The following is a 48,380-nucleotide window of genomic DNA, read 5'->3' as shown; positions in this document are numbered from 1 at the left end:
GCCCAGGGGTGGCGGGCCCAGCGGCGGGTCCGGGGGCGGGCTTCGCACCGGTCTCCGGCGTACGGGGATCCGGGCGTTCGGGCCGCTCCGGCGACTCGGATCGTTCCGGTCGCTCCGGACTTTCCGCGCGGCGGGCGCCCGTACTGCCCGGCAGCGACCTCGCGTCGCTGGGTGTGTACGGCGGCGCCGCCGCCGACTCGTCCGGCACCTGCTCCCACCAGGCCCGGGGCCGCTGCGCTTCGACCCCGTCGCCCCTGCGACCCCCGTCGCGTCCCTCACGGCCGGGACCGTACGGATCCGACGCGCTGGACGCACCGTACCGATCCGACGCGCTCGACGTACCGTACGTATCCGAGGCACCCGGCGCTTCCGTCGGCGTATCGGCCGTACCCCGCCCATCCGTTCCCGCAGTCCCTGCCGTACCCACCGTGCCCGCTGCCGAGTCGAAGCGGTCGTCGAGCGTGTCCCCCGAAGGGGCGCCGGGACCGGTGTCGGGTGCGGAATCGTCGTACAACCGGTTCCACCAGTCGTCGCCTGCCGGCGTCTGCCCCTGCTGACTCATGCCCCTATCTTCGACCGCGCCAGCGGTGCGAAAACGGGGCATCCAGAAATATTCAAGTCCGCCGGACGGCCCCACCCCCCACGGGAAGGACGTCCGGCGGACATCACAGGTCCAGCGCGGGCCGGTGCGCGGACACAAGGTCCGCACACATCACTGTCCCGAGCAAATCCGGGCCAACCGCACCCAAAGGGCATATGACCGGGGTCTGTTGCTGCTGTGATGGCGCCACCTTGGCAGAGTGCCGTACCGAACAGCGATGATGTGGCACGGCGGGTTTACGCCGTGGCCGGTATCCGCCACGGCAGCCATGGCATGCGGTGGACCAGGGGTTGTGTCCGGGGCGAGGTTGTTTCCGGAGCGAGGTTGTTTCCGGGTCGGGGTGTTCCGGGTCGGGGTTGTGTCCGGGGAGGGGAGCAGGGGTGCTGGCAGCGATAGGTCTCGATGAGAGGCAGGAATCCGCGTATCGCGCGCTGGTGGCGATCGGCGCGGCGGAGGTCGCCGATCTTGCGCACCGGCTCGCGCTCCCCGAGCGGGACACCGAACAGGCCCTGCGCGGGCTGGAGCGGCAGGGCCTGGCGGCGCAGTCCTCGTCCCGTACCGGCAGGTGGGTCGCGGCGCCGCCCGCTGTCGCGCTCGGCGCGCTGCTCACCCAGCACCGCCATGAGCTGGAACAGGCAGAACTGGCCGCCGTACTGCTCGCCGAGGAGTACCGCGCCGAGGCCACCGAGCCCGCCGTGCACGATCTGGTCGAGGTGGTGACGGGAGCGAGCGCGGTGGCCCACCGCTTTCTGCAACTCCAGCTCGGCGCGACCGAGGAGGTCTGCGCACTGGTCACGGGAAAGCCCGTGGCCGTGACGGGCGTCGACAACAAGGCAGAAGAGCGTGCGGCGGCGCGCGGGGTCGCGTACCGGGTGGTGATCGAACGCGAGGTGCTCTCGCTCCCGGCCGGTATCACCGAACTCTCCGCGGCGCTCGGGCGCGACGAGCAGGTACGGGTCACCGAGCGGGTGCCGACGAAGCTGGTGGTCGCGGACCGCAACCTGGCGATGGTGCCGCTGACCGGCCGTGGTGCGCGCGAGACGGATCCCGCGGTCCTGGTGGTGCACGCGAGCGGGCTGCTGGAGTCGCTGATGGGGCTGTTCGAGGCGGTGTGGCGCGACGCTCTGCCGCTACGGCTCGGCGCGGACGGCGCGGTGGCGGAGGGCGGTTCTCCCGCTCCTGACGCCACGGATCTGGAGATCCTGTCCCTGCTGCTGGCCGGGATGACCGATGCGAGCGTGGCGAAACAACTCGACCTGGGCCTGCGGACCGTACAGCGCCGAGTGAAGGGCCTGATGGAGCTGAGCGGGGTGACGACCAGGCTGCAGTTGGGCTGGCACGCGTACGAGAGGGGGTGGGTGGCGCGGGGGACGCGGACGTGAGGTGTGTCCACCGCACATGGGCACGGGCCACATAGGCACTCGCCACACACATGCCCAGCGCACACGTCCGCAGACCACATGTGCTCGGCCTCCGTGTGTACGCGTCCATATGCCCAGCACCCATGTGTTCACCCGGACGCGTGCTCACCCCACGTGTGCTCACCTCATACGCAGATGCCGCATCGCGTACGACCGCCATGGCCGCCACGCCTCCTCGTCCTGTTCCTCCTCCGGTGCCACATCGGGGTCCCCGAGCGCCCGCATCCGGATCAGCGCGGCCGTCCGTGGGGTGACTCCGGGTACGGCGAGGAGCAACCGCTCGGCTTCGTCGCGGTCGGCGCCGGGATCGAGCCGTACGGTGCCGTCGGCGAGCGCGGTCGCGAGCGGGCCCGCCACCGGATCTCCGGCCAGCGCCGCCGGTTCCGGGAAGAGCCGGGTGAGCCCGCCGCGCGGCTGCGGCACGTCTTCTCCGTACAGTTCGACGAGCCGTCCCGCCGCCGCGTACCCGACGAGTGCGCGCAGCGCGTACTCCTCCGGTTCCGCCGCCCCCGGCGAACGCAGCCCGGGCCGGGCCGAAACGAGGGGCGCGAGCCGTGGGTCGGAGCCGAGGCGTTCGTCGACGGCATACGGGTCCGCGTCGAGGTCGAAGAGGCGGCGCAACCGCTGTACCGCCGTGGTGAGATCACGCAGATCGGTGAGGTGGATCCGTGCCTCCAGCCAGCCACTGCGGGCCCGGGCCTGCGCCGCGCCCGCCGGAAGCGCCTCGTCGACGCCGACGATGCCGGGCCCGTGGGGCAGCCGTAGCGTACGGCCGTAGGTGCGGTTCCCGGGCTCGCCGGTCACCTCCTCGATGTACGGAACGGCCTCCCGGGCGAGCAGGTCGAAGACCTCGCGCGCGGCGTACGGCCCCCGGTAGGCGAGCCGCAGCGGAATCCTGGTGAGGGCAGGCACGTCCGGGGACGGGGACAGAGACAGGGACAGGGACGGTGCATCGTCATGGTGCCCAACAGCCACGCTATTCCCGGCAGTTGGGGCGTCGCCAGTTGGGAAGCCGGCGGACCGGCCGTCGTCGGACCCACCGCGTGTGACGCGGCCATCGACGCCGGGTCCCCCGTCGTCGACGCGTGCCCGGCCCGACCCCGCGCTCCGTGCCGATACCGCCACCCGCGCCGCCGCCGCCGTTCTCCTGACGCCGGTTCCGGACTCGCGTCGCAGTTCGCTCGGCGTACGGGCGTAGATCTGCCGGATCGTGTCGTTGAACTGGCGCACACTCGCGAAGCCCGCCGCGAACGCGATCTCCGTGACCGGAAGCCCGGTCGTCTGGAGCAGCACCCGCGCCGTGTGCGCCCGCTGGGCACGGGCGAGGGCGACGGGGCCCGCGCCCAGTTCGGCGTTGAGCTGGCGCTGGACCTGCCGGGCGCTGTAGCCGAGTCGTCCGGCCAGCCCCGGCACCCCTTCCCGGTCCACGATCCCGTCGCCGATCATCCGCATCGCGCGGCCGACGACATCGGCGCGTACGTTCCACTCCGCCGACCCGGGAACGGCGTCCGGCCTGCAGCGGCGGCAGGCGCGGAAACCGTTGCCCTGGGCGGCGGCAGCGGTGGGGAAGAACCGTACGTTCTCCCGCTTCGGGGTCACCGCGGGACAGCTCGGCCGGCAGTAGATGCCGGTGGTCTCGACGGCGAAGAAGAACGCGCCGTCGAACCGCGCGTCACGGCTGCTGACCGCCTCGTATCTGGTCTCCTCGTCCATCACAGGATCCAGTGTGCGCCGGTACCGCCCCGGTCACTCGCGGTTTTCGGACAGCACGTTCCTGGCCTTCACCCACTGGCCCGCGCCGAGTCGACCCGGGCCAAGTCGACCCGGACCGATTCCACCCGGACCGATTCGGCCCCGCTCGGCGTACGGGCCGCGCCGGCCTGGCCCGTACGCCGAAAGGCCCCACTTGCCGAGCCGCCCCCACGCCGATCGCCCCTGGCAGGCCGGGGCCGGGCGCTCACCGCTTACCGGACTGCGGGCCTGCGCGGGCGCCTACCGCATCCGCCCGCGCTTGGCCTCCATCGCCGCGCGCCCCTCCGCGCCCTTGCGCTTCCACTCGCGCCGGATCTCACCCCGTAGCCGGGCGTCGGTCTTGGCGACGATGCGCTGGTTCTCACGCAGGAGCTTGCGGTAGCTCTCCAGCCGGCGTACGGACAGCGAACCGTCCTCCACCGCCTCCAGCACGGCGCACCCCGGTTCGGCCAGATGGGCGCAGTCATGGAACCGGCACTGCCCGGCCAGTTCCTCGATCTCCGAGAAGACCTGGCCGACCCCGGTCTCCGCGTCCCACAGCCCCACACCCCGCAGTCCGGGCGTGTCGATCAGCACCCCGCCGCCGGGCATGGCGAGGAGATTGCGGGTCGTGGTGGTGTGCCGCCCCTTGCCGTCGACGTCGCGGGTGGCCTGCACATCCATCACCTCGTCGCCGAGCAGCGCGTTGGCGAGCGTCGACTTTCCCGCGCCGGACACCCCGAGCAGCACACTCGTACCGCCCGACAGCACGGCGGAGAGCACTTCGATCCCCTCCCCCGTCGCCGCGCTGACCGCGAGCACCTGCACGCCGGGCGCGGTGGTCATGACGTCGTCGACGAGATGGCCGAGTACGGAGGCGTCCCCGACGAGATCGGCCTTGGTCAGCACGATGAGCGGCAGCGCACCGCTCTCCCAGGAGAGTGCCGACGTACGCAGCAGCGCATCACCACTAGAGCTGGACATCGCGAGTGCGAGGAACCGCTCGATCCGCCCAAGGTCCAACTCGACCGCGAGCGACACACAGATGACGACGTGATCGATATTAGTGGCCAGCACCTGGCCCTCGGAACGCTTCGAAGACGTCGACCGTACAAAGGCCGTACGCCGAGGCAGCAGCGTCCGCACATACCGCGGGTCACCGGACGGATCAACCGCGACCCAGTCCCCGGTGCACACCACCTTCATCGGATCACGCGGCACCACGAACTCCGTGTCAGCACGCGCCAGACCATCCGCGGTCACCACATCGCACTGCCCGCGATCAACCCGCACAACCCGGCCAGGCAACAGCCCCTGCCGGGCGTATGGCACGAACTCCGCCTCCCAGCCCTCGTCCCAGCCGTACGGGGCGAGCGGATGCGAAGCCGAGCAAGCCTCAGAAGAGGCAAAAGAGAAAGACAAGGGGAAACCCTTCACAGAGGTGGCCCCGGCACACGCGCCGACCAGGCACGAAGGAAGGAGAGATCGTCAGCCGGAAACCACAGGAATGGGAACGATGAGCCTCTGAACCTGGGCAGCACCCAGCGCAATGACAGTCATCAATGTCCTCACCTCCTGCTTCCTCAACGGTCCGACAACGCCCCGGCACAGCCCCGTTACGGCACCGCCCCGGCCATGGCCCACCGTAGCCGGACCCCACCGACCGCCGCGAGCCATTTTCCTGCCTCCGTCACGCAGCCAGCGTCATCTCACCCAACACGCCAGTTGCCCGCCCCTCAATCTCAACCACCGGCCGCCGATAGCTCACCCGAGCACCGGACAACGTCGAAAACTCCACCAACTGAAGCGAGAGGGCACACAGCGCCGGCCCCTCCACTTCATCGAGCGCACCAGCCAGACTGCCAAGCGACTCGGCCAGCTCCCACGAGGACGAGACCAAGAAGAAAGGGCCCGCCTCGGGCAGATCGGCCAGCAAGAAATCCATCCGGACCTCCGGCCTGGGTCCACGGCCGGACCAGGCAGCAGCCTTGCGTTCCGGGAATGTCGGAGCGCAACCACAGAACGCGCCGCGCTTATCTGCCGGCGTAAGAAACCTGTTCCCGTCACAGACATGAAAGAGCTCTTCTCCTGCCCTCAGAACCATGTGGAACGAAACAGACCGCCCACCCCGCAAAACAACCGGTATACGGTCACAGCACGTCAGCACTTCTACGCCGAAATCACTTCCGGTCTTCGATTCCTGGGCAGAACCGCCGTATAGGTCAACCAGAGCATCCGCCACCGCTCGATCACCGGTGGTGATGCACCAGGACGACAGAGCTAGTGGGTTACCACCCTGCTGTCGCGCCGCGTGGAATTGACCTACGCACGCGTTTCCCACGCCCCTCTCCCGGGCAGATGAACGCGGAGGCGTGATGCTCTCATACAGCGAAGTAGCCACAACAATCCTTCGGTAGAGCGGCAGATGCTGTCCGAGGATCCCGTGGACCGAGGCGCTTGGCGAAGCCGCAATTGAGGTGTAGGAGCAATCCGGACCTACACATTACGAGACCATGGGGATTCGTGATGCCTAGTTCCGGCTTGTGTTGCCGGATGCCGTTCTGCCTGATCAGAACACATGGGGACGGTTCCGGCGTGACGCCCTGTGTTACCTCATCCAAAGGCGTCCGGCCGCACTCTGGCCGCACATAGCCACACCTTCGGGTGAGCGAGACCGCCAGACACTGACGGCCAGGAGGAGCCCGGTGCCTGACGACACATTCAGCGACGCCCTCCCGCAGGCCCTGCGCCCCTCCAGAAAACGCCAGCTGCGCGACAGCGACCAGCGCAACCGGCAGCAGCGGATCACGGACTGCCTCGACGACCCCCTCTTCTACGAGATGGCCGAACTCCTGCCCGCCCGGGCCAACCGCGGTCGGCCGCGCGAGTATCCGGCCGTCGTGTACGTACTCATCTCCGCCCTGATGACCATGACCGGTTCCAAGCGTTCCGCCATTGGCTCTCTCGACCCCCAACAGTGGCGCTCCCTGCGCGCCTCGGTCCGCCGGCACTCCGGACGCACCGCCGCCGCCCGGCTGCCCGACTCACCGCCCAACCGCGGCCAGTACCTGGACGCGGAGGAGCGCATCCTGGCCCCCAACATCGACCTGATGCAGGACCTCTTCGAGCAGCAAGCCGTCCAACAGGCCCTGCGGCAGGGCCTGTTCCCGCCGGACGCCGTACGCAACTGGTCCAAGCCCGAGCGCCGCCAGCTCCTCGTCGGCGACGCAACCGTCCCCAAACCTCCGTCCAAGGCGGAACAGCGCGTCACGATCGACCCCGTCACCGGCGAGATACGCGAACACCGCGTCGATCCCCGCCCGGCTCTACTTCGAGAACGGCGAGAAGGAGAAAACCGCCACACGGGGAACGAAGTGGTTCTTCGCCTCTGCCAGGGACGACGGCTACTGGCGACGCGTCATCCTGAGCGTCCGGCACGTCGCCGGCGGCGACTACGAGGACGAAGCCGCCGTCGCCGTACGCGCCTTCACCCAGCTCGGCCGCATCCTGCCCGGCTGCATGGGCGTCGCCTACGACGGAGCCTTCCACGGCGTGCACCGCGACGCCCTGGCCCGCCTCGGCCTCCTGGTCATCAACCTACAGCACGGCTCCGCCGTCCCCCGCGCCTACGAACTCCTGCGCCCGGGCCGCTGCCGCCACGACCTGTGGTGCGCCGACGGCCGCATCGCCGAGCGCGTCCTCCTCGACGACGGCACGAGCACCCTCCTGCCCGTTCCCATCACCCGCCTCGAACACCGCAAAGGCGTCACCAAGTCACGCTGGTACCACCTGCTCCACATCCCCTGCCGCCACGGCGCCCACTCCCACCGCGTCCCGGTCGCCATCACCACCACCCCCGACGACCGCACCGGCACCAACCCCGACACCGGCCGCAGAATCAAGAGCGACACCGAACGCGGCTTCCACCGTGCCGAACACCTCCAGCAGATCCCCGAAGGCACCCTCACCCACCAGCAGCTCTACCCCTACCGCAGCGACGCCGAATCCGTGCACAGCCAGTTCGACAAGAGCCTCTGGAACGAACGCATGATCGCCTACGGCCTCGAACGCCAGAAGGTCTTCGCACTCGCCTTCGCCGCCGCCCAGAACGCCACCAGCCGCCGACTCTTCCTCGAACGACCGCCCGCCGTGCAGCCGGCCGTCATACACCGGACAGCGGCGTAGCCCACGACCACGTGCTACGCCCATGTAGCGGCCAGCACTCCCGTACGAAGCCCCTCGCCCACCCCTGGGCAAGGGGCTTCGACGCTGTGGAGCGTGCTATCGCACCGCCACGTAATCCTGGGACGCCTTGCTCACGATCCCGGCCACCTCAGCCGTCTTGTCCACGAACGCATCGTCCTTGAGATACCCGACCAAGTCATTCAGGATGCCCCGCGCAGCGCGCTGACGATCAACCCGGCCGATGCCTCGACAGCGATCAGGACGGAGGGCAACAGCAGGCTGCAGAACGTGAAATATCGGTTTGGTGATATGGAACATCAGAGCCGAAACCCCGCTGTACCCTCCGTGAACGAGAGTTCTGCAGCGCAAGGGGCGCCTGGTGCTGTCTAGGAGCTCGATGCGTTTGTGACCGGGGGCGGGGGTAGCGCACGTGGCCGCATTCGGCGGGCGTATGAGGGTCGTGGCCTATCTCAACCACGAGAAGACACTTTTCTACCGCTTGGTCCTGGATGTGCTGCTGGACGAGGAGGCCCGACTCGGCGTCCACCTCAGCACGGCGCAGATCAGGCAACGGGTCCAGGACGAGCTTGCGAGTGAACCGGATCTGATGGAGGCCCTTCCGGCGGTCGAGGGCCTGCTCGAAGACCTGTACGGCTGGCGGAACGTGGACCGGATTCACAACACCCGGTACACCACGACGCCCGAGGAGTACCTGCAACGGGACTACCTGTACCAGCTGACCTCGGCCGGTGCCCGGGTCCACCGCGAGATGACCCGGATCGACGAGGACATGTCCGATGCCGGCTCGCTGCAGGCCTCGATGCTTCCGGAGGTTCTCTCGTCCCTTGCCTCGCTGTTGCGGGCCCTTCGCGAGGACGACGGCGACCTCAGCACCGCTCTCGGCGCCTTCCGGCGCACGACGGAGGGATTCGCGCGGTTGTCGGAGGACGCGAAGCTCTTCGTCCAGGGCCTCAACGGCTCGTTGGCTTCGGAGGAGATCCGGGAGCCCGAGGCGTTCATCGCCTACAAGAACGTCGTGGTGGGCTATCTGCAGTCCTTCACAGTCGTCCTGCACCAGAGCGCCGCTCCGATCGCGAAGCTGATCATCCAGTTGGAGCAGGCGGGGCTCCTGCCCCGGCTCACCGAGATGGCGGCACTCGAGGCCGCTCCCGTCCTGGGCGTCAGCCAAGACGAGGTCGTGGTCCGTGAGGCGCAGCGGATGCGAGAGCTGTGGGAGGGGCTGCGCCGCTGGTTCGTGGCCGCCGGAGACCGTCCTCCGATCGCCGAGCTGCTGCTCGACCGGGCCTCCGATGCGATCGCCTTCATCGTCATGACCGTCGGGCACATCAACGATCAGCGGTTCCGGCGGGCGAGCCGGACGGCCGACCTCGTGGCCCTGGCCGGCTGGTTCGACGGCTTCGACAGTGCCGGCGGCACGCGCGAGACCACCGCCTTGTGGCGTACGGCTTTCGGCTCCTACTCGTCCCGGCACCTGGGCCATCCCGGTGCGTTCGAGGACGACTGCGATGCGCGACCCGAGGTCGGCTGGTGGCAGACCGAGCCGGCTCCGGTGTCGGCAGAGCTGCGCTCGCGCGGGCCTCGGGCGCACACGGGACCCCCGCCGCGGGTCCGCGACCCACGACGCGCCAAGAGCCTGCTGGCTGCCCGGCAGCAGCAGGAACACGCGGCGACGGAAGCCGCCGAGCGGGCGCTGGCGGACAGAGGCCCGGTGCGGCTGTCGGAGCTCGGCCGACTGGATTCCGCCGAGGCGGAGGTCTTCCTGAACTGTCTGGGGCTCGTCCTGTCGGCGCGGGAGCGAAGCGGGGGCATCCGGCGCACGCGTACCCCCGACGGCCGCCTGCTGATAACGCTGGGGCCTGCGGCGGAAGGGTCGGCCGCCGCTGTGGAGTTGCGGGGCGGAGCGTTGAGCACGCGGGACTTCGAACTGACGCTGCGGGTGGAGGAGCGTGGGCGCCGGTGAATGGCTGGACCGGCGAGGAGGGGCACGAACGCCGCGAGGCTGTTCGGGCTCTGCTGCACACCCCCGTGCTTCGGCGCGAAGGCCGGCACAGGCGGCTGGTGGATCAGGCCCGTCGGCACGAGAAGGAACTACGTGCCTGGTTCGACCGGCAGTTGGGATGGCCGCTGGTGGTCGAGCGCGACCTGATACGGCTGCTCAAGATCCCCGAGGATCCCGGCCGCTTTCCCGATCTGACCGTCCCCACTCCGAGGCAGTGCGCACTGTACTGCCTGCTGTTGGCGGTGCTGGCTGACTGCGGTGGGCAGACCGTGATCAGCGAGCTCGCCGACCGCGTGACCGCTCTCACCACGGCGCACCGGGGTCTGCGCAGGTTCGAGGCCACCTCCACGCGGGAGCGCCGGGATCTGGTCGCGGCGCTCCGGCGCCTCACTGAGGGCGGTGTGCTGCGATCTCCCCGGGAGGCGGGCGTCACGGCCGACTCCGAGCAGGCCTACGTCGCGGGCCACGGCAACGCCGTCTATGACGTCAACCACCGCTTGGCCTCCTCCGCCGTGGTCTGCCCGGTCCCGCCCAGTCAGGCCGACGCCCCGGATACCCTGCTGCGCTTCACCGAAGGGGATCCCGGGCTCTGGGCCAGGACCGATACCGAGCTTCGGCAGGCGCTCATGCGTCGTCTGGTCGACGACCCGGTCGTCTACGTGGAAGACCTGCCCTCGGACCAACAGGAGTACCTGTCGGTTCACCGGGAGGAGTTGGCGGCGGAACTCGTCCTCGGACTCGACACCCGGGTGGAAGTGCGGGCCGAAGGCCTCGCGATCGTCGACTCCCGCTTCTCCGACACCGACTTCCCGGCGGCCAGCGCCGTCTCCGTGGCGGCGCTGGCACTGGCCGACCTGCTGGCCGGAGAGGCCGTCCCGGAGCAGACGGGCAGCTTCGTGGTCGGGCACGACCGTCTCTCCGAACTGGTGGACCTGGTCGCGGAACAGATCCGCCGCGTCGTGCCGAACATCGAACGCAAGCCCGTGGACGGCTCCGTCGTGCTGAGGTATTCCGTGCCCGTGCTGATGCAGTTCGGACTCGTCGACCCTCATGACGACGGTGTACTCGTCCGTCCCGCCCTCGCCCGCTACCGCGATCCTTCCGGACGCGGGGCCCGTGTCACCGGGGAGGCGTTGCTGCTCTTCGGCCAGGACCTCGACATGACGCCCCGCCGGAGCAAGCCGCACACCGCTCACCTCTCGCCTGCGGAAGGTCACCCCGATGCCATCGCCGACTGACCGAACGCCGGCGCCCGCGCTGCAGCGCATCCTCGACGGGGAGCTGCCGGTGCCGGAACGGGACCGGTTCCAGCAACTGCGCCTGGGCCTCATCGGTATGTGGGAGTACGAGGAGCAGGAGTTCGTCTCCTACCGCAACGGATTGATCCTGCGCGGGCGGAACGGGGCCGGGAAGACCAAGGTGATGGAGGTCACCAGCCCGCTGCTGCTGGACGCGCTGCTTACCGCCCGGCGGCTGGACCCGTTCGGCTCGACCGCACGCCCGATGCGGGACAACCTGCTGCATCGAGGGCGCAGCCATCGGGTCGGATACAGCTGGTGCGAGTACGGACGCGTCACCGAGGACGGCGGCTACGAGTTCGTCACCATCGGTATCGGAATCAGGGGCAGCACGTCCGCCAAGGGAGGGCTCCACAAGCCCTGGTTCTTCGTCACCGCCAAGCGGGTCGGCCAGGACTTCAGCCTGCTGAACGAACAGAGGCAGCCACACCTGCGCAAACAACTGGCGGCCCGGCTCGACCCCGGCGACGTCTTCGAGGACCGGCGCGCGTACCGGACAGCTGTCGCGGAGCGCTTGTTCGGCTTCGGCGTTGGAAAGCTGGCCGCCCTGGTGGAACTCCTCCTGGTCCTGCGCAAGCCGAAGCTGAGCGAGAACTTCAACGGCGAGCAGCTCAGCCGAATGCTGAGCAACGGACTGCCACCGGTCAGCACGGCACTGCTGGACGACCTGGCCGTCCGCTTCGACCAGTTGGCCCGTGACCGCGACGACCTGGAACAGCAGGAGCGGCATCAACTGGGTATGTCCACCTTCCTATCGGTGTACTCCCGCTACGCACGCCGGTGGACCAGGAACATCGCGGAGCAGCTGGCCGAGGCGGATTCTCAGCTCGCCAAGGCACAACAGGGCAGTAAGAACGCCGACGAGAAGGCCAAGCGGACCGGGAAAGCTCTGGAGAACGGGCAGGAGGAGCGGCGGCGTTTCCTCGAAGAGCGCGATACCTTCCGGATCGCCGTCGATGAGCTTCGTACCGACCCTCTGATGAATCAGCATGAACTCCTCAGGCAGCTCCAGGAGCAGGCTGAGGAGGCGGAAGCGAAGCTCCCCGACCTCCGACAGCGTCTGGAGGAGGCAGAGTCCGCCACGGCTAAGGCAGAAGGCTCAGCCGCCGAGCAGTCCCGACTCCTCGAAGGAGCCGCCGCCGTGCTGCTGGACGCCGAAGAGCAGGCCCTGACGCGGGCGGCCAGGACCCGCATCGGAGATGCTCACATCGAGCTCACCTCAACCATCCGAGAAGACCCCGCGAAGGCTGAGACCGCACTCTTGGGCCACGTGGAGGCCCGTACGAACGTTCTCCGGCGTGCCGTCGACCTGGCCCAGGCCACGCAGAACGCCAAGACCGCACGCGATCAAGCAGACGAAGCCCTCCAGAAGACCTTGGCTCTGTGCGGGACGGCCAAGCGGAACGTGGACGAAGGCGAGAAGCAACTCGCGGACCAGATGGCCGAATTGCGAGTCAAGCTCGTCGACTGGAGCGAGCGGTGCCAGGAACTGCGGCTGAGCGACCTCGAACTGAGTGAGCTCCAGTCCCTGGCCGCGACCTTCGGCCTCCCGGGCGCCACCGTCCTCTCCCAGGAGGTCGCCCGTCTCGCCCGCCCCCGAGGCGACCTGCTCGCCCGACAAGCATCCGACCTGGCCTCCCAACTCCGCACCCTGCAGGAGGAAAGGGACCGGACTGCCGCTCTGCGGCTGCGCGTCGCCCAGCAGACGGATCCCCTGCCGTCGGCCCCAACGCACGAGCGGCGGGATCGTAGCGTCGCCGCTGACGGTGCCCCGTTGTGGCGGCTGCTCGACTTCGCGCCGGACACCGACGACCGGACCCGGGCGGGTTTGGAGGCCGCCCTGCTCGGTTCGGGGGTGCTGGACGCATGGGTCACCCCTGCGGGAGGCCTGCTGAACGCCGACACTCTCGACAGTCTCCTGCCCGCCGACCGGGAGCCCGTCCTCGGCCGTTCCCTCGCCGACGTCCTGCACGCGGTCGACCACGAGATGGTTCCGTCGCGCGTGACCACACGCATTCTCGCTGCCATCGCGCTCGCCCCCGCGAACTCCGAGCAACCGATGGGCGATTGGGTATCGACCGACGGCTCCTGGCGGATCGGCCCGATCCACGGCCGTACCACGGCGACCCAGGCCGCTTACATCGGTGCCGCCGCCCGCCAGGCCGAGCGCCTCCGTCGGCTGCAGGCGCTGGACGATCAGCTCCTCGAACTGGACGGCCGGATTGTACGGATCAACGAGCGGCAGCAGCGTCTCACCGAGCGGCAGGACGACCTGCTGGCCGAGTGCGACGAGGTCGCCGACTTCGACCAGCCGCTGCGGGACTGCCAGGTGGCCCTGTCGGCGGCCAGACGCGTGTATGAAGCGCACGACAAGCAATGCCAACTCGACAAGACCGCGCTGGGCGAGAGGGATACCACCTGGAAGGAGGCCCTCGCGGAGCTTGAGCACTACGCCAGACAGCGCTCGACCGGCACCCAGCTGGAAGCGCTCGCCTCGGAGCAGCAGGCGCTCACTGAGTACAAGTCCAGTCTTGGCAACCTGTTCCGCCGTCTGGGCGACTGGTCGGCCCGGGCGGAGCAGCACACGAGCGCCGGCACATTGCTGACCACCTGCCGCGAACATCAGAAGTTGCTCGGGATCGACTTGGACGCCGCCGAGCGCGACGCCAAGAAGAAGCGCCGACGGCACGATGTGCGGCGCAGTGTTGTCGGGGCGGACGTCGACGACGTGTTGAAGAGGCTCGCCGTTGCCCAGGCCGGCCTCACGAAGAACACCGCCAAGGAGGACGAGAGCCTGGCAGCCCTGGAAACTGCGATCAAGCAGGACACTCTCGCCCAATCGGCACGCGCGCAGGCCCTCGACGTCGTCGAGCAGCGGAAGCGAGCCCTGGGCGAGCGATGCGGACAGTACCGGGAACTCGACCGACTCGGATTCCTCGCGCTGGTCTCCGCGGGAGGGCCGCCCGTGGACGCCCCCGACGCTGTCGCCGCTGCACAGGCCTTGCTCCGGCGGCTCGTCGACGATCCCTCGGATCCGTCCGCCCTCGACCAAGCACGCGACGAGGTGGACCGCGCCCGCCAGGCCCTCGAAGACGTACTGGCGGGGCCGGACTGGAAGGTACGTGCCGGTAACGAGGACCGCCTCGTCTCTGTTCGTCTGTTCCACAACGGTCAGCACCTCACCGTCGCGGATGGGCTCGCGATCGTGGAGAGAGAGGTCCGCGAACGGAACCGCCTGCTCGACGCGAGTGAACACGACCTGTTCACGGAGGTCCTGCTCGGACAGGTGGGCGACCATCTGCGCCGCCGCCGCGCACGGGCCAAGACACTCATCGGTGAGATGAACAGGCTTCTCGGATTGCGCCGCACGGCCTCGGGACACGTCATGCGCCTGGTGTGGGAGCCGGACCCCGACAAGGGCGAGGAGACCCGGGAGGCACTGGCGACGCTGGACCGGCAGGCCAGCCGGTTCCTGCCCGACGAGGCCCGTGAGCACTTGATCGCTTTCCTCGGCCAACAGATAGCCGTGGCCAGGGAGGCGGAGGGTGGAGTGGACTGGAAGAGCCACCTGCGTATCGCCCTCGACTACCGGACCTGGAGCCGGATCCGCGTCCAGTACAAGAGCGGCCCGCAAGAGAGATGGACCGACATCGACGCCGGCATGCACGGCAAAGGATCCGGCGGCGAGAAGGCCGTCATGCTGCAGCTCCCCCTCTTCGCCGCCGCGGCGGCCCATTACACCGGAGCTGCGCGGACCGCTCCGCGCCCGGTGTATCTGGACGAGGCGTTCGCCGGGATCGACGCCGAGATGCGGGGCGAGTGCATGGGACTGCTCGTTGAACTCGACCTCGACTTCGTCATGGCGAGCCATGACGAGTGGGGTTTCTACGAGGAGGTCCCAGGTGTGGCGACCTACCAGCTCTTCCGCGACCCGCAGACGGAGGGAGTCCTCACCACTCCCATCATCTGGGACGGGGCCGAGCGGCACCTCATGCTCGATCCCGCGCTGCTCGGCGGCAGCGGTCTCGACTTCGACGCTGACGACCAGCTCGGTGACGTCGAACACGCCGACGACGGCATCGACGAGGACGAGGATCTGGACTACGAGCCCGAGACGGAGGTGGAGCCCGAGGACACGGACGAGGACGGCACCACCTACAGCCGGACCAGGGGACTCCTGGAAGACATGGACCTGGACTGACATGGGAATCCGCGTCGCCCTCCACCCCGATCTCGCGCAGTGGGCCGCCAGCCCGGGTGGGGTCCTGTTCTGCACCCGTGTGCGCCAGCACATCGCCAACGGGGGAAAGCTGGACCGCCGCCTCAACCTCCGGATGACAGACCGTGAACGCGCCGACCTCATAGACCTGTTCGGTGACGCCGTCAGCACGGCAGGCGTCCATCTCGCACGCGCCGACGCAGTGCTGCGCGGCAGCCGACACACCGTGCCGCTCCGGATGCTGATCATCGGTACCGGTGGGCCGATCCGCACGAAGCGCGGCCAGGCCCGGTACCGGGCCATCATCAAACGCGACCGCCTGATGCGGGAACGTGCTGAGACTCTGGCCGCCATCGCCGGCGTTCCAGAACTGGCCGCAGAACACGCGCTGCTCGCGTCACTGCCGGACGACAACAAACGTGTGCCTCCCGAGGGCTCACGCGCCGCCACTCCGCACTGGGACACGTACCGCGCCGCGTTGCGAGCGGCAGCCGAGTGGTTCCGCACCGCGAGCCGGGACTGGAAGTGCAGCGAGCGTGAACTGGCAGCGCTGGCCCTCGGTGGGACCAAGACGTGGACCGATGCCTCCAAGGCCGCCTTCTCCCACCTGGTCGGCCTCCCGTTCGCCGAGGCCGTCCACACCAGCGACACGGGCCTGAGGATGACCGGCCCGGCCGAATGGCACCGACAAGGCCTCGTGGCGGACCTCACCCTCGCTGAACCCTTCATCGAGCTCCCCGGCCGGGCGGTCACGAGAGACGGCCGGTTCGATCTACAGGCCCGTGGCGTCCTCCTCATCGAGAATCAGGAGACTTTCGAAGCGGTCGCCTCACGCACCAGCGTCCCCAGGAACTGGCTCTGCGTCTGGACCGAAGGATTCGCCTCCGGAGCCCTGGCGCACTTCCTGGGTACTCGCGTACCCGAGTCCTTGCCGAACGCGGCCTGGGGGGACCTCGACCCGCCAGGCATCGACATCATCCTCGACCTCTCGGACAAGAGCGGCCGGAGCATCCAGCCCATCGCGATGGACGCCGAGCTGTACCGCCGCGGGCGCAAACTCGTCGAAGAACCGTCACAGCTCGAAAAATGGCTGACCCAGGCACAGCAGCAGGCCGACACCGTCCCGCATCCCTTCAAGGGCCTGGTGGCCGCCATGATCGAGCACGGCGGACTTCGCTGCGAACAAGAAGGCCTCCACGAACAGGTCCTCCCGTACCTGCACCGTTGGCTGGCCGAACTGAAACCCGTTCTGAGTGCCCCGGCAACGGCAGCCTTCCAAAAAATGGACCGCCACCACACCGCCCTTCACCTGAAGGTCACAGGAACGACGAAACACCAGCGAGTCACATAACTCGACCGGCAATTCGGCAACGCTGTGGATCGGATACCGACCAGCAGCTCTTGAAGCACGCGGAGTCCCTGAACGAGCCCGCCCGACACCGTTCAGGAGGCACCCCGCCCACGCGTACTCGTCGGCCGCCGAGCACCCCACGGCCTGACAACATCACGCCAGGCCGCCCCCAGGCAGTATCAAGCACACCCACAAGCCGACATATGGAACGGAACGCACCAACCGCTCTCCCCTCTGGCCCCTTCAGCATCCACCGACCGCTCTTCCCCAACGACAGAACTAGCAGGTCAAGAGGCTCCAACCCCGTCACCAGCCCCATCAGGCCCGATCCCCGCCACCCACACCCGCCCACATCCGCTACCCTGTCCTTGGCCAGTAGCCGGTACGCCATGTTGTCAGCCCAAGCAGCAACGCAGACGGCATGACACCAGCACTGACCAGCGGGTTTGTGTCCTAGCTGGGGGTCTGCGTTCTGGACTTTCCGACAAGGTTTTCCACAAGCCCCTCATACAGCCGTTCCAGCTCGGTGGCTTCGCGTGCCCCGATCAGGTTCAGCTTGTTAGCCGCCGCGTTCACGAGACTGCGCTCGAAGTCCTGGAGCGTGCTGACCCTGTTACCTGCGGTAGCGGCATCCAGTTTCTTCCGTAGGTCCTCGACGGCAGGTAAGCCTTCGTCCGCCAGGAGGCGGATCTTCTCGATCAAGTCCGCTGCCACAGCGATCCAGACTGCGATGAGTGCCGAACAGTAGGCTCCGGCTCCGTATGCCGCGATGGCCTCGTCTATATACCGGCGGAACTGCCGGGACCGGACCCGGTTCTTCAGGTCTTCGAGTGCGTACAACGGATGTTGGCCCCTTGCCGCGCGGCTGGACAGAGGTGACTACGCTACTCGCCGCCGCAGAGGGGAATATCCCGTCCGGCTCATTGATTTGTCTCTCCGTATGACGTCATAAAGGGGAGACGTGCGTGACCGATCTCAAGGTGTTCCGACTCGACGCGGACGGCAGGGACGTCGAGCTGCCGGGGGCAACGGTGGCACTGGAGGCCGAGCTTCAGCGCCGGGTTGAAGCCGGCATGGAGGCGATGTTGGGCATCCGCTTCCTGGCGTCGGAGTATCCGACGGGACCGTGGCACCGGGGCCGGGTCGACTCGCTTGGGCTGGACGAGAACAACACCCCGGTGGTGATCGAGTACAAGAAGGGCAGCGACAGCGGAGTTCTGTCGCAGGCCGTGTCCTACCTGTCGTGGCTGTGTTCCGCGCGTCATGAGTTCGAGGCGCTGGTCAGGGAGAAGCTGGGTTCCGAGGCCGCCGAGGCGATCGACTGGCGGAGTCCGCGGATGGTTTGTATTGCCGCCGGTTTTTCGCACCATGACCGGGTCGCGGTACGCCGTCTGGACGAGCGGATCGACCTGGTGCGTTACCGCGTCTTCGACGGCGGACTGCTGAGCCTGCTGCTGGTCGAGTCCGCCCCTGGCTCGGCCAGATCTGTCGCCTCACGGCGAGATCCTCGGGAGCGTGAGGTGTCGGCCGGTGCCGGCCGGACGAAGTCAGTGCTGGCGGCTCTTGACGCGGCGCCCGCTTCGCTTCGTGCTCTGTACGACGAGCTGGACGAGCTGCTGGCCGCCTCGGGCGAGGTGGAGGTCGACGTCAAGCTGCATTACATCGCCTACCGGAGACTGGTGAACGTGGCCTGCGTCGTCTTCCGGCCCAGGAACGAGGAGGTCCTCCTCTACCTGAAGATGGAACCGGACAGCGTAAAGCTGGAGGAGGGCTTCTCGCGCGGCATGCGCGGCATCGGCCACCACGGTACGGGCGACCTGGAGGTCCGGATCGCCTCGGCCGCCGACCTGGAGAAGGCGGCGCCGCTGATCCGGCGGGCATTTGAGGCAGCCTGACTCAAGAAGAAGGGGCGGCGAGTGCATCGGTGTCACGATGCGCCCGCCGCCCTTCGGCGTCTACGGTCCGTCGGCCCTGGTCTGGACGGTCTCATGCTCATGCCTCCGGTCCGGCGAGGACGAAGTCGTCCTGGGTGAGTTCGGCGCGGAGCCTGCGTTCGGCGATGTCGGCGTAGTGGGAGGACAGTTCGACGCCGACGAAGTGCCGGCCTTCGCGCAGTGCTGCGACGCCTGTCGAGCCGGAGCCGGTGAAGGGGTCGAGGACGGTGCCGTCTTCGCGGCAGATCTGGACGAGTTCCCGCATGATCTCGACGGGTTTCTGGGTGATGTGGACACGGTCTTTTCGGGGCTGGGACGCGGTGAAGTGGCCGGGCAGGTAGAGGTTCCGGGTCTTGTCGAGGCCGCCTTTGACGCCCCAGGTGATGAACTCGGCGGACTGTTTGAAGCCTCCCTTGCGGGGGCGGCTGGCGGGTTTGATCCAGGGGATGGTGCCGCTCCACGTCCAGCCGGCCATCTGCAGCGCGTCGCTGGTGGTCGGCTCCTGGCGCCAGTCGGAGAACACCATGGCCACCGAGTGCTCGACCGCGACCCGGTATGCCTCGGTGAGCAGGGCAGTCAGCCAGCTCCGGTAGGAGCGCTGGTCGCGGTTCTCGCCGGGGAAGTTCTGCAGGTCGTGGGCGGAGCCGGTGGTGACGTATTTGGCGCGTGCGGTGCGGCTGGTGCGGTCGGAGCTGGTGCGTCCGCCGCTGTTGTACGGGGGGTCGGTGATGACGGCGTGGATGCTCTCGTCGGGGAGGGTTTTCAGGACGGTGAGGGCGTCGCCTCGGTGCAGTGTGTAGCTCATACGCGGTGCCTCTTGTTCTGGGCGCGTGGGGAGGGTGCCCGCTCCTCTCGGCGGTCGGCGAAGACCGGTCGGAGGGGGATACGCGGAGGGTAGACGCGTTTTCCGGCCGCACCCAACCAGCCCGAAGCCCGTGCTCGGCTCTGCGGTTCGAGGGTCGTTTGGTGGGGCCGGACTTCGCGTCTACTGTCTCGCCAAGTCACCGGGGCGGAGTCCCGCTCCACCTCTGCTGACCTGTGCTGATCCGTGTTGCCGCGTCCAAATGTGGTGCCGGGAAGGCACATTGACCCCCGTCCTGGAACACGCGAGGAGATCCCCTGTGCATTACCTGAGATTACGAGCGCGGCCGGCTGCCGCGCATAACCCGAGACCGGCGTCCGGGAGCTACCAACTCCCCTGACCTGGGCCCGCCTCCACGAGGGGCGGATTCACACCGGCGCGGTGCCGGCGGCTTTCCACGAGGAACCGGCACCGCGCCTCCTACAAACCGCGAGGAGCCGCTGCGATGCAGCACGCCGTCATACATCCACGCCCCGACCCCACACCACCGCCCCGTCGCGCTCACCCCGGCGAACGGCGTCGGCGGTGAAGAAAACCGCCGGTGCTGTCGTCGGGCTCGTCTCCGCCGGAGCACTCCTGCTGGCTTCTCCTCTCCTGGTGGTGACGGCCGGGAGCGCGCTGGCCTCCTGTTCCACCGACGGCGCACAGGCTGTGGATACTGCGGCCGTGGCCGCGCAGGTGAAGGCGATCCTCGACGGCGGCGGCAAGAGCCCCGTCTCCATACCGGGCCTGGATGACCCGACGGAGCAGGTGCCCAACGCCAAGACCATCCAGGCCACCGGCGTTGCGATGCGCATCCCGGCCCGCGGGCAGGTCGTGGCGCTGGCTACCGCTCTGCAGGAGAGCGGTCTGCGGAACCTGAGCTACGGCGACCGTGATTCGCTGGGCCTGTTCCAGCAGCGGCCGTCGCAGGGATGGGGGACTGCCGAGCAGATCATGCAGCCGGTGTACGCGGCGACGAAGTTTTACGAGGCGCTGCGGAAGGTGTCGGGCTGGGAGTCGATGACGGTCACCCAGGCTGCCCAGACAGTTCAGCGCTCAGGCTTCCCCGACGCTTACGCCAAATGGGAGCCGCTGGCCACAGCCCTACGGAAGGCGATCGAACACCTGCTGACGGCGACCGGCAATCCATCACCGGATCCCGTGACGTCCGGTCCCGGTATCCCGAGTGTTCCCTCGTCGGATACCGCCAGCGGCTGTTCGGCCGGTGGCGACGGCAGCGATTTCGGGACGATCCCGGCCGGTGCCCTGCCCACCGGGTACACGATCCCGGCCGACGCGCCGCCGAAGGTGCGGACCGCGATCCGGTGGGCGCTGGGCCAGCTCGGCACCCCGTATCAGTGGGGCGGGAGCTGTACGGACTCCCACGGGCCGGACCCGATGGGCCGCTGCGACTGCTCCTCCCTGATGCAGCAGGCGTACAAGGCCGCCGGGGTCATTCTGACGCGGACCACCTCCACGCAGGTCAAGGAGGGCAAGCCGGTCCCGGCCGACGCCCTCGCCCCCGGTGATCTGGTGTTCACCGGGGGCACGGCCGAAGTCCCGGAGCATGTCGGGATGGTCATCGGCCAGGGGCTGATCGTCCACGCCCCGCACACCGGCGAGGTGGTCCGTATCGCGACCCTCGCCGACTGGAAGCCGCAGATCCTCGCGGCCCGCCGCGTCCTCTGACCGGCCCCACCCTCCAGCGTCTTCCCCTTTATTCCCGCCTTCCTCCGTGTGCACTTCCGCGCACCCAGAACCGAACTGGAGTTCACATGTTTCTCGCCGACAAGGTCGTCCCTCTCGCCTACGACCCCGGTATCAAGCCGAACGACGCCGGGCTGCCGGGCCTTGAGGTCCTCAAGCAGGTGGTCGGCTCCATCAACCTGTTCGGCATCATCGCCGTGGTCGGCGCGCTCGCGGTCAGCGCGGGCGTGTGGGCCTGGGGCCACCACTCCGGCGGCCACCAGGCCGAAGCCAACGGCAAGAAGGGCGTACTCGTCTCCGCCGGCGCCGCTCTGCTGCTGGGTGCGGCCAACGGTGTGGTCGCGTTCTTCTCGACGCTGGGAACGCAGGTCCACTGATGTCTCCCCGTTCCGCGGACCACGGCGGCGCCTCGCCCCTGCGCAACCGGGCGCTGATCGCCGCCGCCGTCCTGGCCGTGCTCGTTGCCCTCGTCGGCTTGGCTGCGTACCTCACCCGCGACAGCGGGACCTCCGCCGTCGCTCCGCCGTCCCGGGAGCTGAGCCCGTCCTCGGCAGTTGTCTCTCCCCCGGTTCCACCGTCCCCTCCGTACCCGGGAGCCATTCCGCGACCCGGCCGACTTTCCCCGTTCCGCCGTCTACACACGATCCGATCGCGTTCGCCAAGACGGCTGCTGCGTTGCTGTGGTCGTACGACACACGGGCCCACTCCCAGCCGGACTGGCTGGCCGCCCTGCACACCTGGCTCACCAGCGAGTCGAGGTACGCGGACCCGGCCTCGGTAGACGCCCTTGTGCCCTCGCCCGTGTTGTGGGGGCGGATGGCCGACCACGGCCAGTACGCCACCGCCACCGTGAACGAAGCCCGCTTCCCCGACTCCTTCACCCGCGCCCTGCAGGCCGACCCCGGCGCAAGCACCGCCGCATACATCTACGCGGTCACGGTCTCCGGCAAGCAGTCCATCGCCTGGACCGGCGCACCCCGCGGGGGCGCCGAGGCCCGCACGGTCACCCTCGCCGTCCAGTGCCGCCCGTCCCAGCCCTGCGCTCTGGCCGGCGTTCTGCCGGCCGTCGCGCCCTGACCCCGACCCACAGAGATGGAGGTACTGCCATGGATGTCTGTGACCTTCCGCTGATGGGCAGCGTCTGCGACACCGTCGACTTCGTCACCAACCCCGGCGGGGCCGTCACCGACGGCATCGGCGCATGGATCGCCAAGTCGATGGGCGAGGTCGCCGCCACCGCAGCCGACCTGGCTGCCAATGCCGTCAACACCACCACCGCCATCGACCTCAACGCCTCCTGGTTCCGCGCCAACTACGAGCTGCTGCTCCCCATCGGCCTGGCGATCACCGTCGGCACGTTCTGCCTCCAATTGGTCTCCGCCGCCTGGCGGCGCGACGAACGCGCCCTCGCCCAGGCCGCCATCGGCACCATGACCGGCGTCCTGTTCTCCTTCTGCGCCATCGCCTTCACCACCGTCGCCCTCACCGTCGTCGACGCCCTGTCCGCCGGCCTGTTCCAGGCCGCCAACTCCTCGGTGGACGACGCCATCCGCCGCGTCATCAGCGTCAACGAACTCGGCGCCATGTACGGACTCGGCTGGGGCGTGCCCGCGTTCGTCGCCCTGGGGTGTGCGATCGGAGCTTTCCTGTACTGGGGCGTCATGGTCGCGCGCAAAGTCGGCGTGCTGATCCTGGTCACGCTCGCGGTGTTCGCCGGGGCGGGTGGTGGCTGGGAGGCGGCCAAGCGGTGGCGGCGGGGCTGGATCGAAGCCACCGCCACCCTGGTGGTGAGCAAGCTCCTGATGACCGTGGTGTTCCTCATCGGGGTAAGCGCCATGGGCAAGTCCGACCCGCAGGACGGCATGGCCGCCCTCTCCGACGCGCTGGCCGGCATCGTCGTCATGGTCCTTGTTCTCCTGTGCCCGTACGCGACGTACCGGTTTGTGCGCTGGGCCTCTGACAGCGGCGGCCAGGACGACCTCCACCGCACTGGGATCGCCGGACTCGCTGTGACTGCGGGCGCGGTGAAGACCGCGGGAACGCTGGCCATGCAGATGGGCACGGGTATGCGTGCTCCGCAGGGGCCCAGTCAAGTGCCCGGGGCGGGCCCCGACGGCGTGACCTCCGGTATCGACCCCGCCGGCGGCCGGCTGAGCAAGGAGGGCATCGATCCCGGACCGGCCAGGCCCCAGACCAGCTTCCGGTACGGCGAAGACCCGAACGCCTCTGGCGACAAGGGCCGCGCGCTGATCCAGCGCCCCGGCATATCCCCGCTGATCACACGGCCCGCCGAGAACGGGGCGGACAGCTCCGCCGCTCCGGCCGTCAGCGCCCCCAGCGGCAGCTTGGCCAAGGTCGGACCGGCTGCGCCCTCCGGACCGGCGCCGACCGCTACGGGGCCGTCGCCGACCGGCTTGGCGAGCCCGACGCGCTGGGTCTACCCCGGCAAGCCGCCGTCCGGGTCCTGACCATCCATCACACCGGGGCGGGATGTGTCTCCTGCCGGGGCACATCCCGCCCCGGTATCCCGCTGCCATCCCTGATCTACGTGAACGGAACAACCATGTCCGATATCCCCCGAGCCGAAGCCGCCGCCACGGTCAAGTTCCCCCACCGCTCCAGGCGCGGCATCCTCCTCGGCCTGACCGCTCCGCAACTGATCACCGCCGCCCTCACCGGCCTGCTCCTGCTCACGGTGATCCTCACTCGCGGTGTGGTCGGCGCGCTCGAACTCATCCCGGTGTGGGCGGTGATCGTCCTGTTCGTCTTCGTCCGTCACCGGGGGAGGTCCCTGGCCGACTGGACACCGGTCGTCACCCGCTACGCGCACCGGCGTATGCGCGGTCAGTTGCTGTGGCTGACCCGCCCGTCCCAGCGGCCGGTGCGTGAGGGCATGTTGCATCTTCCCGGCACGGCGGCGAGCCTGCGCGTGGTCACCGCCCCCGACGGCCGGTACGGCGCGGTCCACAACCCGCACACCGGCACACTCACCGCCGTCGTCAAAGTGTCCTCCCGCGCCTACGCACTGCTCGACCCCGGGACGCAGAATGCCCATGTCGCCGGGTGGGGACGTGCGCTTGCCGCGCTGGCTCGTACGGGTCAGGTGGCCCGGATCCAGGTGATCGAGCGGACAGTGCCGGACTCCGGCGATGCCCTTTGCCGCCACTGGGAAACCCACGGTCGGCCCGACGCCCCGCTGGCGGGCGCCGTCTACAGCGAGCTGATCGCTTCCGCCGGTCCGGCGGCGGCTCCGCACGAGGCGTACGTTGCGGTGTCGCTGGACGCCAGGGCTGCCCGGCGGCTGGTCAACCAGGCCGGAGGTGGCCTGACCGGCGCCTTCAGCGTTCTGGGACAGCTCACCTCCACCTTCGACCAGGCCGCGCGCACCGCCGGGCTCACCCCCACCTGCTGGCTCTCCGCCACACAGATCGCGGCCGTCGTACGGACCGCCTACGACCCCAAAGCCCTCGCGGCACTCGACCGCTGGTCAGCGTCCAGCCGCCCCGAGGCCGATCCTGCCGCCGCCGGCCCGGTTGTGGTCGTGGAGAAACCGGACCACATTGCGACGGACTCGGCCTTCCACACCACGTACTGGATCGAGAACTGGCCCCGCACCGAAACCTCGGCGGGATTCCTGCACCAGCTCCTGTTCACCGCCGGGGTGCGCCGGACCCTGTCCCTCTCGTACGAACCAAAGGGACTCGATGCCGCCCTGCGGGATGTCCAGCGCAAGAAGGCCAGCGTGATCGCGGACGCCGCCGAGCGTACCCGGCGCGGGCAGGTCGACTCCGAGGCCGACGCGATCGAGTACCAGGACATCAAGTCCCGTGAACGCCAGCTCATCGCCGGCCACGCCGACGTGGCCATGACCGGGCTGCTGACCGTCTCCGCCGACTCCGAGGACGAACTGCGCACAGCGTGCGCGGTGGTGGAGACCGCGGCCGTCGGCGCGCAGCTCGATCTCCGGCCGCTGACCTGGCAGCAGGCCGAGGCGTTCACCGCCGCCGCCATGCCGCTCGCCCTCGCCGCCTGATGCCGGCCCTCGCCCCGTCTGAAAGAGCACCGCCATGTCCCGCAGCACCGCTTCTTCGACCCCGCAGGACTTCGTGCCCTTCGCCACCGCCGCCCTCGACTTCCACCGCGCACTCAACATCCCCGAAGGGCCCCTGGTCACCTCCCGGGCCGAGCTGGACTCCCTCCACGCACACCTCATCTCTGTACACGGACTCCTCGACGCTCACGCCGTCCGCACTGGCGCTCTCGTGCGGGTCGAAGGTGATCTTCTCCGTGCCGTCCGCACTCGGATCTGGCAGGCCGCCGACCACCTCCACACCGCCTACCACACAGCCCCTCGTACCGGATCCGGTGAGATCCCCGACCGCGAGGAATGCCAGTCCGGCCTGCCCGAAGGCGCCCCGGAACTGACGATCTGCCAGCGCCACCAGGCAGCCGCCCGCCTGGTACGCCGCCGCACCACCCCCTCCGACCTGCACACCCCCTTCACCGGCCTCATCCGCCACTGACCACCTTGCCGTTGACTGGAGATTCCGTCATGCCCAGGACCCGCGCCACCGCCTCCCACCTCTTCGTCCCCCGCAAGACATCCCGCGCCGAACAACGCGCCGCGCGCGCCGGCTTCGCCGAGGCCCGCCGCCAGGCCCGCCTCGCCGGAGTGGCGCCGAAGCGCAGCAACGAGGAGACCTACGGGGCAGAGCTGCGGCCGGTGTATCCAGCGTCGGGACGCCCAGGCCCTGCCTCGGCGCGGGGCGGCAGGCTCCGTCTGCCCGCCCACCGGATGACCACCGCCACCGTCTCGGGCGCCTACCCCTTCCTCGCCGAAGGCGGCCTGGGTGCGGAGGGCATCTTCATCGGCCGCGACGTCCACGCGGAGGCGGCGTTCTGCTACGACCCGTTCACGCTGTACGGCAGCGGCCGGATCGAAGGCTTCACCAATCCGAACGCAGTGCTGGCCGGGATCATCGGCATGGGCAAGTCCGCACTCGCCAAGTCCATCGCGACCAGGTCGATCGCGCACGGCTACCGGGTCTATGTGCCCTGCGACCCCAAGGGCGAGTGGACCGCGGTCGCCCAGGCTCTCGGCGGCTACACCATCGCCCTGGGCCCCGGCCTGCCCGGCAGGCTCAACCCGCTGGACGCCCCCGCCCGCCCCGCCTCGGTCACCGAGGACAACTGGTCCGGCGAGGTCCGCAAGCGGCGCCTCCTGCTCCTGGCCGCCCTCGCCCGCACCGTCCTCACCCGCGACCTGCAGCCCATGGAACACACCGCCCTCGACCTCGCCCTGGACCTCGTGGTCACCGACGCCCAGGCGCGCGGGACGGTGCCGCTTCTCGGCGAGATCGCACACACCCTCGGCTCACCCGAACGCCTCGACCAGGCCCTCGGCGACCAGGCCAACCGGATGGGGCCCGCTGCCCAGGACCTGGCCCACGCCCTGCGCCGCCTGGTCCACGGTGACCTGTCCGGCATGTTCGACGCACCGTCCACCGTCGCATTCGACCCCACCACGCCCATGCTCTCCATCGACCTTTCGCGTCTTGGCGGCGCGGGCGACGACACCGCGCTCGTGCTGGCAATGACGTGCGCGAGCGCCTGGATGGAATCGGCCCTCGCCGACCCAGACGGCGGCAGGCGCTGGGTGATCTACGACGAGGCATGGCGCGTCATGCGCCACATCGGCCTGCTCGAACGGATGCAGAGCCAGTGGAAACTCAGCCGGGGACTCGGCATCGCCAACCTCATGATCATCCACCGCCTCAGCGACCTGCTCTCCGCCGGCGACGCCGGATCACGCGGCCGGGTCCTCGCCGAGGGCCTCCTCGCCGACTGCTCCACCCGCATCATCTACCGCCAGGAACCCGACCAACTCACCGCCGCCACAGCCCTGCTCGGCCTGACCGGCGTCGAAACCCAGGCCGTCTCCGCCCTCACCAAAGGCCGCGGCCTCTGGAAAGTCGCCGGCCGCTCCTTCATTACCCAGCACATCCTCCACCCCACTGAACGCCACCTCTTCGACACCGACACCCGCATGACCGCCAAATCCGCATTCCAGATAAATCACTGACAACTGGAAAGTCGATTGGAATCCCTGTGCCGACCTCTGCCCGCAGATCCGGGACCGCGCCCCACTGTCCCCTCGTTCCCGCCCGTCCCGGATGGACCCGCCATGCCCACGACCGAGCACCGCCCACTCCCCGACATCGCCGTCGGGCACCACCCCCAGTACGGCATCACCGCCGCCAACCCCGAGCGCCTGCCCGCCGGCCAGTGGATGCTCGAACGCCTCGACTTCCACCCAGTCCCCGGCCACCCCACCCTGTATGTCCTCAACGACCAGGCCCGCTGGGGACAGGACCGCGCCACACGCGCCGTGGCCTATCTGCGCAGGGCCGGATACCAGGTCGACGCAGACACCGCGTTCGAACCCCTGACGGACCACCGCCCCGCTCCCCAGCACGACCGACCTGCGCGCGTCGAGCCCGACGTCGCCTTCGCCGAACATCCCCAGCTCGGCATCATCGCCGCCACCGCCAACGACGCCGACCTCGGCGGCCAGTTCCTCGAAGAACACGGATGGCGCCACAACCCCCGTCTCGACATCTACACCCTGCCCACCACTACCGACCGCCGCGAGGCGCTCGGCAAGGTCGCCCGAGCCACGCCAGCCATGCAACGGGCCGGACTCCAGGTAGCGGTGCACCCCCACCTCGCCCGGGAGACAGCCGCACGCCGACCATCCGTGCCCACGACGGCAGTGCACAACGAGCGCGGCCAGGGCTTCGTCGGCACCATGTCCCGCGTCAGCGCTGCCGCGCGCGGTGCCAGCCCTACTCGCGCCGGCCTGCCCGCCAAGCCGCCGCTTCTCGCCCGCGGCGTCGCTGCCCCGGCGGCGCGCCCGGTGGATCCGCGCATCGCGTTCACCCGAAACCGCTGACTTTCAACTCCCGTAAGGGGACGTTCCCATGGCTGTTGTTGGTACGCCCGGCTGTCAGAACGTGTGGAAAGGCGAGTCGGGTAGCTGGGGGGCGGTGAGGCCCGCCCTGGAGCATGTCGGCAGTCATTGCCCATCGTTCGTGGTCCAGCCACGCACCGTTGATGTGCTGGAAGCTCCGGGCCCGCCTCGGCTTCGCCCAACACCCCACCGCTTTCCCGCCACCACCGATAGGAGATCCGCCTTGTCCGAAGCACCAGCAGAGCCGTTCATGACGATCCGGCACACCATCACCGGCGAGATCACCACTACCGGCTACAACGCCGCCGCCCGGCGGATCCTGCTCCAGGCCGGCTTCGAAGAGACACCAGGCTGCGCCTGCCGAGCGACGGAACCCGGTACGGAGCGGACGCACGGGCCTGCTCGGCAGCCAGCGAGCTGCTCGTCGCCGGCCATCCCCTGCACCTGGACCGAGCCCTCGGTCGGCCGGTGAGCGCCGACGGTACGCCCCGGTTGGCCCGGTCGCCGATGTCGGCACAGTCCGTGATCCGCTCCGAGAGCGGCCAGCCTCTCCAGCACATCGCCGGCCCCGCCCGCACCCCCACCTGTTGAAGGGAGCCCGTTTTGACCACACCCGGAACGCCTACCAGTCCAGCGCGCACCAAGGGCGGCGAGCTACGGGCCAAGGTGGCCCGACTGCTGGCCGGCCGGCCGGCGGACACGCTCACCATCGGGGACATGGCCAGGCATCTGGGCCACTCCCACGGCGCCGTCCGCAACGCCGCCCTCACCCTGGTGCGACGCGGCGAGGCCGACCAAAGCGGGACCGGGCAACCGGAGTTCCGCGCGAACGCGAAAACCGCCGCAGCCGCGCAGACCGCTGTGATCAGCCCACCGGGCACCCACTCTCCCCGCGCCCAGGCGGCCACGGCCCGCACGACCATTCCCGCAGCAGCCACGCCCAGGCAGACCGGCCCGATCCGCCGCGCGGGGGGCCAGCTCTACCATCCCCGGGAGCTGGCCGATCTGCCCGACGTCGAGGCGTTGAATCGCTTGCGCGACGCCGACGTGCCGGTGCTGCTCTACGGCCCTCCGGGCACCGGCAAGACGAGTCTGGTCGAGGCGGCGTTCCCGGACCTGCTCACCGTCGCCGGTGACGGCGACACCACGGTCGGCGACTTGGTCGGCGAGTACACACAGGACGACGCGGGAGCCTACGTCTTCCAGTACGGTCCGCTGGTCACCGCGATGACCGAGGGCCGGGCCCTGCTGATCGACGATGCCACATTGATCTCACCGAAGGTCCTGGCGGCGCTGTATCCCGCGATGGACGGGCGCAGGCAGATCCAGGTCAAGGCCCACAAGGGCGAGACCGTCAAGGCCGAGCCGGGCTTCTACGTGGTGGCGGGCCACAATCCCGGCGTCCACGGCGCGGTGTTGACGGAGGCGCTCGCGAGCCGGTTCAGCGTGCAAATCCAGATCGGCACGGACTATGACCTCGCCCTGGCGCTGAGGATCGATGCACGGGTGGTCCGGATCGCCCGACACCTCGCCCACCAAAGTCGAACTCGGCGAGCTGGGCTGGGCCCCCCAACTGCGAGAGCTGCTCAGCTACCAGAAGACCGAGGCCGTCCTCGGCACCAAAGCCGCGCTCGCGAACCTGGTCGGCATCGCTCCTGCGGAGGATCGCGACGCCGTCGCCGCCGCCGTCATCAAGGCTGTCGGCGTCAAGAAGATCGCTCCCCTCACCCTCGGCAAGCAGCTCCCCGCCTCGGCCGCCCGGCAGCCCCCGGGCCACGCCGGCTCCGCACACCGGGGCCACTCGCGATGAGCGCCCACCACCACGTCCAGCCCCCCGCCACCACGCCGGACGACGAAGCCGACCTCGCGCGATGGGACGACGACGGCGCCCCGCCCGCGCGACCCCGTTCCTCCCCGCACTTGTGGCTGCGCGTGGGAGCCGAACTCGGCGATCGCCTGGTCGCCCTCTCCGGCCGCCAGGACCTCCTCGTCACCTGCCGCCCCGGCACGCGCAGCGGCGCACCGGCCGCGTTCTTCCCCACTCTGGGCGAGGTCGAGTTCGACGCCGGCCTGTTCGCCCCGCTGAAGCCCCACGAGATCCATCCGCGGATCGTGGGCGACGAGGAGCGGTATCCCGCCGCCTGGGGAGTGTTCGTCCACGAGGCCGCGCACGCGGCCCACTCCGTCTGGACGAAGCCTGCCGGAGCGAACCCCCGTGTCGTCGAGGCCGCGCTCCTCCTGGAGGAGAGCCGCGTCGAAGGCGCGCACCTGATCACGCGGCCCACGGACCGCACGTACCTGCGCACCAGTGCCCGAACCCTGGTCATGCCCGACATCGCCCACCCCACCCTCCAGGGCATCGAGCACGCCGCCTCCGTGGCGGCCCTGGTCCTCGGCCGCCGTGACGTCGGCATCCTGGACGCCGGCGAGACCCGGGCCGTCGCCGATCTGTGCGAAAAGGTGCTGGGCGCAAACCTGCTGGCCACACTCACCCGCATCTGGACCGCAGCCCACCAGTGCGCCGACCACGACGCCACGACCATGCTCGCGCACGCTCAACAATGGTGCGACGCTCTGAACACCGCGGCCCCCGCCCTGCCCGTGCCGGAGAACCTCACCGATCTGCTGTCCGGCGCCGTGGGGGTCGTCATGGACAGCACGGCAGCCACCGACGCCGCCGACCTCGCGGCACAGGCCGCAGCGGCCAACGCCGTGGCCGCGCAGTCCAAGGCGCAGGCTCAGGACCGCGCCCAGCGGGCCGGCCAGCGACGCAAGGCCGCCGCCACCGCCAAGTCGGTCTTCAACGCCCGTGGCACCACCGTTGCTCCCGACGGCACACCGGCGCCCTACGGCAACCCGGTCACCGGCACCCGCAGGCCCACTGCCGCCGAGCAGAGTGCCGCCGCGCGCCTGAGCCGTGCCCTGCGTGCCGCCGCCTACCGCGAGCGGACCGAGGAGCGGTCCACCAGCCCCACCCCGCCCGGCCGCCTCAACATGCGCGCGGCCCTCGCCCGCGACGCTCAGCGCGCGGCCGGGTCGGTCCCCACCGCGGAACCCTTCACCCACACCCGCCGCCGGAACTCCCCCACCCCACCGCTGCGTGTGGGTATCGCCGTCGACGTCTCCGGCTCCATGCGTGCCGCCTGCGCGCCCGTCGCGTCCGCTGCCTGGATCGTGGCACGCGCAGCAGCCCTGACCGACCCCGACTCCCTTACCGCCACCATCGCCTATGACAGGCACCTGACCGCACTGACCCGACCCACCCACCGAGCACCAGAGCGCGTGACGACGTTCGATGCCAACGGCGGCCACCACAACCTCGGCGACGCCATCGACGCACTCGACCACGGCCTCGAACTCAGCCGCCCCGGCGCCGGCCGCCTCCTCGTGATCGTCACCGACGCCCGGTACGCCAGCGACGAAACCGCTCAAGCCGTCACCCGCGTCAAGCAGCTCACGACCGCCGGCTGCGCCGTACTCCAGCTCACCCTCACCGCCAAGTCCCACCACTTGCCGGGAACCACCTTGCTGCACCTGCCCCAGCCCTCCAGCGCTCCCTCCGCCATCGCCGCGGCGGCCACAGACGCCATCCGCAGGACACGCTGACGGGCTCAAGGACAGCGAAGGTGCCGCCATCGTCAGGCTGTTCCAGAACCCGGCCGGCTGCTTCGTGTCCGCCGATCGTGGCCGCAACGTCTCGTCCTCAGGCATGTCCACACCATCGCAGGCCGCTCCGAAGGACGTGAACCCATTCCCTGGCCCACCTGTACGGGCCACGAAGCCGATATCACGGGTTCGACTGCTGACCCGGCGGACGTATGCGGGCAGAGCGCTAGCGCAGGCCGGTGATGGCGAGGTCGAGGAGGCGTGTGGCCTGGGTGGTGCCGTCGGGTGTGTTGGGGGTGCGCCACAGGCAGCTCAGCAGCATGATCACGTCGACGGGGTCGATGCCGGGGCGGATGTCGCCGGCCTGTTCGCAGGCGTCGAGGAGTTGCTGGACGGCTGCGGTGACCGGGGGCCAGGAGGCGCTGATGACCTCCTGTGCGGCGGCTGAGTGGAGGGCTTCGCCGAGGTCGTGCTTGATGCGGACGTAGGCGGTGAGCGTGGTGAACCAGCGGCGGAAGGCGTCCAGCGGAGGGTGTTCGGCCAGGACGTCGGGCACGGAGGCGATGAGGCGGGCCAGGTCGTGCCGGTAGACCTCCAGGATCAGTGCCTCGCGGGTGGGGAAGTGCCGGTAGAGCGTCCCCGCGCCGACGCCGGCCCGCTTGGCGATGGAGTTGAGGGAGGCGCCCGGGGACTCGGCCAGGGCGTCGTGGGCGACCTGCAGGATCGTCTCGCGGTTCTTCAAGGCGTCCGCGCGCTGTTGCGGGGCACTGGCCATCGTGTCCTCCTCAGAGCGGGCGGGTGCGCCCGGAAGTAGCCCCGGCCGCGAAACGGAGAGTTCTCCGTTAGGCTTGAACGAGTCGGCGGAGAGTTCTCCGCTTGGCTTCGTTCCCATTCTAGGAGCTTCCCCGTGCGCTATATCAAGCTCGGCCGCACCGGTCTCGATGTCTCCCCGGTCGCCATCGGCGCCATGACCTACGGCGAACCCGACCGCGGGCACCCGGTCTGGTCGCTGGACGAGGAGTCCAGCCGCCCGCTGGTCAAGCACGCCCTCGAAGCGGGCGTCAACTTCTTCGACACCGCGAACATGTACTCCTACGGCTCCAGCGAGGAGATCCTCGGCCGGGCGCTGAAGGACTACGCGGACCGCGACGACGTCGTCATCCAAACCAAGATCCGGCACGTCATGCGGCCCGGCCGCCCGAACGGCGGCGGCCTGTCGCGCAAGGCGATCATGAGCGAGGTGGAGCACAGCCTGCGCCGACTGGGCACGGATTACGTCGACGTCCTCATGATCCACCGCCTCGACAACGAGACGCCCTTCGAGGAGACCCTTCAGGCGCTGGACGAGGTCGTCAGGTCGGGCAAGGCCCGCTACCTCGGCGTATCCTCCATGCACGCCTGGCAGTTCGCCAAACTCCTGCACCTGCAGGAGCGCCACGGGTGGGCCCGCTTCGTCACCCTGCAGGACCACTACAACCTCCTCGCCCGCGAGGAGGAGCGCGAAATGCTGCCGCTGTGCGCGGACGAGGGCGTGGCCACCAGCATCTGGAGCCCGCTGGCCCGCGGCCGGCTCGCCCGCCCCTTCGACCAGGCGAACACCGGCGAGCGCGCCGCCACCGACGGCGCCTACGCGGACACGCTCTACCAGGCGAACGCCGACAGCGACCGCCTCATCGTCGACGAGGTCGGCGCTGTCGCCGAGGCCCGCGGGGTCAGCCGCGCCCAGATCGCGCTGGCCTGGCTGCACCGCAACCCCGTCGTCGCCGCCCCGGTCGTCGGTGCCCGCACCATCGGGCAGATCGACGACGCGGTCGCGTCCGTCGACCTCGACCTCACCGACGAGGAGGCCCGGCGCCTGGAGACGCCCTACACCCCGCGCTACGACTTCCAGGGCGTCTCCGACGAACGCGAGATGGAACGCATCAAGGCGTCCATCCCCGGCTACGCCAACCTCTGACACCGCGCCCACACCGCGGCACCGCCACCGCGTCACGCGCGTGCCGGTCCGGGACGGCCCGGTGCGCGCGTGACGCACCACCCCCGACGACTGAGGTGCAGATATGTCCGAACCTGTAGGGCGGCTGGGGTCCGTAGCGCTGGACTGCGCCGACCCCCGACCGCTCGCCGCCTTCTGGGCGGCCATGCTGGGCGGAGACCTCACGACCGAGTCCGACGCCTTCTGCGCCGTCGAACTCGGAAGACTGCTGCTGGTCACCGTCCGCGTACCCGACTACCGGCCGCCCCAGTGGCCCGACGGCCAGGCCAAGCAGTTCCACCTGGACGTGGCCGTCGAGGACCTGGACAGGGCCGAGCGCCTCGCGCTCGCCACCGGCGCGACCACAGCTGCCCACCAGCCCAACCCCACCCGTTGGCGCGTCCTGCTCGACCCCGCCGGCCACCCCTTCTGCCTCACCACCCTCATCCCCAGCTGAACACACCCCTCGTGCCCACCGACACCGTCCCTGCGCACGAGCCCGCACATGAAGGAGACGTCCATGCCACAGGTCCTGGTCACCGGCGGCACCGGCTACATCGGAAGCTGGTGCGTACTCGCCCTGCTCGAAGCCGGGCACACCGTCCGCACCACTGTCCGCGACCTGGGGCGCGAACCCTCGCTGCGCTCCTGGCTCCACGCAGCCGCGCCGTTCGACGACACCCGCCTGACCGTGGTGCGCTCCGACCTCGAACGCCCCGACGGATGGGACCAGGCCGTAGCCGACTGCGACTTCGTCCTCCACGTCGCCTCACCGACCCTGCGCCGCACACCGGCCAACGAGGACGAGATGGTGGTCCCGGCACGTGAGGGCGTCCTGCGGGTACTGCGCGCCTCCCGTGACGCCGGCGTCCAGCGCGCCGTCCTGACCAGCGCGTTCGGCGCGATCGGGATAGGGCACCCCCCGCGCACCACGCCGTTCACCGAGGAGGACTGGACCAACGTCGAAGCCGACATCCCGCCCTACCAGCGCTCCAAGACCCTCGCCGAACGCGCCGCCTGGCAGTTCATTGCCGACGAGGGCGGCACCCTGGAGCTGGCCGCCGTCCATCCCGTCGGCGTCTTCGGACCACTGCTCGGCCCGGACGACCCGCCCTCCCTGCGCCTGGTGCGCAGAATGCTCGAAGGCAAGGTCCCCGCCTGCCCGCCCTTCGGCATGAGCTACGTCGACGTGCGCGACGTCGCGGACCTGCACCTGCGTGCGATGACCGACCCGGCGGCAGCGGACGAGCGCTTCCTGGCGTCCGCGGGACACAGCCTGCGCGTGGTCGACATCGCCCGAATCCTGCACGACCGCCTGGGCGACCGCGCCGCGAAGGCGCCGACCCGCGAACTGCCCGTATGGCTCACCCGCGGGCTCAGCATCGTGAACCCGGAACTGCGCCTGCTGCGGCACCAGCTCGGCCAGGACCTCGACGCCACCAGCGCCAAGGCCGAACGGCTCCTCGGATGGCGGGCACGCCCCATCGAGGACACCATCGCCGACACCGCCAAAAGCCTGCTCGCCCACGGCATCGGCACTGCGACATGAAGGGTGGGTTCGCACGGCCTGCCAGCGGGAGTCCGACGGCAGTTGGTAGGCCGACCTGGAGATCCACCTGCCCCGCCAGGGCAATGAGCGCGGCTGGCTCCTGACGGTCCCCGGCCGCCGTGGACTTCCAGGCACGTGCCACGGGTACAGGCTCCGCTGCCAAGCGCGATCGCATCCCATGCTGGCTGGCCGTCCCGTCTCACGCAGTAGCGGCCGTGTCAGTGCGGCGCGTCACCCAGTGAGCTGCTTGTCGAAGAAGCCGACGAGTTTCTCCACTGCTGGACCGACGTACTCGGGCTTGTCGTAGAGGGCGACGTGGCTTGCTCCGTCGATCCAGAGCAGTTCCTTGGGCTCCTGTGCCTCGGCGAACGCTTCGGTGGTCATGTGCCGGGTGACCGCTTCGGTGCCGACGATCATCAGCAGGGGACGCGGAGCGATCATGGCGATGAAGCGGAAGGGCTCGAAGACGGCGATCCGGTCGATGCTCGACCAGGTGAACTCCTTCGCAGAGCGGGGGTGCTGAGCACGGTCGGTGCAGTAGTACTCGAAGCCCTCGAAGCCATGCTGCCCGCCCAGCGCGCGCGCCTCCTCGGCCGTCTCGGGGAAGATGGGGAAGCTGCCCACGCCCTCTCCGCGCGCTTCCGCGGTCCGGGCCGCCGCGGCGGCATCCAGCATGGACTGGATTACGGCGGGGTCCTGGGTGTCGTCGGCGCCCGCGCGGAACTGGCGGCCAATGTCGGCGGCGCTTACGGTGGCGACGGCGCGGATGCGGTGGTCCGTGGCCGCGGCCGGGACGACGTAGCCGCCGGAGGCGCAGATACCCAGTGCCCCGATTCGGTGCGGGTCGACCTCCGGCCGGGTGCTCAGGAACGACACGGCCGCTTTGAGGTCCTCGACGCGATGCGCCGGATCTTCCAGTCCGCGCGGTTCTCCGCCGCTCTCGCCCTGGTAGGCGGCATCGAAGGCGAGCGTGACGAAGCCTCGCTCGGCCAGACGTGAGGCGTAGAGGCCCGCGGCCTGCTCCTTGACGCCACTGGCGGGGTGGCCGACCACGATCGCGGGCCGGGGAGTGGCTTCCTCGTCGGGAAGGTAGAGGCGCCCGGCCAGAGAGATGCCGGCGCTGTCGAAAGTGACATTTACGCTGTTCATGGCTTCACTTTCGGACCAGGTCAGCGGGTGCACAAGCGGTGGATTCCTGCCCCGGAAGGATCCTTCCCTCCCACATGAAGCAGCCCCGTGCATACAGTGGTGAACGTGACCCCGCCACGTGACACCAGCGAGGTGGGCGCCTTCCTCAAGGCGCGCAGAGCCGAACTGACGCCCCGCGCGGTCGGCCTGCCCGAGACCGGACAGCAGCGCAGGGTGGCGGGGCTGCGCCGCGAAGAGGTTGCGCAGCTGGCAGCCATCAGCGTCGACTACTACACCCGCCTCGAGCAGGGCCGCACGCCCGCGTCCGCTTCCGTCCTCGCCACCGTCGCCGCCGCGCTGCGGCTCGACGAGGACCAGCAGGCGTATCTGTACCAGATCGCAGGCAAGACGGACGCGCGACCGCAGCGCCGACACACCCGGCAGAGCCCGCGGCCCGCAATGCGCCGCCTCCTCGACCAGCTAAACGGCACTCCCGCCCTCGTGCTCGGCCGCTACATGGACGTGCTCGCCTGGAACCGGGCGGCCCGCGCGCTGTACACGGACTTCGGCACGATCCCCGCTCGGCAGCGCAACTACGTCAGGCTCGTGTTCACCGACCCCGTGATCCGCGCCCTGCACACCCGGTGGGAACACGACGCCCGCGACGCCGTCGCCGCTCTGCGCATGGAAGCCGCCTCGGACCCAGACCGTCCCGAACTGGCCCGGCTCGTCGGCGAGCTGGCCGTCCTGGACCCCGACTTCCGCACGTGGTGGGCCGAACGACGGGTCAACAGCGCGACCTACGGCACCAAGCACTACCGCCACCGAATCGTCGGGGATCTCACCCTGGACTGCGACACCTGGACCAGCCCCGACGGCAGCGGGCAGCGGCTCATGGTGCTCACCGCCGAACCCGGAACCCCCTCGGACGAAGCACTGCGCATCCTCGCCTCCTGGACAGCTCCCGACCACACGCACACCAAGCCCGCCACTGCCTCCGAGCCGACAGCGTCGCGAGCCCGCCTACCAGGCGTCGGATATGAGGGCTGAGCCGACGCACCTGGTGCGGCGGGCACATTCGGCACATTCAGGCGTGCGTCTCAGAGGGAACCCTGCCCGTGCGCGGTGGAGTCCTCTTTTCAACGCTTGAGCGGGCATGTCAGTGCGGCGACCGCGCAAAACCGCTTCGCCATGCCGGACGAATAACGCGCGCCGCCTCGTAGCAGTTCGACAACCAGTTGTCCTGGAAGTGCGAGCGGGTGCGTCCGCGCCAGGAGGGCAAAGCGGCCTGCCGATCAGTCGCCGCCGCCGTCGGGGGCCTGGGCCTTCCAGGCGTAGTACCCGGGCCCGAGGATGCTGTCGACCTGCGCGACGTCGACCTCCTCGCCGTCCTCACCGACGAAGGCGAGGCGCACGGGCCGGTCGGTCCTGGTGTCGACCAGCACCGAGGAAGGCCGTAGTCGTTGGGGCGATGCTTGTTGCCCCACTGGAGGAGGGCGCCCAGCACGGGCCGCAACTGGCGGCCGTCCGGCGTCAGGTAGTAGGCGTGGCGCTCCCGGGAACCTCGGCCGCCGGCCTCGGGGCGGTAGGGGCGGCGCTCCAGGATCCCCTCCTCGACGAGTGTGTTGAGCCTGGCGGTCAGGACGTCGGTGGAGATGCCGAGCGAGGCGCGGAACTCGCTGAAGGTGGTCCGGCCGTAGAAGGCGTCCCGGATGATCAGCAGGGACCAGCGCTGCATGCATTCCCGGGAGGCGCGCTACGGACGACGCCGTTCGTCTGGGAGATCGACGGAACCCGGGGATCCCTGCGGATCACCGGGGACATCGGCCTGCCCATGAGTGCCGCGCTGGCCGTCGAAGGGGCGCGCGACCAGGAGACCCTGTCGCCGCTCAAGCCTCCCGCCGGGTACGACCGGTTCCCGGAGCTGGCCGGAGCGCCGGCCCACAACGTCGCCCATCTGTACGCGGAGGTGGCCGAGGCACTGTCGGATGTGCCCCGTGCCGCGCACGAGGCGGAACCTCTCGGAGATGTGCACGGTGTCGCCCGGCCGCGTGTAGGTGAGCAGTTCGCGGAACTTCGAGCGCTGGAGGGGATGGAGGCGGCTGGAGGTGCCCGGGGCCTCCTCGAAGACGACCGGGTCCTTGATGCCTGCCTCGTCCAGGACGAGGTCCTGCCGGGCGGTCGACTGCTGATCGGTCGAGACCCGCTTGTAGACCAGGTTCGCCACCGAGGACCCCTTCCGTACCGAGGAATGGACCCTGTCTGTCGTCAAACCCTGTCATCAATCAGCATCGGATCTGATTGGATCCGCGCCGCCTCGAACCCCCGGATTGCAGGGGTTCATTGGACGCGTCGGCTGCCTGTCGTCAAACGTTTGCCGGCAGGCGGCCCGCAGCGTGGACCGGCCAGCAGCCATACCTCTGCCCGCATGCCGCGCCATCGCGGACGGCGATCCGGATGCGGCTGGCCCCGCGTAGCGCGGGGCCAGCCGTGTGCCGTGGGTCAGGAGAGGGGGTGCAGCCAGTGGGCCTCCAGTTCCCTCTCGACCAGGCCCGCGATGGCGGCGAAGTACGTCTGCATGAACGGCTGCGAAACGTGCGCCAGCAGGTGGGCGCCGGAGGACCAGCGCCCGTAGAAGGCGAAGGCGCCCGGCTGGTCCGGCGTGGTGTGCACCACGTACTGCTCGCATCCGTCCTCCTTGCGGGTGAGGCCGATGATCGCCTGGATCTCGCCCAGCATCCGGCCCTCCCCGCCCGCCTTGGCCCGGGCGTATCTATATACCGCGACTGGCGTGTCCGAGGCAAGGATGGCGGCGGGGATGAGGCCGTCGGGCATCGTGTCGTCAGTGCTCATGAGGTCCTACTCCGTCATGGTCGGTTCCGCCGGTGCTGATGGCCGCCTACCGGAGTGTAAAAGTTGACGTTAACGTCAAAGGCAAGTCGGGTGACGAACCCCGGGACGGCCCGACAGCAACCGGGACCCAGCGGCATACGGAGCAGATGGAGCGACGGGATGCGAATCGGCGAGGTGGCATCGGCCGCAGGAGTGAGCACGCGGGCGCTGCGCTACTACGAGCAGCAGCAGCTCATCGCGTCGAGCCGCAGCACAGGCGGGCAGCGCCTCTACACCCCGGACACGGTCGAGCGAGTGCGGTGGATCCAGCTCCTCTACGCTGCCGGGCTGAGCAGCCGGACGATCGTGGAGTTCCTGCCGTGCGTGCACACCGGTATCGCCGGCCTGGAGATGATCGCCCGGCTTCGCGCGGAGCGGGACCGCCTCGACGATCACATGCGGGACCTTGCCGCCACGCGAGCCCGACTGGACTCTGTCCTCGCCGCCGCCGAGTTCGGCGCGACACGGCCGGCTGGCGAGGCCGCGGGGGTCTGAGGCTCGACCAGCACGCGCACGCCTTGGCCCGGTGCCCAGGCCGAGGACGCCGAGCTGGTCCTCCATGCCCTCGCGGTAGCCGACGACCACACCGGGCCGAAGAAGCCGAGGAGTGGCTGTTCTCGGGCTTCAGCTGGGCGGAGTTCGACACCGAGGTGCATCTGATGCGCACGCTGGGCCGGTTCGAGGGCGGCGTTGACGCAGACCGGCCCCTTGGGGGACTCCTTGGAGGAGTTCACGGCCTCCGAGTTCCACTTCCCGGTCCGCGACTGGGACCTGTGCCGCTACAGAGACTGGTTCCTGCTCTCCTGCGTGGTGCTGCCCTGGATCGTCGAGCAGTACGACGCCGCGCTGGTGCCCGCCGGCTGACAGGCCCGCTTCAGTCGGCCGCCGACTCGTCCTCGTCCAGCTCCGGCGTATCCGGGTCGCGCAGCGGGCGCAGGGCGCTGGCGGCCGGGGTAGAGGCGGTGAAGCTGTAGCGGCCGAGCAGGTTCAGGTTCCGGTGCTTGAGCGGGGACAGGCGGGCGATGTCCTCGTCTCGGATCTCGTGGCCCTCGGCACGGAGCGCCTCGACGGCGGCGTCGATGTACTTCGTGGTCCACAGCACGATGGCGTTGAGGACCAGACCGAGCGCGCCGAGTAGACGGGTGAAGGCGACGTGGTCCGGCACGATCCAGTTCGGACTGGTCGCGCTGCCGATCAGGCTGTACGCGGCCACGGAGGAGCACTCTGTGCGCCTGCACGAGATCCACGTCGCTGACGGCAGTTCTCTGGGGGCTGAGCTGTTGCATGGCGACGTCTCGACGGTTGATGCAGCTCAGCGCTGTGCGCCTGAGCGTAGTAAGCGCAACACGTCTGGCGCTATCGCTGGTTCGGGTGGTTCATCTACTTCCGGTCCGGGAGCTATCGCGCGTACTGGAGCTGTTGCATCCGTTGCGGCACCAGGTCGTCGACGGCGGACACATGGCGCTCTTTGAGCACCCTGAGCTGGCCGCACGCGAGATCGTCTCCTTCCACGGAGAGGTCGGCGCGCGCATCACGGCTTGAGGCACCCGAACAGCGGGCCTGCGCCCAGGGGTTGCCCCTAAGCAGGGACTGCCCCTGGGCCGCCAGGCGGATCGCCTCAGGCGACGGGCACGATCGGGGCGCGGAACTGGCTGACATCGCCACCGAGGAGCCTGGGGACGGATGCGGCCGCCACTTCGTGGGGCTGGCCCAGTGAGACGCTGCTGACCTCGTCCAAGCGCTCATACTGGGCAGCGTCGAGCTGCACGTCGAGCGCGGCCAGGTAGTCCTCCAACTGTGGCAGGGTGCGCGGTCCGATCACCGGAACCAGCGGGGTGGCGGCACGAGAGGCGAACTCGCGGACCCAGGCGACCGCGACCTGAGCGGCAGGCACGCCGGTTTCCTTGGCGACGGCGAGGACCCTGTCCACGACGGCCGTCTTGCGTTGCGTGTCCTCGGTGTGAACGATGCGGCCCCAGTCACTCAGGCGCCCTTCGCTGCTTGTGCGGTACTTGCCCGTGAGGAGCCCGCCGCCCAGGGGCGACCACAGTGCGCCGCCGAGGCCGAGCGCTTCGGCCATGGGGAGGATCTCACGATCCGCGGTGCGCTCCACAAGGCTGTACTCGAACTGCACGCCGATGACCGGTGCCTGGCCCCGCAGCTCGCCCAGGGTGACCGCGCGGGAGGTGCGCCAGGCGGGGAAGTTGGACAGTCCGGCGTGCAGGATCAGGCCGCGCCGGGCCAGGTCTTCCAGGCCCCGCACGATCTCGTCCATGGGGGTCACGGTGTCGGGCATGTGGACCCACAGCAGGTCGATGTGGTCGGTCCGCAGCCGCTTGAGGCTGTCCTCTACGGCCCGTCGCATGTTCTGGCGGCTGTTGCCCACGGCCAGCACCCCCGGGTCGACGCCGACCCCGTAGGTGAACTTGGTGGCCAGGGTGAAGTGGTGACGCCGGCCGGTGAGCAGTTCGCCGAGGATCTCCTCCGACTCGCTGCCCTGGTAGCTCTCGGCTGTGTCGATGAACGTGCCGCCGGCGTCGGCGAAGCGGTCGAGGATGCGGCGGGCCTCGTCCCGGTCTGTGCCGGCGGCGACTGTGGTGCCGAACGTGCCGGCACCGAGCGCCACCTCGGACACGCGAAGGCCAGTGGTGCGGCCGAAAGTCGTGTACTGCATGGAAGTCTCCCAAGGGACAGCGAGCTCAGGATCGGGGTGGCTGCCTGGACGTGACGAGGTGCGCAGGTCGACACCCCAGCACAGGGTTCGATTTTTAGACTTATTCGTCATTGTGGCATTGCGAGTATGAAAGCGAAGCGAGTGAGGCGATGGTCGAGCAGGCGCTCGCGAGCCGTGGAGTCGGCCTTCAGTCGACCCCGTATACACGTTGCGGCCTCACCAGCACGGCGGCGCGACGCTCCGCCGCCATCACGCGGTCGTACTCCTCCCAGTCCCCGTGCCGCCCGCCGGCGGCGACGAAGATCTGCCTCAGGAGAATGCGGATGCGCTCCGCATCGAAGGCCGGGTGGTGGTCGTCAGGGCCGATGATCTCGGCCGTGCCCTCCACCGTGGCCCACGACCAGCCGACGCGCGCGGTCGCCGCGAGCCGCGGGCGGGCCCTGAGGTTGTTGAGCTTGACCTTGCCGGCGGTCACGAAGGCGACGACGCTCCCGTCGTCGAGCGGGTGGGGCACGACGGCGAGGTTGACCACTGACGCGTGCACGGCGCCGTTCGCGCGCAGGGTCGAGACCACTCCGAGGCCGTCCGCGGAGCCGGCCAGGGTCTGAAAGTCTTGCAGCGTAGTCATGTGCAGCTCCTAGCGAGCATGCGCTCTGCGGTCCTGTGGTCCGCTCGTCGCCTTCTCACTCCATGGGTTCGAAAAACATACGGACTACACTGGCAGCAGCCCGAGCAGAAGGAGGCGGCGGTGACGGCAACCGAATTCGACATCTTCGCGAGTGATGGGACGCGCGTCTGCTCGATCGCCGATGCCCTCGAACTCGTCGGTGACCGATGGTCACTGCTGGTGATCCGGGAGCTCGGCTTCGACGTGCGCCGCTTCGACCAGATCCAGAACCGCACCGGGGCCCCGCGCCAGATGCTCACCGCTCGCCTGCGCAAGCTTGAGGACGTCGGCATCGTCGAGCGCAGCAAGTACCAGGACCGGCCGGTGCGCTACGAGTACCTGCTCACCGCTGCCGGCCGCGAGCTCATCCCGGTCCTGTCCATGCTGCGGCAGTGGGGAGAGCGGCACGCGCCGCCCCGTATCGCGAGCAACGGCCTGCCGGCCACTGCTGCCACGCCGGTCAAAGCTGGCTGACCCCTCCCATCTGGCGCGCAGGCGTGCCGCCACCACCGAAGTCGTCGGGCACCCTGCCCGGGGGGCCCGACGACGAGCCGAGCCTCAGGCCGGGAGGAAGGGCTCGTCGTAGCGCGCGGCGTCCCTGACGCCGAGGACGTGCTGGGCGACGGGCCCGATGGGAACCCGCAGCGGGACGGTGTCCGCCTCAACGAGGTCCGCAAGAGCGGATGCCACCTGTTCGGGGCTGCTCATCATCTCCGGCGGAATGCCGCCCTCCAGCAAGGCCGCGTAGGGGTCGTCGTCCAGGGCGTACGTGGTCATGTTGTCCAGTGCGCCGGAGCTGATGGGACCGGGCTCGGCGAGCGTGACGTCGATGTCCAGCTTGGACAGCTCGATGGCGAGACTCTCGCCGAACGCTTCCAGCGCCCACTTGCTGGCCGCGTACGCGGAGTTGCCCGGCATGGCGATGCGTCCGCCCATGCTGGAGACGAGCACCAGGCGGCCGTTGCCGCGCCGGCGCATCTGAGGCAGCAGTGCCTGCACGACGCGGATCGCGCCGACGGTGTTCTGGGCGTACAGCCGCTCGATCTCTTCGAGCGGGCTCGCCTCGACGGCGGCACGGAAGATCACACCCGCATTCGAGATCAGTGTGTCGATCTCGCCAGCCTGCTCGACAGCGGCATCCACACTGGCCTGGTCGGTGACGTCCAAGCGCAGACGCTGCGCGACATCGAGGCCGTCCAGGGTGCGCGGGTCGCGGGCGGTGGCGACCACGCGGTGGCCACGCCTGGCCAGCTCGGCAGCGGTGGCTCGGCCGACACCCTTCGAGGCTCCGGTGATCAAGATCGAAGTCATGACGTGCTCCTTGTTCACACTGCGGGGACAGCCCTCGGGCCGCCCGCATCAATAGTAAGTTCCGTTTTCGAACTCTCTTGTTCGACGGTACCCTAGTGAGTCAGAAAAGTGAACTGACTCGGGGGCTACTGCATGCCGCACCCGCACGGGGCAGCTCAAAGGACCTCCACGACCTGGTCGGCGAGCTCTCCACCCGCAGTGACACCTTCCGGACCCGCTGGGCCGCCCACAACGTCACCCGCCACGGCACCGGGACCAGATGCTTCCACCACCCGGTCGTCGGCGACCTAACCCTCGCCTTCGAGGCCCTCGCCATGGCAGTCGAGCCCGGACTCACCCTCACCATCTACACCGCCGAACCCGGCTCACCCTTCGATGAGGGTTTGAAACTGCTCGCCTCCTGGGCCGCCTCACAGAACGCCGGTTCGTCCACGCAGGCAAGCTCACCCAGTCGAGCGGTATCCCGTGGTCGGCACCCGGATCTGGACCGCGGCCATCGGCGGCTTCTGGCTCCTGTGGTCGGTCATGGTGCCACTGACCCTTTTGTGGGTCATGGGCGTGGCCGAGAGCACCGAGGAGAACCTGACGAGCGAATGGTTCCGCAACGTCGTGGCGGGCACGTGGTGGGTTCTGGTCGCCAACATGCTGGCCGTGCCGTTTATGGCGGTGGCCGCCGTGATTCGCCTACTGCGCGGCCTGTTCGGTGACGTGGCGCGGTCGGCGTGACATCCGAAGGTGCGGTAGCGCCCCGGTCAGGCGGAGCCCCGGACCGAAGGCCGGCGGAGGAGGACCGAGTCCTCGGACGAGGGGCCGACCGGACGGCTCGGAACGCCCGGTCGGCCGAACGGCTCAGGGCGACCCGCGCAGGCCCCGGCGTGACTCTCGTCACTCGATGCGCCCCCTCGGGGGGCGCTGAAAGCGACACCGCGTGCCCCGTGGAGCGCGACACCGGCTCACGGCCTCGGCTGCCTACAAAGAGACGTGACCTGCGAGGGACACGGCGCTTCCCGCGACAGGCTCCTCCGAGCCCGGCGACCTGTCCGAACTGCTCCAGGCGGCCACCGACCGGGACCGGCCCGCCGAGAACCCCCACTTCTGACACCGCCCGGTGCCCCGCCCCGGGAGGGCACGTCGCCCTGCGTAACACCGCCGACGGGCTCGACATCGTCATCCGCGCGGACGGCCGCTGGGCCCGCCTGCACAACGACGCCCTCTCCGCGCGCTCCGCCTGCACGAGGTTTGCCTACGACGACCGCCTCGACGGGCGGCCCTGACCGCGGGCGTCTACCACTCATCTCCGGCCGGGCCAAAACGCGGAACCTCCGGATCCTCTTCCTGACCGTCCGACCACCGGGCCTGGGCCCGTTACGCACTTTTCGAGGTAGACGCCGTGTTCGCACGCCTGCAGCGCACTGGCCACACCGCTGGCCTGCTCGCCTATCTGTACGGGCCGGGCGAGCACGGCCATCACATCAACCCCCGCCTGATCACGGGCGACTGCCACGACACCCCGATCGAGGTCCCCGCACAAGGCGACGCTCCGCCGTACCTGGCCCGCGCCCTCGACGCGCCCGTCGAACGCCTCGGCACCCGGGCACCCGACCGGCCGGTGTGGGTCTGCTCGGTCCGTGCCGACCCCCGCCACCCCGACCTGACCGACACCCAGTGGGCCGAGGTCGCTCACCGCATGGTGGTCACCACCGGCATCGCCCCGGACGGCGATCTGGACGCCTGCCGCTGGATCGCCCTGCGCAACCAGCCCCACCGGGTCTACGTGGTGGCCACTCTCGCACGCGAGGACGGCAGCCTCCACAACACCTACCGCGACGCCTTCCGCATCCAGGCCGAATGCCACCGCATCGCCACCGAACTCGGCCACCTGCCCCCAGCCCCACACCCAACACCCCGCTTCCAGGAGTTACGCGTGCCTGCCCCCAATATCACGATCAGCATCGAGCCCAGCGGCAGCGTCACGGCCAAGGGCGCCAGCGATGGCCTGTCCGCCGCGCTCCTCACCCACGCCGGTTTCCGTCAGATCGAGGACTGGTACGGCCGCCGTCATCGGCTTCCGACTACCACGGCACCCGTAGACCGTACGGCCATCGCCTTCCATGCGGCTGAGATGCTCCGCGCCGCCCGGTACGAAGTTGCGTTGGATCCCGCTCTCGATACCGGCCAGCTGATCAGCCCGACCGATCCGTACGGTACCTATGTTGCCGGAGCGCACGTCCTGCAAGCTGAAGGACGACATCCGGGGAGCCGCGAACGCAACCGAGGCTGCCCTCGCTATCGACCAGCTCCTCCATCCGGCCGACGGTGTTCTGGTCCGGCTTCAGGAGGCCCTCGAAGCCACCGGGGAACAGGTCACCGACCTTGACGACGATGCCTGGGAACTCGCCGACCGCTTGACCGCCGCCTCGGAGCAACTCGCCACCGTCGGAGAGGAACTGGCCGGAACGGCTGCGGAGATACGCATCCTCGACAGCCCGCCGCAACGGGAAAGCAGCGACCGGTCCAGGACCGCCGCCCACAGCGCGGTCCCCGTCGCCGGCGCGGCCCGCGCCACCTCACCCGCTTCGGCCAACGTCTCGCCTCGCTTGGCGTGTCGGTGCCCGCGTCCATCACGCCCGCGTCGCCCGCGCAGGGCCCCAGCCCACGGACACGGTGAACCGTGATGCTCTCCTCCCGTTCCTCTTCACCGGGCCTGACGCGTACGTATTTCATCCGTGCCGCTGATGGCCTGGCGAGCATGACGGCCTCGTACGCGATCCCGCTTCTGGTGCTCCTCACAACCAACTCGACGACGCTGACGGGCGTCGCGTTCGTTGTGCAGTGGGTACCGCGCCTGGTGTCCTTCTCGTTCGCCGGATCGCTCGTGGACCGGTGGGGTGCCGGCCGGGCCTTCCGTACCGCCAACCTCGTCCGCGCCGCCGTGGTCGCGGTGGTCGGCGGGGTCCTGCTGGCTCTGCCCGCGACCGGTACGGCGACCACCTGGGTCGTCATGACCTTCGGGGCTGTTTCGGGTCTGGTGGCCGAGGTGTCCTTCGTCGCGGTCGAAACCCTCGGCGCCGCAGCCGGCCGTCGGCCCGGCGAACGAGCGCACCGGGTCCAAGCGGTGCAGACCGGTATCGACCAGGGCGCCCTGCTGCTCGGACCGCTTCTCGGCGGTCTCCTGCTCCTGTCCGGACCGCCCCTGCTGATGGCCGTGATCGCGGCGCTGGCTGTGACTGCGACGGCCGGTGCGCAGGGGCACAGTGGCCCGGTGGATCACCGTCCGGTTCCCAGCAGCCTGCTGACCGGCTGGCGGACCATGCGCAGCATTCCCCCTCTGGGCTGGCTGATCGGCGGTCTCGCCGCCTCCAATCTCTCTCTCGGTGTGCTCCAGGCCGCCACTCCCATCACGGTGATTCACCAGTACCACCGGTCGGGTGTGGAGGTGGGGACGATGTGGAGCCTGGCGGCCGTTGCCTCCCTGTTCGCTGTGTGGGCCGCCCACCGCGCGATCGGGCGGTGGCAGGTGTGGCCGGTCGGTGCGGCAGCCGCCACGCTCTCCACCGCGGCATGCCTGGCCATCGCTTTCGTGCCCGGCTTCCGCGCCTACACCGTGGTGGTCGCGGTGCTGATGGCCGCCGACGGGGTGCTGACCGTAGTCCTGCGGACCCTGCGCGGCCGTCTCATCCCCGCCCGTGCGTTCGGCTCCACCCTTGCGGTCACGATCATCCTGCTCCTGCTGCCGTTCCCCGTTGCCGGAATCCTCGTCGCCGCCGTACCCGCCGCCGGCCTCCCTCACCTGCTGCTGGCGTGCGCCGTTGTCCAGGGCGTGGTGCTAGGGCGTGTCTTCAAATGTCACGCCCACATCAGGAGCGAGGCGAGGGTGACGGCTGCCTGGTAGGACTCGGTGGTCTTCTCGTAGCGGGTCGCGATCCCGCGCCATTGCTTCAGGCGGTTGAAGCACCGTTCCACGACGTTACGCCGCTTGTAGAGCTGCTTGTCGAAGGCCGGCGGACGTCCGCCGCGGCTGCCGCGGCGGAGCCGGTTGCGGACCTGGTCGGCCCGCTCGGGAATGGTGTGTGGGATGCCCCGGTGCCGCAGCCAGGTCCGTATGGCGCGGGAGCTGTAGCCCTTGTCGCCCAGAACGTGTGCGGGCCGCACCCGGGGCCGCCCTGCTCCCATGCGAGGCACCCGGATTGCCTCCATCAGGGCGGTGAACTGCGTGCAGTCGTTGGTGTTCCCGCCCGTGACCACGAAGGCCAGCGGCCGCCCGAAGGCGTCGCAGGCCAGGTGGATCTTGCTGGTC

44 protein-coding genes and 5 pseudogenes are annotated in these 48,380 nt (G+C 69.6%); 30 read left to right on the top strand and 19 right to left on the bottom strand.

All coding sequences use genetic code 11. The features are described from left to right. Positions 1 to 562 (bottom strand): annotated as a pseudogene (locus WH07_RS41080) (hypothetical protein); the annotation flags it as partial. A gap of 419 nt (positions 563 to 981) precedes the next feature. On the opposite strand from WH07_RS41080, the gene WH07_RS11045 reads away from it, so the two are divergent. Continuing rightward, complete coding sequence (locus WH07_RS11045; protein WP_046498720.1) at positions 982 to 1,983, top strand: helix-turn-helix domain-containing protein; 1,002 nt, start codon at positions 982 to 984, stop codon at positions 1,981 to 1,983. A 159-nt stretch (positions 1,984 to 2,142) separates the two neighbouring features. Here the strand turns inward: WH07_RS11045 and WH07_RS41075 are convergent, their stop codons facing one another. From WH07_RS41075 to WH07_RS11025, 4 genes are all read right to left on the bottom strand, one after another. After that, positions 2,143 to 3,735: a DNA-3-methyladenine glycosylase 2 family protein gene (locus WH07_RS41075; RefSeq protein WP_046498717.1), complete on the bottom strand. Its 1,593-nt coding sequence runs from the start codon at positions 3,733 to 3,735 to the stop codon at positions 2,143 to 2,145. Positions 3,736 to 4,014: 279 nt separating this feature from the next. Then, positions 4,015 to 5,175, bottom strand: a complete 1,161-nt coding sequence (rsgA, locus tag WH07_RS11035) for a ribosome small subunit-dependent GTPase A (protein ID WP_046498714.1) — start codon at positions 5,173 to 5,175, stop codon at positions 4,015 to 4,017. Positions 5,176 to 5,443: 268 nt separating this feature from the next. Then, on the bottom strand, positions 5,444 to 6,094 hold the full coding sequence (locus WH07_RS41070; protein ID WP_232788821.1) for a recombination directionality factor: 651 nt from the start codon (positions 6,092 to 6,094) through the stop codon (positions 5,444 to 5,446). A gap of 703 nt (positions 6,095 to 6,797) precedes the next feature. Continuing rightward, positions 6,798 to 7,058 (bottom strand): hypothetical protein, encoded by a 261-nt coding sequence (locus WH07_RS11025; protein ID WP_046498710.1) that lies wholly within the window; start codon positions 7,056 to 7,058, stop codon positions 6,798 to 6,800. A gap of 214 nt (positions 7,059 to 7,272) precedes the next feature. Between WH07_RS11025 and WH07_RS11020 the strand changes: the two genes are divergently transcribed. Then, positions 7,273 to 7,938 (top strand): hypothetical protein, encoded by a 666-nt coding sequence (locus WH07_RS11020; protein ID WP_046498705.1) that lies wholly within the window; start codon positions 7,273 to 7,275, stop codon positions 7,936 to 7,938. A 96-nt stretch (positions 7,939 to 8,034) separates the two neighbouring features. Here WH07_RS11020 and WH07_RS39705 read toward each other — a convergent pair whose 3' ends face one another. Continuing rightward, a complete protein-coding gene (locus tag WH07_RS39705) occupies positions 8,035 to 8,256 on the bottom strand; it encodes a hypothetical protein (protein ID WP_157877327.1) in 222 nt (73 codons plus the stop codon). Positions 8,257 to 8,368: 112 nt separating this feature from the next. On the opposite strand from WH07_RS39705, the gene WH07_RS11015 reads away from it, so the two are divergent. Genes WH07_RS11015 through WH07_RS36175 form a run of 4 tightly spaced genes read left to right on the top strand, consistent with a single transcriptional unit; the run spans position 8,369 to position 16,826 of the window. After that, the gene (locus WH07_RS11015) at positions 8,369 to 9,919 is read left to right on the top strand and encodes a TIGR02677 family protein (RefSeq protein WP_079023131.1); all 1,551 of its coding nucleotides are present in this window, start codon (positions 8,369 to 8,371) and stop codon (positions 9,917 to 9,919) included. Then, positions 9,916 to 11,196: a TIGR02678 family protein gene (locus tag WH07_RS11010; RefSeq protein WP_046498700.1), complete on the top strand. Its 1,281-nt coding sequence runs from the start codon at positions 9,916 to 9,918 to the stop codon at positions 11,194 to 11,196. Before WH07_RS11015 ends, WH07_RS11010 begins: the two co-directional genes overlap by 4 nt. Next, positions 11,180 to 15,457 carry a TIGR02680 family protein gene (locus WH07_RS11005; RefSeq protein WP_046498698.1) on the top strand — a complete coding sequence of 1,426 codons (4,278 nt, stop codon included), beginning with the start codon at positions 11,180 to 11,182 and terminating at the stop codon, positions 15,455 to 15,457. Before WH07_RS11010 ends, WH07_RS11005 begins: the two co-directional genes overlap by 17 nt. A 1-nt stretch (position 15,458) precedes the next feature. Further along, positions 15,459 to 16,826 carry a Wadjet anti-phage system protein JetD domain-containing protein gene (locus WH07_RS36175; RefSeq protein WP_052744326.1) on the top strand — a complete coding sequence of 456 codons (1,368 nt, stop codon included), beginning with the start codon at positions 15,459 to 15,461 and terminating at the stop codon, positions 16,824 to 16,826. Positions 16,827 to 17,279: 453 nt separating this feature from the next. On the opposite strand, the gene WH07_RS10995 is transcribed toward WH07_RS36175, so the two are convergent. After that, entirely contained in the window at positions 17,280 to 17,666 is a 387-nt protein-coding gene (locus tag WH07_RS10995) for a hypothetical protein (RefSeq protein WP_046498695.1), read from the bottom strand. 125 nt (positions 17,667 to 17,791) lie between these two features. Between WH07_RS10995 and WH07_RS10990 the strand changes: the two genes are divergently transcribed. After that, positions 17,792 to 18,721 carry a DUF5655 domain-containing protein gene (locus tag WH07_RS10990; RefSeq protein ID WP_046498693.1) on the top strand — a complete coding sequence of 310 codons (930 nt, stop codon included), beginning with the start codon at positions 17,792 to 17,794 and terminating at the stop codon, positions 18,719 to 18,721. 97 nt (positions 18,722 to 18,818) lie between these two features. Here the strand turns inward: WH07_RS10990 and WH07_RS10985 are convergent, their stop codons facing one another. After that, a complete protein-coding gene (locus WH07_RS10985; protein ID WP_046498691.1) occupies positions 18,819 to 19,565 on the bottom strand; it encodes a DNA-methyltransferase in 747 nt (248 codons plus the stop codon). Positions 19,566 to 20,147: 582 nt separating this feature from the next. On the opposite strand from WH07_RS10985, the gene WH07_RS10980 reads away from it, so the two are divergent. The 11 genes and pseudogenes from WH07_RS10980 to WH07_RS10930 all read left to right on the top strand — a co-directional run bounded on the left by WH07_RS10980 (position 20,148) and on the right by WH07_RS10930 (position 31,887). Continuing rightward, positions 20,148 to 21,293, top strand: a complete 1,146-nt coding sequence (locus WH07_RS10980) for a C40 family peptidase (RefSeq protein WP_046498688.1) — start codon at positions 20,148 to 20,150, stop codon at positions 21,291 to 21,293. A gap of 86 nt (positions 21,294 to 21,379) precedes the next feature. Continuing rightward, entirely contained in the window at positions 21,380 to 21,688 is a 309-nt protein-coding gene (locus WH07_RS10975) for a DUF6112 family protein (RefSeq protein WP_046498687.1), read from the top strand. Positions 21,689 to 21,986: 298 nt separating this feature from the next. Further along, complete coding sequence (locus WH07_RS41735) at positions 21,987 to 22,388, top strand: hypothetical protein (RefSeq protein WP_269801363.1); 402 nt, start codon at positions 21,987 to 21,989, stop codon at positions 22,386 to 22,388. Between the two features lie 29 nt (positions 22,389 to 22,417). Further along, positions 22,418 to 23,779 (top strand): SCO6881 family protein, encoded by a 1,362-nt coding sequence (locus WH07_RS10965; protein ID WP_046498683.1) that lies wholly within the window; start codon positions 22,418 to 22,420, stop codon positions 23,777 to 23,779. Positions 23,780 to 23,874: 95 nt separating this feature from the next. Next, the gene (locus WH07_RS10960; RefSeq protein WP_046498681.1) at positions 23,875 to 25,344 is read left to right on the top strand and encodes an SCO6880 family protein; all 1,470 of its coding nucleotides are present in this window, start codon (positions 23,875 to 23,877) and stop codon (positions 25,342 to 25,344) included. A gap of 34 nt (positions 25,345 to 25,378) precedes the next feature. Beyond that, complete coding sequence (locus tag WH07_RS10955; protein WP_046498678.1) at positions 25,379 to 25,834, top strand: DUF6238 family protein; 456 nt, start codon at positions 25,379 to 25,381, stop codon at positions 25,832 to 25,834. A 29-nt stretch (positions 25,835 to 25,863) separates the two neighbouring features. Beyond that, positions 25,864 to 27,393: a P-loop NTPase family protein gene (locus tag WH07_RS10950; RefSeq protein ID WP_046498676.1), complete on the top strand. Its 1,530-nt coding sequence runs from the start codon at positions 25,864 to 25,866 to the stop codon at positions 27,391 to 27,393. Between the two features lie 102 nt (positions 27,394 to 27,495). Further along, the gene (locus WH07_RS10945; protein WP_046498672.1) at positions 27,496 to 28,263 is read left to right on the top strand and encodes a hypothetical protein; all 768 of its coding nucleotides are present in this window, start codon (positions 27,496 to 27,498) and stop codon (positions 28,261 to 28,263) included. A 268-nt stretch (positions 28,264 to 28,531) separates the two neighbouring features. Then, positions 28,532 to 28,753: a hypothetical protein gene (locus tag WH07_RS10940; RefSeq protein ID WP_016572176.1), complete on the top strand. Its 222-nt coding sequence runs from the start codon at positions 28,532 to 28,534 to the stop codon at positions 28,751 to 28,753. Between the two features lie 194 nt (positions 28,754 to 28,947). Next, a pseudogene (locus WH07_RS10935) lies at positions 28,948 to 30,091 on the top strand (AAA family ATPase). Next, positions 30,088 to 31,887, top strand: coding sequence for a vWA domain-containing protein (locus WH07_RS10930; protein WP_046498668.1), 1,800 nt, complete (start codon positions 30,088 to 30,090; stop codon positions 31,885 to 31,887). The pseudogene WH07_RS10935 and the gene WH07_RS10930 overlap by 4 nt, the downstream one beginning before the upstream one ends. Positions 31,888 to 32,113: 226 nt before the next feature. Here the strand turns inward: WH07_RS10930 and WH07_RS10925 are convergent, their stop codons facing one another. After that, positions 32,114 to 32,662 carry a TetR/AcrR family transcriptional regulator gene (locus WH07_RS10925; protein WP_046498666.1) on the bottom strand — a complete coding sequence of 183 codons (549 nt, stop codon included), beginning with the start codon at positions 32,660 to 32,662 and terminating at the stop codon, positions 32,114 to 32,116. Between the two features lie 132 nt (positions 32,663 to 32,794). Here WH07_RS10925 and WH07_RS10920 point away from each other — a divergent pair, with 132 nt between their 5' ends. The 3 genes from WH07_RS10920 to WH07_RS10910 all read left to right on the top strand — a co-directional run bounded on the left by WH07_RS10920 (position 32,795) and on the right by WH07_RS10910 (position 35,411). Further along, positions 32,795 to 33,844, top strand: coding sequence for an aldo/keto reductase (locus WH07_RS10920; RefSeq protein WP_046498663.1), 1,050 nt, complete (start codon positions 32,795 to 32,797; stop codon positions 33,842 to 33,844). A gap of 103 nt (positions 33,845 to 33,947) precedes the next feature. Beyond that, positions 33,948 to 34,319 carry a VOC family protein gene (locus tag WH07_RS10915; RefSeq protein WP_046498659.1) on the top strand — a complete coding sequence of 124 codons (372 nt, stop codon included), beginning with the start codon at positions 33,948 to 33,950 and terminating at the stop codon, positions 34,317 to 34,319. 63 nt (positions 34,320 to 34,382) lie between these two features. Beyond that, a complete protein-coding gene (locus tag WH07_RS10910) occupies positions 34,383 to 35,411 on the top strand; it encodes an SDR family oxidoreductase (RefSeq protein ID WP_046498656.1) in 1,029 nt (342 codons plus the stop codon). 231 nt (positions 35,412 to 35,642) lie between these two features. On the opposite strand, the gene WH07_RS10905 is transcribed toward WH07_RS10910, so the two are convergent. Further along, a complete protein-coding gene (locus tag WH07_RS10905; protein WP_046498739.1) occupies positions 35,643 to 36,560 on the bottom strand; it encodes an alpha/beta hydrolase in 918 nt (305 codons plus the stop codon). Between the two features lie 105 nt (positions 36,561 to 36,665). Between WH07_RS10905 and WH07_RS10900 the strand changes: the two genes are divergently transcribed. Further along, positions 36,666 to 37,589 carry a helix-turn-helix domain-containing protein gene (locus WH07_RS10900; protein ID WP_079023133.1) on the top strand — a complete coding sequence of 308 codons (924 nt, stop codon included), beginning with the start codon at positions 36,666 to 36,668 and terminating at the stop codon, positions 37,587 to 37,589. A 245-nt stretch (positions 37,590 to 37,834) separates the two neighbouring features. Here the strand turns inward: WH07_RS10900 and WH07_RS41060 are convergent, their stop codons facing one another. From WH07_RS41060 to WH07_RS10890, 4 genes and pseudogenes are all read right to left on the bottom strand, one after another. Beyond that, on the bottom strand, positions 37,835 to 37,984 hold the full coding sequence (locus WH07_RS41060; RefSeq protein ID WP_232788820.1) for a hypothetical protein: 150 nt from the start codon (positions 37,982 to 37,984) through the stop codon (positions 37,835 to 37,837). A gap of 29 nt (positions 37,985 to 38,013) precedes the next feature. Then, positions 38,014 to 38,277 (bottom strand): annotated as a pseudogene (locus tag WH07_RS42130) (winged helix-turn-helix transcriptional regulator); the annotation flags it as partial. An 18-nt stretch (positions 38,278 to 38,295) separates the two neighbouring features. Beyond that, a complete protein-coding gene (locus WH07_RS41055; protein WP_232788819.1) occupies positions 38,296 to 38,766 on the bottom strand; it encodes a recombinase family protein in 471 nt (156 codons plus the stop codon). 275 nt (positions 38,767 to 39,041) lie between these two features. After that, positions 39,042 to 39,392 carry a putative quinol monooxygenase gene (locus WH07_RS10890; RefSeq protein WP_046498653.1) on the bottom strand — a complete coding sequence of 117 codons (351 nt, stop codon included), beginning with the start codon at positions 39,390 to 39,392 and terminating at the stop codon, positions 39,042 to 39,044. A gap of 159 nt (positions 39,393 to 39,551) precedes the next feature. Here WH07_RS10890 and WH07_RS10885 point away from each other — a divergent pair, with 159 nt between their 5' ends. Continuing rightward, positions 39,552 to 39,926, top strand: a complete 375-nt coding sequence (locus WH07_RS10885) for a MerR family transcriptional regulator (protein WP_046498651.1) — start codon at positions 39,552 to 39,554, stop codon at positions 39,924 to 39,926. A 213-nt stretch (positions 39,927 to 40,139) separates the two neighbouring features. Beyond that, positions 40,140 to 40,295: a hypothetical protein gene (locus WH07_RS39700; protein WP_157877326.1), complete on the top strand. Its 156-nt coding sequence runs from the start codon at positions 40,140 to 40,142 to the stop codon at positions 40,293 to 40,295. Between the two features lie 10 nt (positions 40,296 to 40,305). Here the strand turns inward: WH07_RS39700 and WH07_RS10880 are convergent. Continuing rightward, a pseudogene (locus WH07_RS10880) lies at positions 40,306 to 40,566 on the bottom strand (Tn3 family transposase); the annotation flags it as partial. 170 nt (positions 40,567 to 40,736) lie between these two features. Here WH07_RS10880 and WH07_RS10875 point away from each other — a divergent pair. Next, entirely contained in the window at positions 40,737 to 40,973 is a 237-nt protein-coding gene (locus tag WH07_RS10875) for a hypothetical protein (RefSeq protein WP_157877325.1), read from the top strand. Positions 40,974 to 41,049: 76 nt separating this feature from the next. On the opposite strand, the gene WH07_RS10870 is transcribed toward WH07_RS10875, so the two are convergent. Both WH07_RS10870 and WH07_RS10865 read right to left on the bottom strand, forming a co-directional pair. After that, entirely contained in the window at positions 41,050 to 42,105 is a 1,056-nt protein-coding gene (locus WH07_RS10870) for an aldo/keto reductase (RefSeq protein ID WP_046498645.1), read from the bottom strand. 187 nt (positions 42,106 to 42,292) lie between these two features. Then, positions 42,293 to 42,733: a TIGR03618 family F420-dependent PPOX class oxidoreductase gene (locus WH07_RS10865; RefSeq protein WP_046498643.1), complete on the bottom strand. Its 441-nt coding sequence runs from the start codon at positions 42,731 to 42,733 to the stop codon at positions 42,293 to 42,295. A gap of 120 nt (positions 42,734 to 42,853) precedes the next feature. Here WH07_RS10865 and WH07_RS10860 point away from each other — a divergent pair, with 120 nt between their 5' ends. Next, positions 42,854 to 43,246, top strand: coding sequence for a winged helix-turn-helix transcriptional regulator (locus WH07_RS10860; protein ID WP_232788818.1), 393 nt, complete (start codon positions 42,854 to 42,856; stop codon positions 43,244 to 43,246). Between the two features lie 84 nt (positions 43,247 to 43,330). On the opposite strand, the gene WH07_RS10855 is transcribed toward WH07_RS10860, so the two are convergent. Next, complete coding sequence (locus WH07_RS10855; protein WP_046498639.1) at positions 43,331 to 44,083, bottom strand: SDR family oxidoreductase; 753 nt, start codon at positions 44,081 to 44,083, stop codon at positions 43,331 to 43,333. Positions 44,084 to 44,196: 113 nt separating this feature from the next. On the opposite strand from WH07_RS10855, the pseudogene WH07_RS40325 reads away from it, so the two are divergent. From WH07_RS40325 to WH07_RS10840, 4 genes and pseudogenes are all read left to right on the top strand, one after another. Further along, positions 44,197 to 44,529 (top strand): annotated as a pseudogene (locus WH07_RS40325) (MmyB family transcriptional regulator); the annotation flags it as partial. A gap of 19 nt (positions 44,530 to 44,548) precedes the next feature. Beyond that, positions 44,549 to 44,809 carry a hypothetical protein gene (locus WH07_RS39690; protein ID WP_046498636.1) on the top strand — a complete coding sequence of 87 codons (261 nt, stop codon included), beginning with the start codon at positions 44,549 to 44,551 and terminating at the stop codon, positions 44,807 to 44,809. Positions 44,810 to 45,473: 664 nt separating this feature from the next. Beyond that, positions 45,474 to 46,460: a hypothetical protein gene (locus WH07_RS40320; RefSeq protein ID WP_198533780.1), complete on the top strand. Its 987-nt coding sequence runs from the start codon at positions 45,474 to 45,476 to the stop codon at positions 46,458 to 46,460. Positions 46,461 to 46,757: 297 nt separating this feature from the next. Continuing rightward, positions 46,758 to 47,975: an MFS transporter gene (locus WH07_RS10840; RefSeq protein ID WP_046498725.1), complete on the top strand. Its 1,218-nt coding sequence runs from the start codon at positions 46,758 to 46,760 to the stop codon at positions 47,973 to 47,975. Here WH07_RS10840 and WH07_RS10835 read toward each other — a convergent pair. Next, on the bottom strand, positions 47,930 to 48,380 hold a 451-nt coding region (locus WH07_RS10835), incomplete at its 5' end, for an IS5 family transposase (protein WP_107073637.1). The genes WH07_RS10840 and WH07_RS10835 overlap by 46 nt on opposite strands.

The organism is Streptomyces odonnellii (assembly GCF_000981895.1).
GTDB lineage: Bacteria > Actinomycetota > Actinomycetes > Streptomycetales > Streptomycetaceae > Streptomyces > Streptomyces odonnellii.
The sequence above is the reverse complement of the archived record's forward strand: the minus strand, read 5'-3'. Positions and strand labels throughout refer to the sequence as shown.

Coding starts and splice junctions, on each gene's coding strand:
- WH07_RS10975 (WP_046498687.1), top strand. CDS start 21,380: ATGTTTCTCGCCGACAAGGTCGTCCCTCTCGCCTACGACCCCGGTATC.
- WH07_RS10915 (WP_046498659.1), top strand. CDS start 33,948: ATGTCCGAACCTGTAGGGCGGCTGGGGTCCGTAGCGCTGGACTGCGCC.
- WH07_RS10910 (WP_046498656.1), top strand. CDS start 34,383: ATGCCACAGGTCCTGGTCACCGGCGGCACCGGCTACATCGGAAGCTGG.
- WH07_RS10855 (WP_046498639.1), bottom strand. CDS start 44,083: ATGACTTCGATCTTGATCACCGGAGCCTCGAAGGGTGTCGGCCGAGCC.
- WH07_RS41075 (WP_046498717.1), bottom strand. CDS start 3,735: ATGGACGAGGAGACCAGATACGAGGCGGTCAGCAGCCGTGACGCGCGG.
- WH07_RS10940 (WP_016572176.1), top strand. CDS start 28,532: ATGACGATCCGGCACACCATCACCGGCGAGATCACCACTACCGGCTAC.
- WH07_RS39705 (WP_157877327.1), bottom strand. CDS start 8,256: ATGTTCCATATCACCAAACCGATATTTCACGTTCTGCAGCCTGCTGTT.
- WH07_RS11005 (WP_046498698.1), top strand. CDS start 11,180: ATGCCATCGCCGACTGACCGAACGCCGGCGCCCGCGCTGCAGCGCATC.
- WH07_RS10965 (WP_046498683.1), top strand. CDS start 22,418: ATGGATGTCTGTGACCTTCCGCTGATGGGCAGCGTCTGCGACACCGTC.
- WH07_RS10905 (WP_046498739.1), bottom strand. CDS start 36,560: ATGAACAGCGTAAATGTCACTTTCGACAGCGCCGGCATCTCTCTGGCC.
- WH07_RS10865 (WP_046498643.1), bottom strand. CDS start 42,733: ATGACTACGCTGCAAGACTTTCAGACCCTGGCCGGCTCCGCGGACGGC.
- WH07_RS10875 (WP_157877325.1), top strand. CDS start 40,737: ATGCAGCTCAGCGCTGTGCGCCTGAGCGTAGTAAGCGCAACACGTCTG.
- WH07_RS36175 (WP_052744326.1), top strand. CDS start 15,459: ATGGGAATCCGCGTCGCCCTCCACCCCGATCTCGCGCAGTGGGCCGCC.
- WH07_RS10945 (WP_046498672.1), top strand. CDS start 27,496: ATGCCCACGACCGAGCACCGCCCACTCCCCGACATCGCCGTCGGGCAC.
- WH07_RS10985 (WP_046498691.1), bottom strand. CDS start 19,565: ATGAGCTACACACTGCACCGAGGCGACGCCCTCACCGTCCTGAAAACC.
- WH07_RS10885 (WP_046498651.1), top strand. CDS start 39,552: ATGCGAATCGGCGAGGTGGCATCGGCCGCAGGAGTGAGCACGCGGGCG.
- WH07_RS10960 (WP_046498681.1), top strand. CDS start 23,875: ATGTCCGATATCCCCCGAGCCGAAGCCGCCGCCACGGTCAAGTTCCCC.
- WH07_RS10930 (WP_046498668.1), top strand. CDS start 30,088: ATGAGCGCCCACCACCACGTCCAGCCCCCCGCCACCACGCCGGACGAC.
- WH07_RS10955 (WP_046498678.1), top strand. CDS start 25,379: ATGTCCCGCAGCACCGCTTCTTCGACCCCGCAGGACTTCGTGCCCTTC.
- WH07_RS10870 (WP_046498645.1), bottom strand. CDS start 42,105: ATGCAGTACACGACTTTCGGCCGCACCACTGGCCTTCGCGTGTCCGAG.
- WH07_RS10890 (WP_046498653.1), bottom strand. CDS start 39,392: ATGAGCACTGACGACACGATGCCCGACGGCCTCATCCCCGCCGCCATC.
- WH07_RS11020 (WP_046498705.1), top strand. CDS start 7,273: ATGGGCGTCGCCTACGACGGAGCCTTCCACGGCGTGCACCGCGACGCC.
- WH07_RS10925 (WP_046498666.1), bottom strand. CDS start 32,662: ATGGCCAGTGCCCCGCAACAGCGCGCGGACGCCTTGAAGAACCGCGAG.
- WH07_RS10840 (WP_046498725.1), top strand. CDS start 46,758: ATGCTCTCCTCCCGTTCCTCTTCACCGGGCCTGACGCGTACGTATTTC.
- WH07_RS10950 (WP_046498676.1), top strand. CDS start 25,864: ATGCCCAGGACCCGCGCCACCGCCTCCCACCTCTTCGTCCCCCGCAAG.